This window comes from Caballeronia sp. LZ029, assembly GCF_031451275.1.
GTDB classification, from domain to species: Bacteria; Pseudomonadota; Gammaproteobacteria; order Burkholderiales; family Burkholderiaceae; genus Caballeronia; species Caballeronia jiangsuensis.
The window spans coordinates 2,199,801-2,257,053 of record NZ_JARUXO010000001.1 but is presented as its reverse complement, the minus strand read 5'-3'; the positions used below and the strand labels follow the sequence as shown (position 1 = coordinate 2,257,053).

Annotated in this window: 52 protein-coding genes and 3 pseudogenes (2 of these 55 only partly in view); 28 read left to right on the top strand and 27 right to left on the bottom strand. The window is 57.8% G+C overall.

Translation table 11 applies throughout. From position 1 onward, the window contains the following. Positions 1-594, top strand: the 3' portion of a protein-coding gene (gene orn, locus QCE73_RS10705; protein WP_187605833.1) for an oligoribonuclease. Its footprint begins 15 nt before the window's first position; only the last 594 of its 609 coding nucleotides appear in the window; its start codon lies beyond the left edge, outside the window; the stop codon is at positions 592-594. On the opposite strand, the gene mog is transcribed toward orn, so the two are convergent. Further along, positions 591-1,226 (bottom strand): molybdopterin adenylyltransferase, encoded by a 636-nt coding sequence (gene mog, locus QCE73_RS10700; RefSeq protein ID WP_309881136.1) that lies wholly within the window; start codon positions 1,224-1,226, stop codon positions 591-593. The genes orn and mog overlap by 4 nt on opposite strands. Continuing rightward, a complete protein-coding gene (yjgA, locus tag QCE73_RS10695) occupies positions 1,195-1,806 on the bottom strand; it encodes a ribosome biogenesis factor YjgA (RefSeq protein ID WP_309881134.1) in 612 nt (203 codons plus the stop codon). Before yjgA ends, mog begins: the two co-directional genes overlap by 32 nt. Before the next feature lie 214 nt (positions 1,807-2,020). On the opposite strand from yjgA, the gene pmbA reads away from it, so the two are divergent. Next, a complete protein-coding gene (gene pmbA, locus QCE73_RS10690) occupies positions 2,021-3,391 on the top strand; it encodes a metalloprotease PmbA (protein WP_035503247.1) in 1,371 nt (456 codons plus the stop codon). Positions 3,392-3,441: 50 nt separating this feature from the next. Here pmbA and QCE73_RS10685 read toward each other — a convergent pair whose 3' ends face one another. After that, complete coding sequence (locus QCE73_RS10685) at positions 3,442-3,939, bottom strand: dihydrofolate reductase (RefSeq protein ID WP_309881132.1); 498 nt, start codon at positions 3,937-3,939, stop codon at positions 3,442-3,444. 101 nt (positions 3,940-4,040) lie between these two features. After that, positions 4,041-4,238, bottom strand: coding sequence for a hypothetical protein (locus tag QCE73_RS10680; RefSeq protein ID WP_309881130.1), 198 nt, complete (start codon positions 4,236-4,238; stop codon positions 4,041-4,043). A 658-nt stretch (positions 4,239-4,896) separates the two neighbouring features. Between QCE73_RS10680 and QCE73_RS10675 the strand changes: the two genes are divergently transcribed. Both QCE73_RS10675 and QCE73_RS10670 read left to right on the top strand, forming a co-directional pair. Continuing rightward, the gene (locus QCE73_RS10675; RefSeq protein ID WP_035503252.1) at positions 4,897-6,276 is read left to right on the top strand and encodes a sigma-54 dependent transcriptional regulator; all 1,380 of its coding nucleotides are present in this window, start codon (positions 4,897-4,899) and stop codon (positions 6,274-6,276) included. Between the two features lie 152 nt (positions 6,277-6,428). Then, a pseudogene (locus QCE73_RS10670) lies at positions 6,429-7,199 on the top strand (thymidylate synthase); the annotation flags it as partial. A 751-nt stretch (positions 7,200-7,950) separates the two neighbouring features. Here the strand turns inward: QCE73_RS10670 and QCE73_RS39400 are convergent. Next, positions 7,951-8,184 (bottom strand): helix-turn-helix domain-containing protein, encoded by a 234-nt coding sequence (locus QCE73_RS39400; protein WP_035503253.1) that lies wholly within the window; start codon positions 8,182-8,184, stop codon positions 7,951-7,953. 734 nt (positions 8,185-8,918) lie between these two features. On the opposite strand from QCE73_RS39400, the gene QCE73_RS10665 reads away from it, so the two are divergent. The 9 genes from QCE73_RS10665 to QCE73_RS10625 all read left to right on the top strand — a co-directional run bounded on the left by QCE73_RS10665 (position 8,919) and on the right by QCE73_RS10625 (position 15,384). Further along, positions 8,919-9,716, top strand: coding sequence for a metallophosphoesterase (locus QCE73_RS10665; protein WP_309881128.1), 798 nt, complete (start codon positions 8,919-8,921; stop codon positions 9,714-9,716). A 285-nt stretch (positions 9,717-10,001) separates the two neighbouring features. Then, positions 10,002-10,877, top strand: coding sequence for a hypothetical protein (locus QCE73_RS10660; protein ID WP_309881127.1), 876 nt, complete (start codon positions 10,002-10,004; stop codon positions 10,875-10,877). A gap of 65 nt (positions 10,878-10,942) precedes the next feature. After that, positions 10,943-11,245, top strand: coding sequence for a hypothetical protein (locus QCE73_RS10655; protein WP_075583871.1), 303 nt, complete (start codon positions 10,943-10,945; stop codon positions 11,243-11,245). Between the two features lie 69 nt (positions 11,246-11,314). Further along, a complete protein-coding gene (locus QCE73_RS10650; protein WP_309881125.1) occupies positions 11,315-11,740 on the top strand; it encodes a hypothetical protein in 426 nt (141 codons plus the stop codon). Between the two features lie 51 nt (positions 11,741-11,791). After that, entirely contained in the window at positions 11,792-11,947 is a 156-nt protein-coding gene (locus tag QCE73_RS10645; RefSeq protein ID WP_309881124.1) for a hypothetical protein, read from the top strand. After that, complete coding sequence (locus QCE73_RS10640) at positions 11,941-12,498, top strand: HAD domain-containing protein (RefSeq protein WP_309881123.1); 558 nt, start codon at positions 11,941-11,943, stop codon at positions 12,496-12,498. Before QCE73_RS10645 ends, QCE73_RS10640 begins: the two co-directional genes overlap by 7 nt. Next, on the top strand, positions 12,495-13,844 hold the full coding sequence (locus QCE73_RS10635) for a HipA domain-containing protein (RefSeq protein WP_309881121.1): 1,350 nt from the start codon (positions 12,495-12,497) through the stop codon (positions 13,842-13,844). The genes QCE73_RS10640 and QCE73_RS10635 overlap by 4 nt, the downstream gene beginning before the upstream one ends. Before the next feature lie 403 nt (positions 13,845-14,247). Then, the gene (locus QCE73_RS10630) at positions 14,248-14,715 is read left to right on the top strand and encodes a DUF6088 family protein (RefSeq protein ID WP_309881120.1); all 468 of its coding nucleotides are present in this window, start codon (positions 14,248-14,250) and stop codon (positions 14,713-14,715) included. Between the two features lie 24 nt (positions 14,716-14,739). Further along, complete coding sequence (locus tag QCE73_RS10625; RefSeq protein WP_309881118.1) at positions 14,740-15,384, top strand: hypothetical protein; 645 nt, start codon at positions 14,740-14,742, stop codon at positions 15,382-15,384. 104 nt (positions 15,385-15,488) lie between these two features. Here the strand turns inward: QCE73_RS10625 and QCE73_RS10620 are convergent, their stop codons facing one another. Next, positions 15,489-18,686, bottom strand: coding sequence for a metallophosphoesterase (locus QCE73_RS10620; protein ID WP_309881116.1), 3,198 nt, complete (start codon positions 18,684-18,686; stop codon positions 15,489-15,491). Between the two features lie 410 nt (positions 18,687-19,096). On the opposite strand from QCE73_RS10620, the gene QCE73_RS39395 reads away from it, so the two are divergent. Further along, positions 19,097-19,252 (top strand): fumarylacetoacetate hydrolase family protein, encoded by a 156-nt coding sequence (locus QCE73_RS39395; protein ID WP_404989768.1) that lies wholly within the window; start codon positions 19,097-19,099, stop codon positions 19,250-19,252. Between the two features lie 854 nt (positions 19,253-20,106). On the opposite strand, the gene QCE73_RS10615 is transcribed toward QCE73_RS39395, so the two are convergent. From QCE73_RS10615 to QCE73_RS10595, 5 genes are all read right to left on the bottom strand, one after another. Beyond that, positions 20,107-21,963, bottom strand: a complete 1,857-nt coding sequence (locus QCE73_RS10615) for a hypothetical protein (RefSeq protein ID WP_309881114.1) — start codon at positions 21,961-21,963, stop codon at positions 20,107-20,109. Between the two features lie 2 nt (positions 21,964-21,965). Then, positions 21,966-22,430: an ABC-three component system middle component 2 gene (locus QCE73_RS10610; RefSeq protein ID WP_309881113.1), complete on the bottom strand. Its 465-nt coding sequence runs from the start codon at positions 22,428-22,430 to the stop codon at positions 21,966-21,968. Beyond that, a complete protein-coding gene (locus QCE73_RS10605) occupies positions 22,420-23,463 on the bottom strand; it encodes an ABC-three component system protein (RefSeq protein WP_309881112.1) in 1,044 nt (347 codons plus the stop codon). The genes QCE73_RS10610 and QCE73_RS10605 overlap by 11 nt, the downstream gene beginning before the upstream one ends. A 163-nt stretch (positions 23,464-23,626) precedes the next feature. Further along, complete coding sequence (locus QCE73_RS10600; protein WP_309881109.1) at positions 23,627-25,075, bottom strand: hypothetical protein; 1,449 nt, start codon at positions 25,073-25,075, stop codon at positions 23,627-23,629. A gap of 167 nt (positions 25,076-25,242) precedes the next feature. Then, positions 25,243-25,839, bottom strand: a complete 597-nt coding sequence (locus QCE73_RS10595; protein WP_309881108.1) for a hypothetical protein — start codon at positions 25,837-25,839, stop codon at positions 25,243-25,245. A 517-nt stretch (positions 25,840-26,356) separates the two neighbouring features. Between QCE73_RS10595 and QCE73_RS10590 the strand changes: the two genes are divergently transcribed. Further along, positions 26,357-28,042 carry a DUF4041 domain-containing protein gene (locus tag QCE73_RS10590; RefSeq protein WP_309881106.1) on the top strand — a complete coding sequence of 562 codons (1,686 nt, stop codon included), beginning with the start codon at positions 26,357-26,359 and terminating at the stop codon, positions 28,040-28,042. A gap of 153 nt (positions 28,043-28,195) precedes the next feature. Here QCE73_RS10590 and QCE73_RS10585 read toward each other — a convergent pair whose 3' ends face one another. From QCE73_RS10585 to QCE73_RS10575, 3 genes are all read right to left on the bottom strand, one after another. Then, the gene (locus tag QCE73_RS10585) at positions 28,196-29,641 is read right to left on the bottom strand and encodes a UvrD-helicase domain-containing protein (RefSeq protein ID WP_309881104.1); all 1,446 of its coding nucleotides are present in this window, start codon (positions 29,639-29,641) and stop codon (positions 28,196-28,198) included. After that, positions 29,610-31,337, bottom strand: a complete 1,728-nt coding sequence (locus tag QCE73_RS10580; RefSeq protein WP_309881103.1) for an AAA family ATPase — start codon at positions 31,335-31,337, stop codon at positions 29,610-29,612. The genes QCE73_RS10585 and QCE73_RS10580 overlap by 32 nt, the downstream gene beginning before the upstream one ends. Before the next feature lie 288 nt (positions 31,338-31,625). Beyond that, positions 31,626-32,066: a hypothetical protein gene (locus QCE73_RS10575; protein WP_309881102.1), complete on the bottom strand. Its 441-nt coding sequence runs from the start codon at positions 32,064-32,066 to the stop codon at positions 31,626-31,628. Positions 32,067-32,589: 523 nt separating this feature from the next. Here QCE73_RS10575 and QCE73_RS10570 point away from each other — a divergent pair. Continuing rightward, positions 32,590-32,946 (top strand): hypothetical protein, encoded by a 357-nt coding sequence (locus QCE73_RS10570; protein WP_309881100.1) that lies wholly within the window; start codon positions 32,590-32,592, stop codon positions 32,944-32,946. A 389-nt stretch (positions 32,947-33,335) separates the two neighbouring features. After that, positions 33,336-33,602 carry a DUF4148 domain-containing protein gene (locus QCE73_RS10565; RefSeq protein ID WP_238212490.1) on the top strand — a complete coding sequence of 89 codons (267 nt, stop codon included), beginning with the start codon at positions 33,336-33,338 and terminating at the stop codon, positions 33,600-33,602. A 529-nt stretch (positions 33,603-34,131) separates the two neighbouring features. Here QCE73_RS10565 and QCE73_RS10560 read toward each other — a convergent pair. Further along, positions 34,132-34,635: a hypothetical protein gene (locus QCE73_RS10560; RefSeq protein ID WP_238212489.1), complete on the bottom strand. Its 504-nt coding sequence runs from the start codon at positions 34,633-34,635 to the stop codon at positions 34,132-34,134. A 406-nt stretch (positions 34,636-35,041) separates the two neighbouring features. On the opposite strand from QCE73_RS10560, the gene QCE73_RS10555 reads away from it, so the two are divergent. Together QCE73_RS10555 and QCE73_RS10550 are read left to right on the top strand one after the other, a co-directional pair. After that, positions 35,042-35,233 carry a hypothetical protein gene (locus QCE73_RS10555; RefSeq protein ID WP_087124741.1) on the top strand — a complete coding sequence of 64 codons (192 nt, stop codon included), beginning with the start codon at positions 35,042-35,044 and terminating at the stop codon, positions 35,231-35,233. A 453-nt stretch (positions 35,234-35,686) separates the two neighbouring features. Then, positions 35,687-36,001 carry a hypothetical protein gene (locus QCE73_RS10550; RefSeq protein WP_087124742.1) on the top strand — a complete coding sequence of 105 codons (315 nt, stop codon included), beginning with the start codon at positions 35,687-35,689 and terminating at the stop codon, positions 35,999-36,001. A gap of 360 nt (positions 36,002-36,361) precedes the next feature. On the opposite strand, the gene xylB is transcribed toward QCE73_RS10550, so the two are convergent. From xylB to QCE73_RS10515, 7 genes and pseudogenes are all read right to left on the bottom strand, one after another. Beyond that, positions 36,362-37,825 (bottom strand): xylulokinase, encoded by a 1,464-nt coding sequence (xylB, locus tag QCE73_RS10545; protein WP_309881098.1) that lies wholly within the window; start codon positions 37,823-37,825, stop codon positions 36,362-36,364. Positions 37,826-37,859: 34 nt separating this feature from the next. Then, on the bottom strand, positions 37,860-38,588 hold the full coding sequence (locus QCE73_RS10540) for an SDR family oxidoreductase (RefSeq protein ID WP_087126620.1): 729 nt from the start codon (positions 38,586-38,588) through the stop codon (positions 37,860-37,862). A gap of 635 nt (positions 38,589-39,223) precedes the next feature. Then, on the bottom strand, positions 39,224-39,658 hold the full coding sequence (gene arsN2, locus QCE73_RS10535) for an arsenic resistance N-acetyltransferase ArsN2 (RefSeq protein ID WP_087126621.1): 435 nt from the start codon (positions 39,656-39,658) through the stop codon (positions 39,224-39,226). A 34-nt stretch (positions 39,659-39,692) separates the two neighbouring features. Then, positions 39,693-40,952 carry an MFS transporter gene (locus tag QCE73_RS10530; protein ID WP_087126622.1) on the bottom strand — a complete coding sequence of 420 codons (1,260 nt, stop codon included), beginning with the start codon at positions 40,950-40,952 and terminating at the stop codon, positions 39,693-39,695. A gap of 5 nt (positions 40,953-40,957) precedes the next feature. After that, a complete protein-coding gene (locus QCE73_RS10525) occupies positions 40,958-41,521 on the bottom strand; it encodes a hypothetical protein (RefSeq protein ID WP_087126623.1) in 564 nt (187 codons plus the stop codon). 394 nt (positions 41,522-41,915) lie between these two features. Next, positions 41,916-42,152, bottom strand: a pseudogene (locus tag QCE73_RS10520) (zinc ribbon domain-containing protein); the annotation flags it as partial. Positions 42,153-42,167: 15 nt separating this feature from the next. Beyond that, on the bottom strand, positions 42,168-43,031 hold the full coding sequence (locus tag QCE73_RS10515; protein WP_309881095.1) for an RNA-guided endonuclease TnpB family protein: 864 nt from the start codon (positions 43,029-43,031) through the stop codon (positions 42,168-42,170). 79 nt (positions 43,032-43,110) lie between these two features. On the opposite strand from QCE73_RS10515, the gene arsH reads away from it, so the two are divergent. From arsH to QCE73_RS10500, 3 genes are read left to right on the top strand one after another with little or no spacing between them, the layout of a single operon-like run. Then, positions 43,111-43,887, top strand: a complete 777-nt coding sequence (gene arsH / locus QCE73_RS10510) for an arsenical resistance protein ArsH (protein WP_087126625.1) — start codon at positions 43,111-43,113, stop codon at positions 43,885-43,887. Between the two features lie 9 nt (positions 43,888-43,896). After that, a complete protein-coding gene (locus QCE73_RS10505) occupies positions 43,897-44,235 on the top strand; it encodes a helix-turn-helix transcriptional regulator (RefSeq protein WP_087126626.1) in 339 nt (112 codons plus the stop codon). Then, positions 44,236-44,709, top strand: a complete 474-nt coding sequence (locus QCE73_RS10500; protein WP_087126627.1) for an ArsI/CadI family heavy metal resistance metalloenzyme — start codon at positions 44,236-44,238, stop codon at positions 44,707-44,709. Positions 44,710-44,803: 94 nt separating this feature from the next. On the opposite strand, the gene QCE73_RS10495 is transcribed toward QCE73_RS10500, so the two are convergent. Beyond that, positions 44,804-45,145: a helix-turn-helix transcriptional regulator gene (locus tag QCE73_RS10495; RefSeq protein ID WP_087126628.1), complete on the bottom strand. Its 342-nt coding sequence runs from the start codon at positions 45,143-45,145 to the stop codon at positions 44,804-44,806. A 196-nt stretch (positions 45,146-45,341) separates the two neighbouring features. Between QCE73_RS10495 and QCE73_RS10490 the strand changes: the two genes are divergently transcribed. Beyond that, positions 45,342-45,857, top strand: a complete 516-nt coding sequence (locus tag QCE73_RS10490; protein WP_087126629.1) for an arsenate reductase ArsC — start codon at positions 45,342-45,344, stop codon at positions 45,855-45,857. Positions 45,858-45,859: 2 nt separating this feature from the next. Then, on the top strand, positions 45,860-46,933 hold the full coding sequence (gene arsB / locus QCE73_RS10485) for an ACR3 family arsenite efflux transporter (protein WP_087126678.1): 1,074 nt from the start codon (positions 45,860-45,862) through the stop codon (positions 46,931-46,933). Between the two features lie 63 nt (positions 46,934-46,996). Here the strand turns inward: arsB and QCE73_RS10480 are convergent, their stop codons facing one another. The 3 genes from QCE73_RS10480 to QCE73_RS10470 are packed head-to-tail and all read right to left on the bottom strand — an operon-like array spanning position 46,997 to position 50,643. Next, on the bottom strand, positions 46,997-48,346 hold the full coding sequence (locus QCE73_RS10480) for a sigma-54 dependent transcriptional regulator (RefSeq protein WP_087126630.1): 1,350 nt from the start codon (positions 48,344-48,346) through the stop codon (positions 46,997-46,999). Beyond that, the gene (locus QCE73_RS10475; RefSeq protein ID WP_238212482.1) at positions 48,339-49,808 is read right to left on the bottom strand and encodes a HAMP domain-containing sensor histidine kinase; all 1,470 of its coding nucleotides are present in this window, start codon (positions 49,806-49,808) and stop codon (positions 48,339-48,341) included. Before QCE73_RS10475 ends, QCE73_RS10480 begins: the two co-directional genes overlap by 8 nt. A gap of 7 nt (positions 49,809-49,815) precedes the next feature. Beyond that, on the bottom strand, positions 49,816-50,643 hold the full coding sequence (locus QCE73_RS10470) for a PhnD/SsuA/transferrin family substrate-binding protein (protein ID WP_309881092.1): 828 nt from the start codon (positions 50,641-50,643) through the stop codon (positions 49,816-49,818). Between the two features lie 225 nt (positions 50,644-50,868). On the opposite strand from QCE73_RS10470, the gene QCE73_RS10465 reads away from it, so the two are divergent. Together QCE73_RS10465 and QCE73_RS10460 are read left to right on the top strand one after the other, a co-directional pair. Then, a complete protein-coding gene (locus tag QCE73_RS10465; RefSeq protein WP_087126633.1) occupies positions 50,869-51,402 on the top strand; it encodes an arsenate reductase (azurin) small subunit in 534 nt (177 codons plus the stop codon). Positions 51,403-51,415: 13 nt separating this feature from the next. Next, positions 51,416-53,893 (top strand): arsenate reductase (azurin) large subunit, encoded by a 2,478-nt coding sequence (locus QCE73_RS10460; protein WP_087126634.1) that lies wholly within the window; start codon positions 51,416-51,418, stop codon positions 53,891-53,893. Between the two features lie 55 nt (positions 53,894-53,948). Here QCE73_RS10460 and QCE73_RS10455 read toward each other — a convergent pair whose 3' ends face one another. Beyond that, positions 53,949-55,043 carry an ArsO family NAD(P)H-dependent flavin-containing monooxygenase gene (locus tag QCE73_RS10455; protein ID WP_087126635.1) on the bottom strand — a complete coding sequence of 365 codons (1,095 nt, stop codon included), beginning with the start codon at positions 55,041-55,043 and terminating at the stop codon, positions 53,949-53,951. A 123-nt stretch (positions 55,044-55,166) separates the two neighbouring features. Between QCE73_RS10455 and QCE73_RS10450 the strand changes: the two are divergent. Both QCE73_RS10450 and QCE73_RS10440 read left to right on the top strand, forming a co-directional pair. After that, a pseudogene (locus QCE73_RS10450) lies at positions 55,167-55,332 on the top strand (IS5/IS1182 family transposase); the annotation flags it as partial. 838 nt (positions 55,333-56,170) lie between these two features. Next, positions 56,171-57,253, top strand: the 5' portion of a protein-coding gene (locus tag QCE73_RS10440; protein WP_087126637.1) for a TolC family protein. It continues 240 nt past the right edge of the window; 1,083 of the gene's 1,323 nt are visible here — the first part of the coding sequence; its start codon is at positions 56,171-56,173; the stop codon falls past the right edge of the window.

The window sequence follows — 57,253 nt, the reverse complement described above, 5'->3', positions numbered from 1 at the left end:
GCCGCCCCCGAATCAGACGAAAACGCGCTCGTGCGCAGCGACATGAACCTCGTGTGGCTCGACATGGAGATGACCGGTCTCGATCCGGACAACGATCGCATCATCGAGATCGCGGTGGTCGTGACGAATTCGACGCTCGACAGGATGGTGGAAGGGCCAGTACTCGCGATTCATCAGACGGACGAGGCGCTCGGCCGCATGGACGAGTGGAATCGCAACACGCACGGACGCTCGGGGCTGACAGAACGCGTGAAGGTGTCGACGGTCGATGAAGCCGAAGCCACGCGCCAGATCCGCGAGTTTCTCGGCCAGTACGTGCCGCCCGGCAAGTCGCCGATGTGCGGCAACTCGATTTGCCAGGATCGCCGTTTCATGGCGCGCTGGATGCCCGAGCTGGAGACGTTTTTCCACTACCGCAATCTCGATGTCAGCACCCTGAAGGAACTGTGCCGCCGCTGGCAGCCGGCGATCTACAAGGGCTTCCAGAAGCGCGCGATGCATACCGCGCTCGCCGACATTCACGAGTCCATCGACGAACTCAAGTATTACCGCGAGCACTTCCTGATTCCGTCGGCGCCGGCTGCCGCGTCTTAACTTTTCGGCGGACGGATCGCGCTTTTCGGGCGGAACGCCGTGACCACGTCGGGCCGCGTTTCGATATACGGTCCGCCGATCAGATCGATGCAGTACGGCACGGCCGCGAAAATGCCCGGCACTTTCTGCTTGCCGTCGGCGTCTTTCAATCCTTCGAGCGTTTCGCGGATCGACTTCGGCTGTCCCGGCAGGTTGATGATCAGCGCGGCGTGATCTTCGGTTTCGCGGATCACCGCGACTTGCCGCGAAAGAATCGCGGTCGGCACGAAATTCAGGCTGATCTGGCGCATCTGCTCGCCGAAGCCGGGCATCGGCTTCGTGGCGACGGCGAGCGTCGCCTCGGGCGTCACGTCGCGGCGCGAGGGGCCGGTGCCGCCCGTCGTAAGCACGAGATCGCAGCCGAGCGTATCGACGAGTTCCACGAGCGTCGCGGAAATGGTCGCGGCATCGTCCTGGATGAGGCGCGTCTCCGCGCGAAAGGGCGTGCTCAGCGCCTCGCCGAGCCACGTTTGCAGCGACGGCAAGCCCTTGTCCTCGTAGACGCCTTGCGACGCGCGATCGCTGATCGACACGAGCCCGACGATCAGCTCGTCCGGGTGATTACGCTTCGGTTTCGTCACGATCGTCCTCATCGCCTTCGACGTCTTCGTCGTCTTCCGCGCCCGCCGCGTTCTTGATCCACTGGAACAGTTCGCGGTAGTAGCGCGGCGGCTTTTGCTGCTCACGCTCTTTGCGCGCGTTGCGGATCAGCGTGCGGCCTTCCTGCGGATCGACGTCCGGATGATTGCGGATGAATTCGGTGAGCGCGGCGTCGTCGGCGAGAAGCTTTTCGCGGGTGCGCTCGATCCAGTGCAGCCGCGCGGTTTCGGACTTGTTCACGCCACGGTAGGTATCGAGCGCCGTGCGCAGCGCCGCGACCTCGTCCTCGATCAGCGAGCGCATGACCTTGCCGACGTACTGCACCTGGCGGCGCTTGCCTTCGTGATCGGTGATGCGGCGCGCCTCGCGCACGGCGTCGCCGAGATTCTCGGGCATCGGCATGCGCTTGAGCGCATCTTTGGGCAGCGCGATCAGCGCTTCGCCCAGCTCCTGCAGCGCGTGCATGTCGCGCTTGAGCTGGGATTTGCTCGGACGGTCGTAACCGTTTTCGTCGGTCTCGCGCTCGTCGTCGCGGCCGGAATCGATCGGTTGAATGCGGGTTTTACGGTTCATCCCGACATTGTAGCTTGCGTGCGCACCGTGCCTGAAGCGCGCGTCCGCGTCTGCGACAAAGCTTGGCGGGTGAATGCACGCCGTCCTTGCTATGATCGCGTGATAGGCCAGTTCCGTCGCTCGACGCCCGATTGCGTGCGCGTCGAGCCGGACATTCCGAAGCAACCACGACATGCGCGGGCGCGCGCCGCCCGACTTCCAAAGGCAACCAAAAATGGCAGCAGACATGGACGTCAAGCAACGCTACTTCCCGCATACGCAGGACGAACTCAAGGAGATCGCCTCCGATATCCTGCGTTACGCGAAGGAACTCGGCGCGAGCGATGCCGCCACCGAGATCTCCGAAGGCGACGGCCTGTCAGTGAGCGTGCGGCGCGGCGAAGTCGAGACGATCGAGCACAACCGCGACAAGATGGTCGGGGTGACCGTCTTCATCGGCAAGAAGCGCGGCAATGCGAGCACCGCCGACTTCACGCGCGACGCACTGCGCGACACGGTCGCCGCCGCGTACAACATCGCGCGCTTCACGGCCGAGGACAGCGCGGCGGGCCTCGCCGAAGCGGAACTGCTCGAAAAGGCGCCGCAGGACCTCGATCTTTATCACCCGTGGGACATCGATGCGGAGGAAGCCGCCGAGATCGCGCGCCGCGCGGAAGCCGCCGCGTTCGCCGTCGACAAGCGCGTGACCAACTCGGAAGGCGCGAGCGTCTCGGCGCAGCATTCGCAATTCGTGCTCGCGACCTCGCGCGGCTTCATGGCGGGCTATCCGTATTCGCGGCATTACATCGCGTGCGCGCCGATCGCGGCAGCGGGCCGCGACATGCAGCGCGACGACTGGTACACGTCCAAGCGCGATGCGTCCGGCCTCGCCGCGCCCGAAGCGGTCGGACGTTACGCCGCCGAGCGCGCGCTCGCACGCTTGGGCGCCAGGAGTCTCGACACGCGCAAGTGCCGCGTGCTCTTCGAGGCGCCGCTCGCGGCGGGCATTCTCGGCGCGTTCGTGCAGGCGGTGAGCGGCGGCGCGCTGTATCGCAAGACCACGTTCCTCGTCGATACCCTCGGCAAGCCGGTGTTCGCGCCGCATATCCAGATCGTCGAAGATCCGCACGTGAAGGGCGGCATGGGCAGCGCGCCGTTCGACGAGGAAGGCGTGCGCACGCAGCGTCGCAGCGTGGTCGAGGATGGCGTCGTGCAGGGCTATTTCCTGTCGACGTATTCGGCGCGCAAGCTCGGCATGAAGACCACCGGCAACGCGGGCGGCTCGCACAATCTGACGATGAAGAGCACGCACACGAAACCCGAAGACGATTTCGAAGCGATGTTGAAAAAGCTCGGCACCGGCCTCTTGCTGACCGAACTGATGGGGCAGGGCGTGAACTACGTGACGGGCGATTACTCGCGCGGCGCGTCGGGCTTCTGGGTCGAGAACGGCAAGATCGTGCATGCGGTCGAGGAAATCACCGTGGCGAGCACGTTGCAGGAGATGTTCCGACACATCGAGGCGATCGGCGCGGATACCGTCGTGCGCGGCACGAAGGAAATCGGCTCGGTGCTGATCGAACGGATGACGATCGCGGGACAGTGATCCGCATCCGCTGAAAGACGAAGGCTCCGGAACGCATCCGGAGCCTTTTTTCATTCCGAGGCCGCGATGCGCTCGTAGGTCACGAACGCGAACGCGAAATCGTTCGGCGCCGCCGCGCGATGCGGCTCGCGGGACACTTCGCGCCACAATTCCGGATCGGGCGCGGGAAAGCGCGTGTCGCCGTCGAAATCGGCGTCTATCTCGGTGACGATCATCTTGTCGGCGCGCGCGATGGCATCGCGATACAACTGCGCCCCGCCGATCAAAAACGCTTCCTTGGCCGGTTCGAGCGCGAGCGCCGCTTCGAGGCTCGTCACGACGTCACAGCCTTCGTAGCGCCGCGTGCCATCGCGCGATATGACGATGTTGCGCCGTCCCGGCAGCGGCCGGCCGATCGATTCGTGCGTCTTGCGGCCCATGATGATGGGCGCGCCCATCGTCGTGCGCTTGAAGAATGCGAGGTCTTCCGGCAGGCGCCAGGGCAGTTGGTTATCGCGTCCGATCACGCCATTGCGCGCGCGGGCGACGATCAGGGTCAGCGTCGTCATGTGAGAAAGGTCGAGGCAAACAGGCGCGCGGGCCGCGCCGACAGGGCCTCGATTCTAACCGACACTTCGGACCGAAACTGCCGCCGCAGCGGCGCGCGGACTCACGCCTCGGGCGAATCGTCGGCGAGCGGCGGCGCGTAGGCCGGGGCGGGCGCGACCTCGTCCCATAGCATCACGCTGACGCCTGAGCCCGTCGGACGGATGGCGGGCTGTTTCGCATCGTCCGGTTCGTCCGCTTCCTCGCGGTCTTGCTGCGCGCCGCCTGATTCCTCGCGCCGGTATGAACTATCGAGTGCCATCGTAACGACATAACCCAAGGTAATTATTCCCGGCGCGGAAAGATCCGGAAATAAAGTAATCGTCTCGCCGGTATGAACGATTAAGCTGAAGATGAATGCGGGACAGAATATGAACGCACGTTCTATAGACAGTATTTCTTACCATCCGACGCGCTTCTAGTCGAGCGAATTATGTGCCATGCGTCGGAAAGCATTGCCACGCAATGAATGGCGGAAGTCGGTGGAAGGCGCGTTGCGGAAACTTGGCCGAAAACGTTTCACAGCTGAAACATAGGGGCAGAAAAACATGAAGTTCTCGTGAAATCGGTATAAGATTTTGTCTTATTAAATTGTGCGTAAAGTTTTTAATAATCGTGTGAGAAATTCTTGCGAGGCCCGTCCTATCAGGGTTTTGTGGCTAAACCGGCGGCTCTCGCGATATTTGTTTTCGGGGTTTCTGGGTTATAGTAGTCTCTCAAAAACGGCACAGAATCAGACATAAAGGGTTTCGTGGAAGAGCGCGTGGTGTGTCGCGCTATGTCCCGGGGGCGTCGTATCGAATGGGCAAGTCCCTCTCCATACGTTTGAGAGAAACGTGCGAGGGCAACGAAGTCTGCGATGTAGTGCGAGCCTGAACTACGTGACCTTTTCAACGAATGTTGAACAAAGGATCTGAATAATGGACGTCGCTCGGCGGCAACTCATCTATGTGACTCGCGATCCAAGCGAGACGCTGTGCGCGCGATTCGAGGAGCGCGGCTGGCATATCGAAATCGTCGCGAGCGCGCGCGACACGCGCAAGGCACTGCGTAGCGATCTGGCGACCGGCGGGTTACTGGATCTGTCGAGTCATTTCGAATCTCATGAACTGGCGGCGTTCGAATCGTCGCTGACGATGACCAACGTGGGCTGGGTCGCGGCCACCGTTGCCGGACAACTGGAAGACGCTGCCGTGCGGCGTCTGATTCGCGACTACTGCTTCGATTACGTGACGCTGCCGACGTCGAACGACCGCATCGTCGATTCCGTCGGTCATGCGTATGGCATGGTTTCGCTGCACGACGCCGCATCGCACGATGCGCGCAGCGAAGGCCGCGCCGAGGGCGAGATGGTCGGTTCGTGCGACGCGATGCTCGCGCTCTTCCGTTCGATCCGCAAGGTCGCGATGACCGACGCACCCGTGTTCATCTCGGGCGAATCCGGCACCGGCAAGGAACTGACGGCCGTCGCCATTCACGAGCGCTCCGCGCGTCGCGATCAACCGTTCGTGGCGATCAACTGCGGCGCGATTCCCGCGCATCTGCTGCAATCGGAGCTTTTCGGCTACGAGCGCGGCGCGTTCACGGGCGCGAATCAGCGTAAGATCGGCCGCGTCGAAGCGGCCAACGGCGGCACGCTGTTCCTCGATGAAATCGGCGATCTGCCGCTCGAAAGCCAGGCGAGCCTGTTGCGCTTCCTGCAGGAACGCAAGGTGGAGCGTCTGGGCGGTCACGGTTCGACGCCGGTGGATGTGCGCATCATCTCGGCGACGCACGTCGACATGCAGACCGCGATGATCGAAGGGCGGTTCCGCGCGGACTTGTATCACCGGCTGTGCGTGCTGCAGATCGACGAGCCGCCGCTGCGCGCGCGCGGCAAGGACATCGAACTGCTCGCGAAGCATATGCTCGACCGCTTCAAGAAGGATGCGAGCCGGCGGCTGCGCGGATTTTCCCCCGATGCGATCGCCGCGATCCACAACTACGGCTGGCCGGGCAACGTCCGCGAGCTCATCAACCGCGTGCGGCGCGCGATCGTGATGTCGGAGGGGCGGCAGATCACCGCTCGCGATCTCGAACTCGGCGAGTACGTCGAAGTGGCGCCGGTTTCGCTCGCGCAGGCGCGCGAGGCGGCCGAACGGCAGGCCATCGAGCTTGCGCTCCTGCGCCATCGCGGACGTCTCGGCGATGCGGCGCACGAGCTGGGCATCTCGCGCGTGACACTGTATCGGCTATTGAGCGCGCACGGGATGCGCCACATCGAGGTCGATGCGCCGTCGGAGCACGCCACGCGCGGCTGAGCGCACATCACCGAGATCCACCACCGGACGGGCGCTTTCAGGCGCCCGTTTTTTCGTGCCGCTGAAATAAGCGCCGGTCCTCGTCGCTTGGTAAAATCTCGTGTTTACGCCCTCCGTTCGCGAGGGCATGCGGCACACCCAGGGAACATCGAATGAAACAGTATCTCGAGCTCGTCCAGACGATTCTCGATACCGGCACTTGGCAGGAAAACCGCACGGGCATCCGCACGATCAGCATTCCCGGCGCGATGCTGCGTTTCGACTTGCAGCAAGGCTTTCCGGCCGTGACGACGAAGAAGCTCGCGTTCAAATCCGCGATCGGCGAGCTGGTGGGCTTTCTGCGGGCATCGAAGAGCGCGGCGGATTTCCGCGCGCTCGGCTGCAAGGTCTGGGACGCGAACGCGAACGAAAATCCGCAATGGCTCGAGAATCCGTACCGCCAGGGCCCGGACGATCTCGGCGACGTGTACGGCGTGCAGTGGCGCAAATGGCCCGCGTACAAGCTCGTCGATGCCGGCGCGAACGATCAGATCGCCGATGCGACCAATCGCGGCTTCCAGGTCGTGACGAGCTTCGTCGAGAACGGGCGCGAACAGGTGCTGCTGTACAAGGCGATCGATCAGTTGCGTCAGTGTCTCGACACGATCATCGAGCGCCCGACCGACCGGCGCATTCTGTTTCATGCGTGGAATCCGGCGAAACTCGACGAGATCGCGCTGCCCGCGTGCCATCTGCTGTATCAGTTCATCCCGAATGCGGTGACGCGCGAAATTTCGCTGTGTCTGTACATTCGCAGCAATGACGTCGGGCTCGGCACGCCGTTCAATCTGGCCGAAGGCGCGGCGCTGCTGCATCTCGTCGGCCGGCTGACCGGGTTCAAGCCGCGCTGGTTCACGTATTTCATCGGCGATGCGCACTGCTTTCTGGAACCTAAAAAAGTGCCAACCTACCATTGATTATGGTCTGTAGCCGAATTTTTGCCGGCCATTTATTAAAAGTACCAGAAAGTTTCGTCAGTTCAGTTGCGGTGCTGAAGCGCACCGTCCAAAAACTAAAGTTAGCCCTTGAAAGACATGCGGCCCGTGCCGATGACGGTTCGACGAGAATCACGTGTATCGGTAGAAGCGTCCACACCTCCGGTCGTTCCCGTCTTCTCATCCGAACGATAGAGTGGTGAGTCGGACCTGCTCTGCAAGAGCGCGTTCAGGCTGATGTTTGATGGGAAAGTGACGTCCGGAACATCTCTGCGACGTGTGCCCACGTTTGCTCGAAATCGCCCACTTCCCGACTTGATGACGTCATCAACATGCTTGGGATGACGACCAACCGAAATTCGACGGATGCTATACGTCGGATGGAACAGCTAAACACATCCGATACGCATCGTTATCTCGATGCCGCCGACCTTGCGGCCATTCTCGCCCTATCCATTCGCACGACAACGCTGCGAGCAAAACATCGTCCTTGGCTCCTTCCTCCGCGAGCAGAACTTTACGAACGGGACCTGCTGCGTTGGAGGGAGGACGTCGTGCAAAACTGGTTAGCGAACAGTGCGAGCGATGAGGCGTCCCGCGCGGAGTCAACCGTTTAGACCGAGACGAGCGCGACATATGCTGGCCGCAATCTGAATGTTTTGTAGGCGCGGCAAGTCCAGACGTGCGACCAAACCTAGTCTTATGGGTTGGTCTGTTGAAGGTCCTCAGCCCGTCGAAAGAGAGTAGACAACGGAACCCCTAGCGCCACGGAAACCACCTCTATGGTTTCAAGCGTCGCCGGCCTCAGGCCGCGTTCAAGGGCGCTGAGCGCAGACAGGTGAATGTTGGCAAGCTCAGCGAGTTCCGCCTGCGTCAGATTCCTGGCCTTACGTTCCGTGCTCACTGAGAGCCCGAAGGCCTTCCTTAGCAGCATGCAAATTTCTGAAAACTTTAGACCCGACAGTTTTCCTGCTGTACGGGCTTGCGTACAGAGCGTAAAAGATTAAAATACGTCGTATAAGACGTTTTTTGCGGGCTGTGCGGCTGTGAACTTTGCCGACTTTTGCAGGCAACCAGGTCCGCTGTTGCGAGACAAATCGGCCGGCAAACGCCGCAGATAAATCGTCGAAATTTTGTAAGCAACCGACCGAACATTTTGGGAACAGCAGTACCCGGTACGTTTCGTAGGTTGCAAGCACCGACGTCGCTGGCGACGCCGGGATGCTTCGGCATCGGCGAACGCGAGTCGCGCGCAAACGGTTTTAATTGGTTGCAGTGTTCGTCGTCGCGCTGTCCGTTGAGGAGATGAAGTTCAGAAGTGCCCGCAGCATCACCGCGCCTGTTGCGAGCAAATGAACTTCTACTGACTGCGTCGCGCGAGGTATCTCGCCGTCGACGCTGGTCGTCGCAGCGTTCGATGCCATCTATCTGTGTTGTATTGAGTCGACTTCCGAATGTTTGGGGCGTGAGGAGGATGTGCGGCATCCCGACCCTGAAGTCCTTTTGTCAGCCAAGGAAAGACTCGGCACGTCGTCAAAAGAGGTGACGTTGGCTCTGCAGTTACCTAAGAGATGTCGCGATAAGCATTCTGACGGCCTATCGCGGCAAGACAGCCTTCGCTATTTGTACATTGCTAAGACGGTGTTGATGTGAACACGGTGTTGACGAATGCGTGTCCAACTTGCTTCAGACTTGCATCTTGAATTGCTCGCAAGAAACTTCCCCGGCGAGACTGTTATCAGACCGGCGCACGGCGCGGACCTGCTCGTACTTGCTGGCGACATCGCGAGCGGAAGCAAAGCCATTGAGCTTTTCGGGACTTGGCCCGTGCCCGTGATTTATGTCGCCGGCAATCACGAGTTCTATAACTATTGTCGCGAAGACCTCGTCGATGAACTGCGCGAGAAATCCGTCGGAACGTCAGTTCACTTTCTCGAGCGCGACGTCGCGGATTTTGGGGGTGCCCGCTTCGTTGGATGCACCCTATGGACGGACTATCGGCTCGGAGACACGCAGTTGGAAGCAATGAAGAGCGGCCGCCGTTGCTTGAATGACCATCGTGCGATTTCGACGCGCAGTGGGACGGAGTTCTCACCGCGCGACGCGTTGAACGACCACCATGGCTCGCGCACTTGGCTTTCGGGGGAGCTTTCGCGCCCGTACGACGGAGTGACGGTGGTAGTGACACACCACGGACCGCATCCCTTCTCAGTACATCCGCGATACGCCGGGGATGTATTGAATGGCGCCTTCGTAAGCGACTTGACGCCGCTGTTGGCGAAAGCGGATATGTGGTTCCATGGCCATGTGCATGACGCGTTTGACTATGCAGTTCAGGGATGCCGCGTTGTTTGCAATCCGCTCGGCTACCCGCGAAACCGCTTTGAAGCGGCTCACCTACGTCAACTTCGGTTTGAAAATGAAGGGTTCAACTTTGCACATGTCATCGACTTATCGTCCGAGTAAAAGAAGTTGGCTTACCGCTTGCATGAAAGTTAAATCGTGAGGGTTCGCGAGCTGATAGCGCGACTTCGTGGAGCACCTTTAGATGCCAACGTGGTCTTTGTCCTACCGAGCCAATTGCTCGAAAGAGCCTCTGAGATTTCCGTCAGTGTCGCCCCGCAGCAGCCTTGGATATGCGAGTTGTTCCGAGCTGACGATGGCTCGGCATCGCACATTTACTACCCTTCGATGCGAGCGGCGCGACGGGGATTCTCGGACTGGACTGAGAACTGGTGGCACGAGAACGTAATGCTCCTGTGCTCAACCCCGCTTGACGAAGAGGTGTTCGATTTGGTTTCAAACGATAGGCAGTCGAAGAGGGATTCAGGGTACGGCACAATCAACCACGAGGACGTGCTTGCGATGCGAGAACGAGTCACGAGGGCGCGGCGTCAGCAGCTCGCGACCGGTGATTTGCTGACGCGGGAGCAACTCCGAGTGCGACTCCAAGTGACGAACAAAGGTCTCTCAACGCTCATCTCAGCCGAAAGCATTTTTGCGTTCGACCTCGACGGCGAAGATGTCTTTCCGAGTCTATTTTCCGACAAGCGACTCAACCTTCAGCGTCTATATCGAATCGCAAAAATAATTGCGTCGGCGCCGCCCGAATCTCGGCTCGACTTTCTGACGGCAAGGAGTGGCGCGCTTGGAGGGCGGGCTCCGCTTGAACTTCTAGCGGATGACGTCGACTACAAAGAACTCCGGAGATTTGCGAGTGGATGGGCAAGTGAGTACTCGCGCACCAGTGTGTCCTTCTTTGCTGGTGAGCAAGTCTCAGTTCCGCTTGATGCCGCGCCGATTTACATTACCGTCGTGGAAGTAGACCCGAGGGCGTCAATCTGGAAGCGTGCGTTGAATGCACTTACTTCGCCCGGTCACCGGAAGCCTCACGAGGCTCCGATTGCACCGAGTGCCTTCGTTGCGGTCATTGAGCGCGTGACGTTGGGCCACAGCGGCAAAGAACTTGAGGCAGTCGCCCGTTGCCGGCTCGACGAAGGGCGCATACACGTATCTATCGAGCGAAGAGTGCAAAAGGACGTCGAGACAATGACCCTTGTGGTGCCGCTCGAAGGAACGACTGTTTCAGATGCTGCGGAGCAAGTGTTTCGCGCGCTTTCGAAGTAACAAGGCCAAGTCCTTGAGGCCAGTCCGTAGAACAAAGCGGATTAAAAAACGCTGGAGAGAGTCCTGTGAAAGTTGCTGAACTGCTTGTTCATCTTAAAAGCGCACCACCAGACGCGGTCGTTCTAGCCATCAGCGTCGCGCAAAACCTCTCATACCCGATTGAAATCGGGCAGGTGCACAAACCGCGCGAACCTTGGATTCGAGAGTATCTTCTCCAATATGGCGGTGAAGTTGCAAGTTACCTACGGCCTGCGAATCGAAGCAGGATTGAGCTTCCATTCAACCCCGCGCGGGACGAAGCTTATGAGGAAGAGGTCGTCATCATCTCGTCAGAATCCATGCGGTTTAACGAGGGGCTCAGTCTCTGATTCACAAGCATCAGAGGCGCTTGAAGACACCGAGCTGATTCGTAGAATGACCAGGGCACAAAAATCACCGTGGTTAAAGACAAATCGGATGTACATGAGGAAGCCGGTGGGTCGTTCCTTATCATTGAAGTATATGACGGGGAGCATCTCACGCCGGGTAGGGAGAATTCAAAACTCTGCAGACTGGAGGGGAACGTTCTACGGGAGGATGGGCCGCCCTTCACGCTGCGCGAACAGTTGGAGCAACTGCTCGAGATTGGCGGGAAGTACTACGGCGTTCCGAATTCGGCCGAGGGATGCTTCACCGCGTTTGTGACACAAGGGCACACAGCGAAGGTCGCGATGCGCATTGCCGTGATAACACGACGTGACGCATTGAGCGCCCGGCTATTCATCTCAGAGGGCGAGGAACGTGCACTTGAAGTTGCATCCGTGTTCCCCGAAGACGACGTTTTTGAGATGTTGCGCAAGGCGCTGCGTGCTCAAAAGGGCTAACTGCCATCAACGTATTCCGAGCAGCCGTTACTGCTTTTTGAGAACCAAACTATGCCAACAAATGAAGAGACGTGGGCGCTCCTGAAGATTCTCGAGATGGGTGGAAGGGAGATTGCCACCGGAAAGTATCAAGACGCCTTCGATTTCCTTGAGCAACTTGAGCAGGAAGGCGTGGACGAGGCAGGCGACTCAGGAACGAAATGCTGACAGGACTTCCCGACCCGAGCTACACCGTCCCGCCGCCAAGGATTCGAGGCGGCGACGTTTTGTACGTCGATTTTGATGGATGTCTTCACCCTGGCGAGGTCTACACAAAGCACGGCGTCGGGCCCTTCTTACTGAACTGCCCGGGCCATGAGCTCTTCGAGCAAGCGCCGTTGCTCGACCAGTTGTTAGCGCCTTATCCAAAAATAAAAATCGTTCTCAGCACGACCTGGGTCAGCAGGTACCGAGGACGAATTTCTCGCCTGTCATCGAATCTGCCGACCGGTCTTTGTGACCGTGTGATTGGCGCGACCTACCATAGCGAAATGGACCGCGACGCTTTCCTGACTTCGTCCCGAGGTATGCAAATCTGGTCGGACGTGCTGCGCCGGCGGCCAGCACGATGGCTTGCAATCGACGACGACGCGGAGGGGTGGCCTGAGTGGTGCCGTGACCATCTTGTGAAGACAGACGAGACGTTCGGCATCGGTGAGCCAGCCGTACGCGTTGTGCTCGAATCTAAGCTCAAAGCTACGTTTGGGACGACGGCATGACTGGCGCAGAGCATCTTCTCGTGTTCGCTCATCTCGATGGCAAGTGGACCCAGTGCGGTCGGCTTGCCATCAGCGAGAAGGCCGACGGCCAGGTGTCGTCGACGTTCGAGTACGACGAGGGATATCTCGCGCTCGAGAGTCGAGTCGAGTTGGACCCTGTGAGCCTTTCGCTCAGAGCCGAGCACCGCGTGCGCAGCGGCTTGCGACTGCCGAAGAACGCTTTGCCGCTCTTTGGGGCCTTTCGCGACGCGAGCCCCGATGCTTTTGGTCGTCGCGTCATTGAGAGCAGGCTCTGCGCCCAATTGAATGGCCTCCCTGAGGTGCAGTACCTGCTGAACGCAGGACCGCATCGCGTCGGAGCTCTTGACTTTCGGCTGGAGTCGTCTACGAAACTTTCGCCGCAAATCGATGAATCGTTCGACCTAGAAGAACTTGGCGAAGCGGCGGCCTGCATTGACGACAACCTTGCGGTGCCACACGCGCTGCAAGCAATTTTCACTCAGGGAGCAGGCCTCGGCGGAGCCAGGCCAAAAGCCTCAGTGCGCGACGAGCAGGGTCTGATGTGGGTGGCGAAGTTTCCCACGAAAAACGACTCGTTCGACGTTGCGAGTGTCGAATGCGCAACTCTGAAGTTGGCGTCAAAGACCGGCGTACATGTGCCTGCGGTCAAAACGGTCGCTGTTCGTGACCGCAACGTCTTCCTCTCGCAGAGATTCGACCGCTTTTGGGCGCCTCCGGGCAGCTCGAAATCGCATGGGTCGGTCCAAGAGCGATACTTAGCTGGGCCGGGACATAGAACAGTCGAGCATCGTGCGTTCTACGTAAGCGCTCTTTCGATGACGGGGTGCAATGAGTTTGACTCGCGTCACGCTTCATACGCTGACGTCGCGGCTGCTGGGCTCAACCGTAGTCGCACAGTTATCGGCGCAGATGATGCCGCGCAGATTTACAAGCGCATGTTGATTGACATCTTTGTCAGCAACGACGACGGACATTTGCGAAACACCGGCTACATCTACAACGACGCGTTCCAAACTTGGCAACTGAGCCCATGCTTTGACGTAGTTCCGCGGCCGAGCTTTGCGTTTGAGCGGTTCTTGCATCTTCAAGTCGGAGAACATGGGAGAGCGGCAACGCTCGACAATGCTTTTTCGTGGCATCAAAAGTTTTGGCTTTCGGAAGAACTCGCGTGCCGATACATCTCGGAAGCGTGGCACGTTGTCCAACATTGGCGACAGCACTTCGAGGACTCTGGCGTGCACGCAAGTGACATCGAGAAAGTAGCGCCTGCATTCCGCAGCATTGATGACATAGCAAGCCCCGAGCTCCGCCGAAGGCTCCCATGAGCGTCATATGGCTCTTCGAAGCTTGACGGGAGCGACGAAGACGATAGTCGTAGCAATCGTGCGGCAAGACTGCCGAATGTTTGTCGGTCGTGGCCGCATGAGCTCGAGTACTCGTGCCCCGACTCGGAACCCTATTTACGGAAGCCCTGCTCGAAATGGACAAAATGTGCAGTGCGGACGGCTCCTACCGGGTCAGTCACAAATCGAGAGGTGTTTGTCCGCAATCCGAAATTAGGGTTCCAACGACCTTCGAGATTCCGGACGTTGAGCACGAGACGCACGTGGCGTGCAATGCGCTTGTGTCGGCTTGTGACGTCCGCGGTCAAATAGTCGCTATTCCCGGCGGGACGAGCGTGCTGCCAAAAGGAACCCGCGACGCAACTCGAAGCGGACTCCGAATTCCATGAACGGGAAGCCCGTGCGAAAGCTGAGCGTTGAACAACGGATACTGCGCTCCATCCGGCAGCGTCACGGCGTCGTGATTCTCCGGTCCGACTTCTCAAGGTTCGGAACTACGTCGCAGGTTAGCCGTGCACTGGCGAAACTTGTCTCCGCGAGCGTGCTTGTCCGCGTCGGGCACGGCCTCTACGCTAAGACTCGCGTGAATCGGTTCACCGGCCGTTTGGCGCCCGCCGCTCCGTTTGAGTCGATTGCAGCGGAAGCCTTCAGGCGGCTTGGGATTGTCGTCGGTCCCGGGAAGCTCGCTCGGGAATACAACACTGGACAGTCAACGCAAATTCCAATGCAGCCAATCGTCAGCACTGGAAAGCGCCGCATAAGCCGGCGCATCGAAGTTGGAAGCAAGCGGGTGATATACGAGCGCGCGTCTAACCGGGCCGCCAAAAGACGCCTGTGTCCAGAACTGGAGTGACAAATGCCACGAGCTGCGAGAAACGTGAACGATGCCGCGCTGGAATGCGCCAGAGTGCACCATGCCCTTCGCTCGGCAGTCGTTGCGGCCTTCGTGGTGGACCCAGAGGGCGTTAGCCAGCTGCTCGAGCTCACGGACGAAGAGGTCGGACGCCGCCTCAAAGAGCGTCTATGGGAGATTGCCGCCGTTGTGACGGTGTTCGGCATAGACCTTCCCGCGATGCGTGCGGAGGAAGAGAAGTTACGCAAGCGGGTCAAGAGTAGCTCGGGGCATCGACCGATGGGGCTAAAGGGGGCGACCAAAGGCGCAGCCGCAAGGTCTAAGCGATATCAGCTTCTCTCGGAAGGTGCGATTTTGCGGGAAGACGATTTCATCCGAGCGTCACGCATCACCAAAAAGGCACTGGACAAAGACGTCGCCTCTGGTCGAGTCTTCCAAGTCAAGCTGAGGTCAAAGCCGTATTATCCCGCCTTTTTCCTTTCGAACATGGTCGACCGTAAAACGCTTGCGAGCGTCGTGCGTCGCTTGAGGGACACTGATGGGTGGAGCAAGTGGGACTTTTTCACGACCCCGAGTGAGTCGCTCGGGGGGTCTACGCCACTGAGACTTCTCAGGGTGAACGAGGTGAAGAGCGTGCTGAAGGCCGCCGAACTCTTTGCTAAGAATTGAGCGCCGCTGTGTCAATGCGCGCAAGCATTCCAATGACTCGTCGGTCGATGCCTGACGAGCACCAGCGACATCGACACGACGTTTTTGAACCAAGTTTCCGCTGTTCAAGCAGTTCCAGCCGCGGAGTCCTGCTTTCCGTCGCCGAGCTTGTCGAGGACGCCTTCGATAGTCTGCTCGTTTCTCAGTAGGAAAGACTTATGCAGTCGTCCCAGAAGGTTGCGAGCATTTGAAGGTTGCCGCCCCTGAGCGGGAAGCTTTTTAACATCAGTTCTGACCTCATTCGCAAGTTGGGTTCGGAGGTCGACCCCGACAGCTTGTGCAAGTCGTTGGCGCTCATCGATTGGCAGCGCGAACATGTACATGTGGCGAGCCACGATTCCCTGTAACAGTTTGTGCCCGAACACGTTCGTTTTGACGGACTTCGCAAGTTGTTCGATTGCTGCCATGGGCACATGCCCTGGATAGCTGAGTTGGGCCGCAACGCTCACGAGATTGAAGGTTTCTTCCCCGGCTTCCCGCGCGACCTGTTCGATAGTTTCTTTCAACTTCGGTGACCCTACGACTTCGCCTTGGCGAGCAAGTAGGCCTTCAGCAAACAGTCCCAGCGAGTAGAAAATCAGGCGCTGCGCGTGCTTGTCTGCATCTTCCTTAGTGAGTTTTGGCAATCGGTCGCGAAGCTTCGCACTCACGTCCTCCATCAAAGCCTCCGGAGCCTGGTTCACAAGGCTGAGGAATTTGTTGATGCCTCTAAGCGGACCGGCGAAAAGTTCCCGCACTAGGTCGCGCTTGAAAGACTTATCAAGCGAACCATATCGATTCTTGAGAATCTGCCCCAGGATTTCGCTGGTCTTGAACAGGAGGTTCAACTGCGCGACCTGGTCGAGTTCCTCAATGGAGTCGACTTCCTCCTCGGGCTCCTGTTCCGGCAACCGAGATGCCTCATCTTCCCGCTCACGCTGCGCCGTACGATTGGCTTCAACGTTAGATGCATCCACAATCACCTTGGCTCGCTGCGTGACCCATTTGTTCAGTACAAGGGTGTCGCGTTGGAGGTCAAATGGAGTCACGTCCGCGACTAACTTGGCAAGAACGCCCGCAACTTCCCGAATAATCCATTTGCTCGCGCTGTGATGGGTTAGGAATAGAACGATGTTTGCGTTGTCCCGCAAATAGAGGTGCTTGCATGCATTCAAAACCATCTCGCGGAGAGCTGGTGTTTCCTCGATATTGTCGGCAATAAACTTTGCCGCGAAAAAGTAGCGAATGTACTCGTATCGGAAAGAGTAGCTGCTTCCGACCCTGGCGAGGACGCGGCAACGTGTCAGAAGCTCAAGGCGTGCTGCAAGGTCGGTACGATGAATTCTGTCCGAGAAGTCCGTATTGAACTTTTCGAGGTCTATCTCGTCGAGATTCTTTACCCCTTTCGAGTGGAACAACCACGCGAGGTTTGCGAGATAGCTGAAAACCTCGTCCAACTCTTCGCCACGAAGCTTCGCTTCGAGCAAGCTTCGACGTATCAAAAACTCATAGTACTCGGCCATGCCTGAATTCGCGAGTGAGCCTTTCGCACTTACTTCAAGCGACTGCAGCAAGACGAGCACATTAAATGCGGTAGTCGGAACGAGCCCCTTGCCGATAACGGCGTCAATAATCGACTCTGCATCGTGTACGCGAGCCTGCAGGTCTGCCGGGGAGTACATATCACCCAGCGCAAGCCATCTTCGGATGAGTGCCGACCGAAGTTTATAGCCGAAGCCTAGGAGCCGATACTGAGAGAATCGAGAGCCTACCTCCGCGGCACGTGCGGAGGAAATCTCCGCGATGTCGAATCGCTCGCTGACCGAGACCACGGCGTGTTGAAAATGACGGTCGACATAGTCAAGAGCTTTCGCCAGTGCTTCTGGCTTATGGCTGGTACGGTCCAGGTCGTCAACTAGCAGCACCTTCGAGGTCCGCTCGAGTTGAGCATAGCGTATCGCTGTACCGGCTCCATACTGTGCCTCAATCGCGCCGTGTAACATGCGCTCAAGCCTTTCGGCGGTCTCACTCAGCAAATCTCGGCCAGTGACCAACAACGGCACGTAACCAGCATTGAAGTAAGCGTTATATAGGCTATGCAGCAGCGCGGTCTTTCCAAACTGGTCACCTCCACGAACGAGAGCCTTTTCAATCTTGTTGATTTGCTTCGCAAGAATTTCGGCACTTACCGTCTTGGGAACATCAAGCTCGACAGCGGAGAGTTCATGTAGGTCGGGATAGACGAATATGTCTGAGAGCGCGATGCGCTCCTTACTCGGGTGGGTAAAGGTTGCACCGACGTCCTCTAGTTTTGCTTTCGTCTCATCAGAAAGCGCGAACCCGTCATTTCGCTTTGGCGGCAACGGCACGAACGAGTCCCAGATGCCGTCGCCGTCCGTAGGCATGTACCTCTGACCGTCCCAAGCAAAGTCAACTTTAGCAAATAGTTGCTTCTCCAGGTCGAGTTTCACAACCGAGAAGGAACTGACGCCGTCTGCTTCATGCGGGTCCAATGCAGCTGCTTCGAGATTCAAGCTTTCCCCGAACTGCATGTCGCTGACGGTCGACGCACTAGCGGCGTGTTCGTGGCCCGACATGACAACCTGATATTGACTTCGGCAAAGCTCGCGCAGTGGATGGTAGGTGTTCTGAGCGTACCAATTCAAAGGATGATGCATCAGCGCAATTCGCACTGACGCATGGCCTTTGGCTTGTCCGAAATAGCGTTTGACCGGGAATTCAAGCTTCCCGGGAGTTTCCGGGACTTGCGACAGCCAACTGGCATTGATGGCACTGAACGAGATGATGTACTCGTCAATTTCTACTTCGTGCTGGGTCCACAGGCTGTCGTGGTAGGTCACATATTCAGAAGAGAAACGCTCGCAGAACTCAAAATAGTGCTTCTGCGGTTCCACGCACGCTTCGATAACCGACTCGTCGATATCGCCACCCGCTATGACGCTTTCGATAATGGCCTTTCTAGCAGCGCTTTTCTGCTTGAACAAGCCATCGTGATTTCCTGGAACCGTAACCATGTACACGATGGTCCCGCTTGCGACCCGGTTTCTGATGCAGTCTAGGAGACTATTGAAAAATCCTTCGGCGAGTCTGTATTCAGCTTCTGAACCGCCATATGCGATGTCACCGGTTACGACCACAAACACGGCCCGAACGTCGGGCAATAAGTTGTTCGCCGTTGAACAGATTTTCTCCCATCTGTCAAGAATCTGGGATTTTCCAACTTGAATGTGGATATCACTGAGATGCAGAACGGCGATTTTCACGTTATTTTTTGACCGAGCTTGTGGTCGCAGGAGTGTACTGCAAAGCGTGCCAGCTTTGAATATGGCCGAAACGTGTTGTGTCGGCCGGTGAGGATTTGGGCGGAAGCTGGGTTCTCAAGTTGTGCCCTACCAATGCCGCACCTCGCAGGGCGGGGGTTATCGGGCAAGACACAGCGGGCGGTGGGCATCAACTCGGTAATGCAACAGTCTTGTCGCGACCTTCAAGACACGACAAAGCAGATGAGCAGGCCTTGGCATCGGGCGAAAGGCTTCGATTCGTCGGCCCCTTGCAGTCCACTCATGCATGTCAGCGCTACCGGCCATGTTGAAAAGGGCTCCGCTGGCTCAACTTTAAAGGCGCTGAGGAGCTACGACGCGACTTAGCGGAGATGATGTGACCAGTTTCTGACATCATCGCGTTCGCGTCTCAAGGTGTCGAGCTTTCGCTTGGGGACCTCATCTTCAGTGGCATTCCAGCCGGTGTCGGAGCGCTTCAATCGGGGGACGTGGTCCAAGCCGGCGTAGGAGGTGTCGCGAGAATCGAGTTCGAGATTGGCAATCTGTGATAGCAACACGTCCAGCGGGCAGCTACGGAGATGCTTCGAACGGGTGCGTGGACGATAGTTGTTGTCTAACTTTCGCGCCCAGCGAAGGCAGTTCAATATGCTTCGCTCGGAATGTCAAACTCGGTAAGCCTCGTGGCACCCACGCCGTGGCTGCATGGGCGGCGGGTGCCGCATGGTATTACGGTGTCGCGCCCTCGTGGTTATTCATTAAATTGAATGCCTGCTCTTCGTGCCTCGAAAAGATGAGCGGGTCCGTCGCCAGCCTTAGTCAGCTTGGGAAAAATGCAGGCCCCGAAAACCGCGCAACCCGGTCCCGCCTTGACGTGCGCGCGCGAAACCTAGACGGCTTAGCAAGTGCACCATGGACTTAATCGTGGACGGCTCGGCTGTATGCGCGGAATGCACCCGTGTCCATTGCTCGAAAAGAACCGCGCTCGATACGAAGGGTGCGCCGGGGCGCGAAAGCGACCGCGCCCAGTTGGCAAACTCGTCGTCAGAGTCCTATTCGAGGAGAGCGAAATTTCTGGCGGCCTCGTTGTCCATGGATTTGGGCGCTGTTCGCTCGAAGCTCAGGCTGCTGTAGATTGCGGGCCGCTTGCTGGACTGCATGGATTGCAAGCTGTACGTCGCAACGGAAAAACTCCTTCGCTTCGTGATACATCGCAAGCAGCAGATGCGTTCTTCTTTCCACCTCGTAATGGTCGTCCACGAGCGCGCAATACGATACGTAGACCCAGCGTGGAAAAATCCTACGAAGGCCGCTATTGCGACGCATCGACCAAGTTCAGTCCGTGCGCAACGCGCTCCTTGCACGAAAGTCTGTTCACTAAGACCACGCGTCGGTGCCAGTAGCATCACGGGAAGAGTCCACGGCGTCCAACGCCTTCAATCTTGGTAAATTGAATCGGGCGCATAGCATCGGCCGCCGGCGCCGGCGGCCGTTCATTCTCCAAGACGATAAGCTGGCCAGGGCCGGTCCACGAGGACAACCATTCATAAAAGCGCGCTCTCACGGTGGAAAGTGGGACGTTCGAATCAAGAGGTTCCTTGTCGGCGTAATTCTTAAGCGGAGAATCGATGACAACAAACCCCGGATGCGGTCTGTGCAAAGTCTCTGCGTGCTCAAGCAAGGCGACGTAGAATGCGGTCAGAAGCAACGCCCGCACGCCGTGTCCAAACGACGTACGCTTACGACCATCAACTCTGATGTCGAATGCCGACGCGTCGAAGGTTACGCTCGCAACCTCAAGTCCCCACGTTTTGAGCAAATCTAGTACGCGCTTGGATATCTGGTTGCCATCTTGCGTCAGGTGCCGCTCGATGCGAGCATTCTTTCCGGTGCTGATTGAGTCGAGTCGTGCTGTTTCCGCTGTGAGTCGGGCGATTTCCTTGAATGCTCGCAGCTGAGTAAATAGGAGCGTCTTGTGCTCAGCAAGGTCGGTCGCTGAATGCCCAAACTCGCCCACTCCGGCATCAATCAACTGGCGTTCCTGACGAGAAAGCTCTTCGAGACGAGTGGATAGTGACTTTTGCTTGCGCGCGAGTTCGGCGCGTCGAGACTCCTCGAATTCGAGCGAATCCGCCAGACCGACCTGCTGACGGTATATCTTGTCAGCCTCGGCTGAAATGGCGCGGCGCTGAAGCGAGAGATTGTCCGTGGAGTTCAGTGCAATTTTCGCATCCGACGGTAAGGTCGTGCCGCAGAGCGGACATGGTACGTCTTCAAGAAGCGTATAGACTGCGTTGCTTTCGTCCAGCGCAACGAGCCTGTCCAGGTCACTCTGATATTTGCTACCGAGAAGTTTGAACCGGCTAACAAGTCCCGCGCTCTGCGCAAGTTCCGTCTCGCATGCTCTAAGTTTCTTCGCTGAGTGTGCCAATTCCAGACGGACATGTTCAACTGCTTGCGACCGCGATTTCTGTTGTTTGCTGAGCGCCTCGAGCGTTGCGTCCACTCTTGCCAGTGCCTCTTCAATCTCCTGCTGAGGAACGCCGTCCGGAAAATCCGCCTGCAAGTTCTTAATCATTTGACGGGTCGCCTCGGCACCCCCGCCAGCGGCTTTGCGTTGGTCGGTACTCAGGCCTGCCTGAATCGCGGTGTCGTCCACACCCGTCATGATTAGGGCCAACACTGCGCTGCGCTCGGTTCGTGAATTCGAGTCGCCGAGGATATTGTCTTTGGCTCCGATTGCTGTCTGAGCTAGAAGCGACCAATGCCGGAGTGGGCTGGAGGTGATGTTCGCCTTGACTCCTGCCTTCCGGAACACTTGGCTTCCGCTGACTCCGACTAAGCGCTTGATGAGCTCATTGCAGTCGAACTTGAGCTTTGGCATGGCGGCCGCGCGTTCAATCGGACCGCGGTAAATTGCCTCGGCCCCGCCCGCCAATGCGCGCACTATTGTGAACACGCTTGGGTCGACCGCAGAATCGACTTCATCCAGGTCGAGCGTCGCTTGCCGCTCCGACTCGTCAATGATGGCTTCCGCATTTCTTCCCCCCCGGACCTCAAGGTAGACCGAGTCGTATCCTTTGGATTCAGGAATCTCGTCAGGAGGTGTGTCGCCCCCGAGGCAGTACGCGATGCAATGGTAGATATACGATTTCCCCGTCTCACTCGGTCCGAACACGAGCGCAGTGGCACCAGGGAAATCGACGACAGCAGTCGTTTTACCAGGACCAGTGATATGGAGTCGATTGATTCTGAATGTCATAGTCAGAAGTTCATGTCGGAGAATTCAGCGCCCCAACGGTCACCTTCGCGTTCGAATATCTCGGTGAGCTCTTCCGAGGAAACGTCGCCAAACTTGTTCGCGACCCATGCTGAGCGTGTTTCGAGTTGTCGCGCGTATGAAGAGGTGAGTGCAAACACCAATTGCCTACAATGTTCACCCGCACAGTACACGATGCCCTCGTCCGTGAAACTCGCAGCGACGACATCTTTGCGGCTCATCAGATAAAGACCTTCTTCGATTCGGTCGCGCCTCGTGTATACCTCGCTGTTTCTTTGCGGAATGGGCGTGTGCAAACTGCCGGGGCCGCCCAAGTCGCCAGAGTAGATGAGCGCGTAGTCGAGAAGTATCAGCTTCTGCAGGTCCGCCACGCGGGGCCTTAGCGCGTGCAGAATGAAGGCCATTCGAACCCCGAGTTCGAACGCACTATTGAATGGTTCACTCTTCACGTTTTTTGACCCATTTGAGCTTTCCGACGTTGGCGAGATGGTGACAGGCTCCTGGATAGTCGGGCGAGTTCAGGCTTCCATTAAGCGGGCTGTCGCCAAGCACGAGTTTGTGCGCTTGCGTCGTGGTTGCTCTGAGACGTTGAAATCCGTTCTCATGTGTAGGTAAGCTGTATTCGCTTCGTACCGTGGTATGCATGATGTCGAGGAAGCGGTCGAATTCTTCCGCAAAGATATCTCGACTGAACCGCTTCAACCCTTCCACACTGAAGAATTCCGACCTTGCTGCGGCGAAGTGCTCCTCATACGGACCTCCGACAAGTTCGTCGCGAGGGACCGCGCGGTTGGCATGCTCGCTGTACACCGAAAGGAGCGCGTGTACGTACCGTTCCTCTTTCTTCAGCGGTTGTTTAGGGACTTTCGGGTCAGCAGGTCGCTTCGGCTTTATCCCGAAACGCTTGTAGTGTGCCTTCTCGTTGGCCGAGTGCATTTCGACCAATTCTCGACACGTTTTTTCCTCGAAGCGCGCAAAATCGAATGCCTCAATCGCCGCCAGTACCTCAGGCTTGAGCGTTCCCTTGAGCCCCTGCTTGTTCGCACGCCAGGCGTCTATAAAGGCAGCCTTGAAGTCTTCGGGCTCGGACACGAGGTAGTCGTGCAGACGAATCCCGCAGTCTTGAGGGCCGCAGAGAAAGTATGTCCGGGGCTGCGGGTATGATTTCGCCGCAATATGCTCGAAGAACTTCGCCATCTCGGGGAAGAAGTTCGACGGCGCAAGCGGGTCCTTGAAGAACTTGCATTGAAAAAGGTCCCAGCCATCGGTTCGACGTGGGAGGGAGACAATAGCCTCGACATCACGTCCCTTGTCACCCGGCATTCCGAGTCGCTTGACTTTCTGGTACTGCTTCCCTTTTCCCTCAAGGGTTCGGCAGCACTCTTCAACGAATTGCTCCCAGCCTCCGGAGTCAAGTAGCCGAAGCTGCGCAACGGGCGCGTGAGCACCCGCTTCTATCACGTAGACCGAGTTCTTCTTCATTGTTACTCGTGCCTCTCTCGAGTTTTGAGAGCCTCTCGCAAGTTGACGGCTATCTGCAGATACACGATGGACTCGCAATATCGTATTCTCGTCGGCATCGCCTGGCCAATAAGCGAAGCAGGATTTGCTCTATGACATCATAGAACGCTCGAAACCTGACACGTCAACTGGGACTGTCCCAATGGTTTCCTCGCCTCGCGGTCAATCCAAATCCTGCAGGTAGAACCACCATGATAGGGATATAGGCGCGAAGCTCTGGCAACCGCCAAAACTCAGCGGAGGTCTCATCAATCACCATCAGTTGCCCCGTGCTGTCGACCGGTTGCAGTGAATGAAGAATGATGCCTGCCACCATTTTCATCGACCTCATGCCTTCAATCGACGCGACGACTTTCTCGAGGCGACGCGATTCAACCCCAGGGCCTTCCAGCGTTTCGAACGCGATGTGAAGCACGGACAACCCGTCATCGGGTACTTGCGCCACTGCTCGACCCACATGTGTCTTCACATCACGGGCCTTCCGTTCAATTGAAGCGTCAGCATCGCAGCTGAAAGTCGCGCCACTTGCCCACTCGACTGAGCTAAAGAAAGTGGAAAAGTATCCCGGAGGCGCCCCGGCCGACACCGTGGTTCCTCGCACCGAAAGCGAAGTCATTGCATTTTCCGGCACCCAGTCACCGCCGAGAAGATGGCGCAACTTCGACCCGGCCTGCTTGAGGGAGCTCGATGCCAAGTCCGCATTCAACGCTGTTCGGTCAATGATACGGGCGCGTATTGTAGCGTCGGTATCAACTGATTCAGCATAGCGGTCACCCAGCGGAAGGATAGCCGCTAGCCGTCGCGCCAACCAGTCTTGCGGCAGCGTCGAGAGCTCGACGTGAATCTGGGTGTCAATCCACACCCATTCCCGATTCTGTCGAACGACTTCTTCGGCCTGAGCCCATTGTTGCCGCCACAGTGCCTCCTCCGCAATTGCATATTGAGAGCGCGACGACATCCGTTTGCACTCAACGAAGAACGACTCGCCGTGCATTTCGACTTCCATGTCGGGTGTCGGGTCAGAGCTTTCTGGGATGAAAGTCACTGCGAACCCTTGTTCCGCATAGGACAGCGCGACAAGGATTTCGAAGATGAACCCATCGGGCTCGCGTCGACGCTTAGTGATGGTCTCGAGAATCTTCTCTTTAAGGTTCGCGACGCGGTCCCGGAACCGCAGCTTGCTTCCGATAGCGCCTAGAACAGGCAGTGCTCGCGAAGAGTAGTAGGTTGGCAGCTCATAGGGGCGCGCGATGGCCAACTCGCACAGATACAGATACCACGCAATCGTGTCATCAAACTGGATAAGCGGCGGCTCGACCATGCCGGCGAACGACGCGGAGAGTCTTTGAAACTCCGCTTCGACCGCGTCGCGTCTTGCGAGCCAGTCGTTGATATCAATCAGCGAGACGAAGGCATCGAACGCGCGTCGAAGCACGACTGGGTCGGCCTCGGAGACCTGTACGTCGGAATCGTGATTGGTGAGCGACGAAACACGCTGCCAAAGGTGATGCGGTCGCATCAACGCTTCAAGGCGTTGCGAAGGGTCTTGCTCGCGGCGAGGGGGCGTTCCCATAAATTTGCAAACCAAGTTCGGTTCAGTGAGGACTGGCAATGCTATCTGAAAGCGCCTCGAGGGTGATGCACTTCTTGCTGGCGGCGCAATACCTGCCGCTGGCGTCAGTACGATTTTTCCAGGGCGGGTGGCCGAGGCTAACCCTATGGCTCAACCATCACGAGCTCTCAACTTCCCAGAATGCCATGCTTCGCCATCCACCCGCGATGCTTGTTGGTGACGCCGACGAACATCAGCGGGTGTGATTTGTACAACGTCTTGAAGCCCGAGAGGCAGCGCTCTGGCGGCGTTTTTCCGTCGAGCGCTTTAATGGACGCGTCGACGAGGGACGTTTCCGGGCCGAGATGAATGGCACCATTTGCCTCCACCGCGCTCTGCAATAAGTCCGCACTTCCTTGAGTCGCACATTCGAGCATCGTAGCCACTACAAGCTTCCTATCGTCTTGCGACAGTTCCCAAGCGTTGCCGTCCATCACCGCCGGGGTGACTAGCGCCGCGTACACGTCGAGCTGGAACTGCTGTCGTTCAGCATCGAAGCCGGGCGTCTCAAAAAGAACATGTGTTAGTGCAAGCGCGCCGCAAGCTGCCGCACCGAGTTCCCAGAATAGTTCTTTTCGAACGCCAAAGCCGAACGTCAATGTCGCAGCTGCGAGCAATCCACACAGCAGGAACGCTGCGGCGCCGAACGGTGCTCCGCCGACGATATCGCGAATCGCAAAGCCAAGACCGACCAACAGCGCGGCAGTTGCCGAGAAGAATCTCATTCAATAATCCACCGCAATAAGAAACGAAAGCTTATAAACGGCAGAAAACGGAGTGACTTTAGCTGCTGCGGACTCGAAACCATTCTGACACAGGCGATGTGCGCATTGCTCGAAGGTTTCTTAAAATTTTCGTCGACGCGGTGACGGTTGGACATGCAGCCATTCCCATGACTGCCCTCGACACCCTCATGAGGCTCAGGACTGATGTTCCGGCCATAACGTTGACGAGGCACACCGGTAGCACGACGGCACGCGAACACTCGACTTCGACCTCAAATGGGCCGACCAGCGAAGTCCTATATGGAAGCGTTGTCGGCCCGCAGACGCCACGGGCGCTGAATCGAAGTTCGCACCTAAAGTCGAAGACCCTATCAGCCGTTATTCAGCGTGAGATGAGCCAATCGCAGAGCCTTTTCAGGACAGAAAGGGGCACGCGCCAGCTTGTCGAACGCTACGCTCCGTCTCAGTTCGGCGTCGGGCGTCGTCAATTACCTTCTAAGTCGAAAAAAGAATCGGCATGGCACTCACACTTGTAGTTCTCTTCCTCTTGGTCGCGCTGCTGTTGTGGCGCTTCGTCGTGAGCCGGAAAGCGGCGTCCGCCCTCCGGACGGAACGAGACGACCTGACGTCACGTCTGGATAATCTTCGGGCCGCCAAGGACGAAAACGACGTCCTGAACGCGCAGCAGATTGCATCTTTGCACGACCGGTTAGCCGCAGCAGAGAAGGATAGAAACTCTCTGGCACGATTTGCTCACATTCGTGACACTGCTGCGGAGGCCGACCGCATCGCATCGGAAGCGACGGTCACGCTCGCGGCCGCTGAGACCAAAGCTGCAGAGTCACTGGCTTCTGCTCAACAAGAGGCCTCAAGAGTGACCGCGGAAGCAACCGCCGAAGCCAAACAGAAGCGTACAGAGGCGGAGCAGACCGTCGCACGTGCAAGCGCCCAGGCCGCGAGGGTCATTGATGATGCACGCAAGCGCGCAGAAGAGATTGCCGGGGATGCGCTTCGGGCCGTGGAGGACGCCGACCGTTTGACCGCGACCGCTGCGGCCATGAAGAACGTCATTGACGGCTACGGCGACGCATACATGATTCCGGCTCACAGCCTATTGGATGAACTTGCTGACAGCTATTCACATACGGAGGCTGGCAAACAACTGAAGGTCGCTCGCGACTATTCCAAGCTGATGGCAACGCAGAACCGGGCGGCGGATTGCGACTATGTGGAGAAGCATCGCAGCGAGACAGCAATCCGGTTTGTAGTCGACGCATTCAACGGGAAGACCGACTCTATCCTGTCGAGGGCGAAGGTCGGCAATTTCGGCACGCTTCAGCAGGAAGTCAAAGACGCGGCCGCTATCGTGAATCACAACGGTGCTGCGTTCAAGAACGCACGCATTCTGAAAGAATACGTCGATGCGCGTATCGATGAACTCGTTTGGGCTGTCCGGACGAACGAGTTGCGCGAGCGGGAGAAGGAAGAGCAGCGAGCAATTCGCGAAAAGATTCGTGAGGAAGAAAAGGCTCGTCGCGAGTATGAACGCGCGATGCGCGACGCCGCGAAGGAAGAAGAGCTCATCCGGCGTGCAATGGAGAAAGCTCAGAGCCAGATTGCACGCGCGAGCGACGAGCAAAAGGCACAGTACGAGGCTCAACTCGCTGAACTCGCTGAAAAGCTTCAGCAAGCAGAAGACAAGAATCAGCGTGCTCTTTCCATGGCTCAGCAGACGAAGGCTGGACACGTATACATCATATCTAACGTTGGTTCCTTCGGCGACCACGTCTATAAAGTCGGCCTTACCCGACGCCTTGAGCCAATGGACCGTGTCCGCGAGTTGGGCGACGCGAGCGTTCCGTTCTCATTCGATGTGCACGCGATGATTTGGTCTGACAACGCTCCCGAACTTGAACACACACTGCACCAGAAGTTCGTGGAAGCGCAGGTCAATAAAGTAAATCCGCGGAAGGAGTTCTTCCGCGTCGGTCTAGCCGACCTGCGAGCAACGGTTGAGGAAATGGGTCTCAACGTTTCGTGGACGATGACGGCGGAAGCGGCTGAATATCGAGAGAGCCTCGTTATTGCTCGCCAAATTGAAGCCGACCCAGCCCAACGCGACAAGTGGTTCAGACAGCAGATTGCGCTGGATGCAGCTATGGCGGACGAAGAAGGCACGCTGGCCGAAGTTCAGGCAGCGTGAGGATAACGCTGCGCCTCGACGACGGCGAGCGTCGGTTGGGAAAATGCGGCGCGTCGCACTTTCAAGTGAGCAAGAGTACGGTCGAGGACAAAGGATTCAACTAATGGTGTCTGCCAATTGCGCGCACCAATGAAGGTTGACATTGGGGTCAACTCACGCACACGGCGTCAGAATAGGCGCCTTGGAGCAAATCACTAATTGCCGCGCGCCACGGGTCAAGGCGACATACAGGTGGCGTGCATCCATTTCCTCTGGGTTGAGAACAACGGCTGTATCAGCCTCGAGGCCCTTCAGCAGCAAAGTGCTGCCAACCGCTCTCCGAGTGGTCGGGCGGCCCGAGTGTCGGTTCCGCTCGCGCGCATCGACGACCGCTTGGGCGAAGGTACGATGACCCTGAGCCGCAACTTCAAGCGCTGATTGCACGACGCGTAAGGCCTCCGGTCGAAAGACTCTCACGTTCGGTGCTTCTTCAAGGACTCCTAAGACCGCTTGCGCAGACGTGAAGGAGGGAGCCCGCCGAAAATGTAATGCCGCTGCTTCCCGAGGAGAAGCCTCGTTTCGGGCCGCTCCTCGCTCAAGGATGTCCAGCCGGCGCAAGAGTTCTGCGGGCCCAACGCCAGTCATTAGCTCGCCGGCAAAATCGAGCAGTTGCGACAGAGCTCTAGCGTCAGTAGGTTTAAACAGTTGCCCGAACCTCGTAATGTCACGCAGGTCGACTGCTTCCACCGTTGCTGCCCCGGGCGTCTGCGAAGCAATCTGCCGTTGCCCTTGGGGGTTAGTGCTGTCGCCAATGACCAAGACAGAGCCTCCCGCTTCGGCGGATTTCGTCCGGGCAGCTTCAAGTCGAACCTGATGTGCTACGTTTGAATCGTTTGGCAACTGCTTCCAAACTACTTCGGTTGGCGCAACTCGTAAGTCGACGGGCTGCCCTGCGAGCAGCAGGCGACGCGCGCTGAGAAGCCATTCGCCGAAATGTTCGGTTCCTGCATTCCTCCACCTCCAGGGGGTCGAGAGCTCTCCAGCGGGCGGAAACAGCTTATGCACGTCGCCGGTCCAATCAACTGTCCTTTCCCTGAACCCAAAGATTGCTTGCAAGGGGTCGCCCAAGACGCACGTGGGCAAGACGTGCGCCATCCAGCCGATGATTTCGTGTTGAGGAATTGTGCAATCCTGGTATTCGTCAACGAGCAGGTTGCTGTATGTGGCTTGCAGGGTGTCGCTTACGTCGCCGCTGGCCATTAGATTTCGAGCGGCTTGCCGAATGGCTGTGTAGTCGGAGGCGGGATTGTTCAGCGTTTCGATTGCACGGTCGTGTCCGCTGCGCACAGGGAAGTTGGAAATGAGTCTTATGGACCAGCTATCGATGGTTGAGACGCGATACGCTGACTTCCGAACCTTCGCCTTCGCGAGACGGGATTCTAGTGCGCTCCTTCCTGCATTAGTATGAGTCAGAATCAAAACGGGCTTCGCATCCTCGCGACTGGCCATGCAGTCGGCGATAAGTTGCGTCTTGCCGCATCCTGCAGGCGCAGTGACAGTTCCGCGCTTGAGGGAAAGCAGGTCGACGTCATGCATAACATGCCCACTTAAAGAGGTCATCCAATTGCTTGGTGAAACCTGCGTCTGCGCGCGTGTAATAGGGGCCCACGATGTCGCGAGCTACGCCTTCCATCTTGGAAATCGATTTGAACCATCCAGCCTTTCGGATGCGCGACGCTTCTCCCAAAATCTTGCGAGCCTCGGACATGTAGCCCAGCAAGTCCCCTTCGAGCTTAACTGTTTCGAGGTCCAACTCTCCGTTCGACCTCGTCTTGATGTGCTGGTCGACCTTGCCGTCCTCGGTAAGCTCAAGCGCTCGTTCGATGAGAGCGTCAATCGCATCATCCGGCAGACACGTGAAAAGCTCGTCTTCGAGGGCTTTGCCGTCTCGCCACGCGACGTGAAAACCCCCGGACGCTTTGAATTCCTCGACCACGGCGGCCGTGGGAGTCTTGTCGTTGTCCTGCACCGCGGCGACTCGGTATCCAAGCTTGAGAAACGCCTTGGCTTTTTGGAAGCAACGGTCAGCATCACCTCCGCCCGCGTCGACGTAAGAGACGCCGAACGATTGGAGCGACGGACTGGCATTTTGAACCCAGAAATCATCCAACCCACGAATTAGGCCTATCTCGCTCGCCCCTTCGCACACGATGACCGTTCGAGCAAGGAAGGCTTCGGGATAAAGGCGAATTGCTCCCTGAACGTCGTCGTCAGTGCCGACTAGCCGAGCCTGATGCGCGCCACCCTCGCTGCGAAGCACGAAGAGTTGTGACCCTGCCAGTTCCCTCAAAGTGACTGGCGAATGTGTCGTGATGAACGCCTGCAGCGGGGGCGGCGCCTCTTTCGAGCCAAGCGAATTGAGCAGGCGCGTGAGTCGGTGCGGTTCCAGCCCGTATTCAATCTCGTCCACCAGAATGACAGTGGCGAGCGCAGCGGCCGCACGATGTAGACCTGCAATCAGGAGTCGGCTTGAGCCAGTGCCGAGATTGCGCAACGGAATGCCCGTTTCATCGTGAAGCGAGATGGCTCCTTCGCCGAAAGACACGGCATGCGCATCGAGAAGTGCCGTGGCGGCCGTGCCAACTGGCACCCCGAGACTTCTGGCGATGTCGGTTACCGTCTTCAGCGTGTTCGCGAGTTGCGGCGCGGCTCGGGCACCAAAGCCAGTGCGCGCATCCCTCGCGGCTTGCACAAGTTCCAACCCCACGTCTGCGCGCTCATCGGAGAGTCTGTTCAGCACGGAGCCTTTGGTCCAAGACAGGTTGGCATTCGAATGTTGACCAAGCCTTGCCGGCGCAAGCGCTACACGGTCGGTCCATCGCAGCGCACGCGCCGGGTCTTCGCCGGTCGTCCGGTCGGAGTAGAGCGACCACACCGGCTCAAGGTCCGATTTCACCGCAAGCTGCACCGTGAGCGCGGTTTCCAACGTGCGCCGGGGCTCGTCCTCAACCTTTCCCGTGCTGAGGTCGAAACCGCGCAGATACGGCCCGTAGTATTCGAGATTCTTCAGGGAGTCGGGTAACGAGCCTAGCGTTAGCCTGATGACAATATCTTGCGTGACATCGAGATTGAAAAAGTCTGTGTCGGAAATATTGAGATTTCGGCGAGCGCCAAGACAATAGTCGATGGCATCCAGAATCGTGGATTTGCCGCTGTCGCCGGGACCGATGAGGCAATTGATACCCGCCGACGGCGCCCAGGAAAGGGAGCGAATAGAACGAAAATTGTGGATTTCGACTTTGCGAATACGGACCACTGCGTCTCCTACAGATATGCGAACCGCAATATCATGCGCAACTGCGGGCACGTCTTACGAACGTCGCCAACAGTCGAACGGCCGCACCGAGGCGCTGCATGATTGATGGCGTGCCGCTACGAACGTCGCTTGAGGACATGGTGCTCACAGGCCAAGCGTGGAAGGTTTGCTTTGACTCTCGTCGGGAGAGGGTTCGGCACCACCGACATACGAGGCGCGAGGCGCTTACTGTATCTTAGGTATGCAACAAGCACCAAGGCGCTCCCGATTCCTGCTGGCCGCGCTGGGTCAGTCGTAATACTTCACAAGTTGAATAAAGCCGCTTTCCAGGCGTCGAACGCCGAAGTCATGGCCGAGCGCTTGGCTAACCGCGAAGCCGCCAAACTGTACACCGCCGCCGAACGTGACGCCCGGCGTCATTTGTACGCCGTTGATGTCGACAGGGATTTTCGGCGTCAGGTTGCCGTTCGAGTCAATGGCAAAAATCTGGTCGAAATGAACACGCGTGAGACCGTCTGTGTCCGAAGCGGGCGGCTGTTGGGCGGCGCTTTGCTGCGAGGCACGTGCGTCTTCACCTGTCGCCTGCGACGGCGATGCATTCAAACTTTCCGACGCGGCCCCGGACGAAACAGCGCTTGTTCCTTTTTCCACTTCCTGCTTGTCGCCACATGCCGCCAAGACTGCGAGCGTGAGACACGTAGTGACGAGCGTTATTCTCTTGAAAATCATTTGCCTATGTCCTTGAAATCGACCTATCCGACCTAACGTGATATCGGCAGTCTTCGCCACTTCTTAACCTTGAGCATGTCGGTTACAACAGCCTGCGTAGAGTTCGTTTAGACGGTGACCGACCATCCGAACGGCCTTTGTGGAAATCCGATGCTGTCATCAACCAGGAAAGAAAAAGGCTTTTGAAAGCCGCAGGCAACAATAAATGCGCGCTGAAAACCGTTGTGTGGGTCGAGCGGATTAACGAAAGCGGCCAAGCGCAATGCGTAGGGTGCGCAGCATTCGTTTCAAAGCAACGCCGGTACCGAGCAATGACATTCGAAGCCCTCATTGATGTGCTGAAGAACGCGGATGCGGTCGTCGCGTGGCGCGCGACACGAACGAGCCGCGGTCACACGGCAAATCTCGAAGGCGGAGAGCCCAGATTTCAGTTCCGAGGTTTTCGCCCCGGTGGTGGGCGACTTGAACTCAGGTTGTCGCGTCCTACAATCAAGACATCGTACTCGCGCCGGGCAATCTTGAAATGGTACCTTCCGTTCCCTTCGATTTACGGGTGCAGGCCGAAATGCTGACCTTCCTCGTCATCTCCCATCTCGCGACGAAGTTCGCAACCGGGCGGTGGATGTCCATCGAGAGCACGGTCGAGTCTTCGGCTTACTGGTCGAAGTCAATGCAGCGCGAAGGAGATGTTGTGAGCAGAATCATGTTGGCGAGTCGTGCACTTTCGATTGCGGAGGCTATTGAAGTCGAGACAGGCCTTACGCTCAACGGCAGTGCTCTGGCTTCCATCTTTGACAGCAATCTGCGGCTGGACTTCTCCTCTGTCGTGACTCGCGACATTTACGACCGGTGTCACGCTTATCTTCTCGCGGTCAAGTAGGTTCGAGACGAGACTCAAAACTGCGCCAGGCCCCTTAGGCGAAGCAATGACGACAACGGCCGCGCCGTGAATGCCGGCTGAGCCGTTGCATAGCTCAACATTGTTCAGGCCCAGGGTTGCGGATAACACCCGCTGTACGTCGACGGTCGTGATGGCTTCTGTAGCGCAGCGCAGGAAGCGTCGGGGCGTTGTGTTACTGGGAGCGATGTAGAAGCGACCAGTTGTTGGAGTTGGCAGCGCTGCTAAATTCAAGCGTAGCGCGAGGTGCAAAGCACGCCGGCGATGACGCAGAGATGACGGAAATATCATCTACGCGTCACCGGACCGCACGGAATATCAGCCAAACTTAAGGCGTATGGGAAGTGAAACGTCTAAGAGAGAGGAACGGTATGAGGCGCTTGACAGTCATCTGCCTTAGTCTGGTCATCGTTTGTGCCGGCGGTGCCTTCACGCTGCCACTAGGCCTAGCTCAAGCAAAGACCAGAGAACAAGCGAGAACCGAGCTCGAACAAGCTTGGCGGGACGGTTGGCTGCCTTACAGGCGCTCTGAGTATCCGCCATCTCCAGCGACGTTAGACAGAAACAAAAAGCGATACTTGACTCAACATCCCGAAGGTGTCGGGTCAGGAGCTAACGCCAAAAAACGGACAGACTGACCTAAACACTCCGCGAAACATAGAACTTTTGAGGTTTTTGATGGTTTGGTCATGATTCGGCTAACCGAAGAACCGCCAACTAACAATGTCAATTACCGGCATTTCGGGTCATGGCCGATTGGACTGAGGTCAGAATGAATAGCGATGTAGTCATTGTTTAGAAAGCGCGGTCTCGCGTCCGCCGGAATCGCGGGCTTGGTGCCAAATCTCAACTGCCTCCTTCGCCACGTAAATGCTGATGGCAATCAGGTCGGCACACCGCCATCCGGACGCTAGGACCACCAAGCCTGATGCAAGAACACCGAAATTCGCCACCACGTCAGCGCGCGTACAAATCCAGCTGCCTCGCAGCACACGCTCGTTACGGGCTAAGTTCGGGCGGAGCAGGCGCCACACCTGCGGCTGTTGCAAATCAGACCGCGGCAATGCTCGGAATGCGGCATCTATTCTGACGGACCTATCGGGTACCTCGCGAACTCTATTTGACTACCCAGCGCCTATTCGAACTGTCAGCACGCGTTTGCGCGTTTCAACGTGACGAATGCACAAAAGGGTTGATTGGCTGCACCTTCTTGCGGTCCTTCACTCTCTCGAGCATCTGCACCTTGTCCCAGTCGGCCGACAACGCGTCAAGCGACCGCACGACATTTGATTCCAACGGTTGCAGCCCAGCGTCTCCGCTGAAATTTGATTTGAACGCGGTGTGGAAGCTGTATTGAAGGAGACCGGAGACGTCGCGAATGCGTTCCGGTGTGTCGGAGTCTGTGAACATCACCGATTCGAGCGAGAACGGGTCGTAGAAAACGAGGTTCGCGAAGCCGCTGTTGACCGCAACTTTCGGCTCTTCGCTGACGAGGAGTGAACCGACCAACTGAATAGTGCCTTTCATGCCCCTCGGCGTTTTGAAAACCCAGAGGCGCTTCGGCAACCGCTCCTTGAGTTCAACAATCTTTGCGGTGTTGGAACCAAAGTAGCCGACGTGACCGTTCTTCAAGTCTTGCTCGAGTTTCTGCCAGTAGTAAAAGATATCCATTGCCCATCCATCCTCGCCGGTTGTAGTCATATGCGACGACGTAATGGTACCAACAGCGTACTGCGAACCTGGGAGGCAATTACAGAGACGTGGCGTGTACCGCTATTTTAATTGGAGACCGTGTCCGGTGATTCAGAGGCCCCCTCCACTCTCAACGCTCTCGACGGACTGTTCTCAAGTTACCAACAAAAGCTTTGTCATGTGTTGGAATCAATCATACATGCGGCTGTCGTGACTCAACGGCATAGAGAGAGGGTGTTGAGGATTATTCTTTGTAAACAGTAAGTTAAATCTGCTTGGCGTGCTGAAGTCGAGCTTGGCACAGAACGTGAATAATGCTTATCGAGCGGAAGCCGCTCACAGTCCCGGCCCTTGCTGCCACACTACTTTTTATGGGTGAATCAAAATGAGCACGCTGACTATTGTTGACTTGCACCGTGAGGAAGAACTTTCTCGTACCGAGATGGCCCATGTCGTTGGAGGGCGTGATGTGGACAAGGAAAAAGCACTTGTCGAAGCCTACCGTGTTATCAACTCGATAAACACCTTGGAGAATACGCCCGACCCGGCTCCCGCCCACGTCGGAATGAGGCTGTAGTCCTGAACCGCTGACGAAGGGTATGGGTCTGCTCCTTCGAGCAAATGCGTTGGCGTGGCGTAGCATCTGCGGGGATACGTCACTCGGCGCTTGCACGCGAAAATACAAACAGAACGTGAAACCAGTTGAAAGAATGATGAAGAGGCTGCTGCGGTCGCGCGTGTGGCGGTGGCCGCTCGGGCAGTTTAGGTTGCCTCCGCCGTCCTTGGGAAGCACTTCTGCGACACGACCTCCGGATGGGACGATAGAAGTCTGCAGGATAATATCGGGCATCAACTTGACGGATAAGAGAGGGGAAAGATATGGCCGTCCAACGCCCTGCTGAAATCGCGAAGCAATACGCAGAACTCGATTACTTGGACGCACTATTTGCGTTTGGGCTGCGATTGTGCCCGAGGATTGAAACTCTGCTGCGCTGCCTAGGTCCGAGGGGTAGTTACTTCTGGAGGCCATATGCTCGAACTCTCCGGCGACGCCGTGCTTATAGTGGTCGAGGTCGACACTCAAGAAGAGGAGCGCATCGTTTTGACGGCAAAAGACTTCCACACCGAGAAGCGGTCGATGCTCGACGATGACGTCATGCGGGACGACGAAGACGGTGAATACGTCGCCGACGTGAGTGCCCTCGGGTACGACTTCAGGATTGTCGCGACGCCACCGAACAACCTTGAAATCGAGGATGACCCAGAAGAAATTCGCGTTGAGATTGCTGAGAATCACATAGAGTTTTTCGAACCCACCGATGGTGATGACGAAATCGAAGACTGAGTTCTAGCTCCCTGTGAAGGCTCGTCGTGTGTATCGTGGCATTTCCGGAAGGCAGCACATTCCTTCCGATGGACGAGTGCTGTCCGGGTCCTTCTTCGACCAGTCTCATGTCAGCGGGGCTGCGCGCCTCAGAACCAACTCGAAGGCGGCAAACGACGACGATGAAGCACCTATGGCCGCCCGGCGGTCAGCCACTATTGAAAGCGTCAAATCGCTTGAGCCGGCGCTAGAATATAAAGTCGACTCCCTATTTTTTCTAAAAAGAGCTTACCCTGCAAGTAAAAAGTCATTTTCTGAAAACCAAAGAGAAAAGAGCCTCTTACTGAACACGGAGCACGCACGAGCGCCGGAAAGCAAAGGTCATCTCGGGAAAATCGCTTGCATCTGTCGGTAGAGCAATCTATACGAACTCAAGCGTTCCAAGAGAATGGGACGCTGTTCGTCGCCGGGAAAGAACTCCTGCGATAGCAACTTCGCACGGGCGACAGTCGCGAAGTCACCGCTAGCTGCAAGCCAGCCTAGACGAGCGGCGCCGAGCGCAGCGATGTAATTTGTGTCAAACGGACGACGTAACACTATCCCGAGTGCGTCGACCAGTAACTGGGCCCAGAACGTGCTGCGCGCGCCGCCGCCTATTAGATTCAGTATCGTTTCCTGGGTACCGTCTGCACGCAAGGCGTCGAGGCCATCCGACAGCGCAAACGTGACGCCTTCGAGAGCCGAATAAGCGAGTGACGCACGGTCCGTCGAATGATTCAAGCCGCAAAACACGCCTTGGGCGTATGGGTCATTGTGAGGCGTCCGTTCACCGGAAAGGTACGGTAGAAACAATGGTGCTTTTGCCCGAGCGTTCGCGCTGAGAGTCTCGACCTCAGCTAGCAAACAGTTTTCGTCAACCGAAGTCAGCTTGCAAAGCCAACGAATGCAGCTAGCCGCGGATAGCACGACGCTGGTTCGGTGCCATCTGTCTGGAATTGCGTGGCAGAGTGCGTGAAGTCCTAATTCCGGGCTTGGCCGGAAGCTCTCGGTGACGACAGAAAGGACACCCGACGTACCGAGCGACAAGAAACCCTCTCCCGGTTCCGTCGCGCCGACGCCGAGGGCGCTTGTCGCGGTGTCGCCTCCGCCCGCTGCAACCACCACGTCTGGCGACAAGCCAAGTTCGCTAGCCACACTTGCAAGCACAACGCCGGTTGCTTGGCATCCTTCCACCATCGGAGGAACCTGCATCTGCGTCATGTCACAAGCATGTAGAAGTTCGTCAGACCACTGCCTGCGTCCGACGTCCAGCCAAAGCGTACCCGATGCATCAGACGCGTCCGTATGCTTGATGCCAGTCAAGCGCAGACGAATGTAATCCTTCGGTAGCAACACGCATGACATCTGTCGAAAGCACTCCGGCTCGTGACGCGCCAGCCAAAGCAACTTCGGTGCAGTGAGCCCCGGCATCGCGCAATTGCCTGCTATCTCATGCAGTCGCGGTGCGCGTGCTTCGAGTTCGGCGCATTCGCTGGCGCTGCGCATGTCATTCCAAAGAATTGCTGGGCGCAACGGTTGGTCATCCGCGCCGAGCACAACAGCTCCGTGCATCTGACCTGACAGGCCAATGGCCTGTACGCGAGCGAACGCATTGGGATGGTTATTGCGTAGAGTGGAAAGCGCGATTTGCGTAGCTCGCCACCAATCACTTGGGTCTTGCTCCGACCATCGGTGCTTCGGCCGTGAGATTCCCAATGGGTGATGAGCGGTCCCGACGACACTCCCGTCGCTTGACAGCAAGAGAACCTTCAATTCGGTCGTGCCGAGGTCAATGCCGAGAAACATCGCTGATACCTTGATTGAGGACTGCCTGAGTCACCTATAGGTCGAAATTGGTAGGCATCAGGACCACGTCTCGAATCGTCAGCCCGCGCTGTCGTGTCAGCATGAACATGATTGCATCCGCCACCTCGCTAGCCTCAATCAGGCTTCCGGATTCTTTGGCCTCTTTTAGTTTTTCTTCTGGCCAGTCGGCAAGTAGTGCGCTGATGACTGGGCCGGGTGACACAGAACCGACGCGGATTCCGTGTTTGAAAACCTGGCGCCGCACGGTCTGGACGAAGCAGTTAATCGCCCACTTGGACGATGCATAGACCGGCTCCCAAGGCGTCGGGAAGTGAGCGGCAAGGGAACTGGTCACCACAATATCGCCGGTCCCACGAGTAATCATGTGGGGCAGCACGTCGTGAACATTCTTCATCACGACATTGACGTTAAGATTCAGCATCCGGTCAATCTCTGCAGTGTCTGATTCGACCAACTCGCCACCCACATAGGTACCAGCGTTCGCGTGCAGGATGTCAATTTGCCCAGCGATGTCCAGCACACGGGGTATGAGAGCCGAACATGCTGCCGGGTCGAGCAAATCCACGACTAATGGAATGGCTGCGTCGCCGTGCTCCCGGCAGACTGACGCCAGTGCCGCCTCATCGCGGTCGACCAGCACGACCCGAGCACCGGCAGTCAACATCGCCTGCGTACTCGCCAAACCTATCCCTGAAGCGGCGCCAGTTACCACAGCGACCTTGCCCTGTAATTCTCCGGCCATGAGAATGCCCTCCTGGTTTGCTCACCTGCGAATTTGCCAAGGATGGAAATCTTCCAATCACTTTGCCCATCACGGCGGCACGTGCAACGCCGCCGTCGATTTCCGGCTAGGAGCGAGCCACGCGCTTGGGGCCCAACCAGCCGGCTATCGTACAAAAACAGTTGTGACGAACAAATGCTCTTTCAAAGAGCAAATAATCCAGTTCGGAGTTGTCGTTGTCAAGACGATTTGAAGAGGGAAAACCCGGGTCTTTGTTAGACCGCGGCCAATGATGACTCGCCCGCGACGAATACGGTAGGCAGCCCACCGCTTTGGCGAGTTCGCATGGCTGGTCGGACATCAACGACGGCGGCTGTGGGACAACCGATACCGTGGGATAGTCTTGAGACACTGGACAGGGTGGCGAAGTTAGCGCCCTGAGACGAACGGCTGACGGGCGACGCTGGCTCCGAGGGGCATCTCATGATGCTTTGGAACGTGTCTGAAGGCCTGGCTTAGCTGGGCTCTACTTCACCAGGGGGCATTCACAAAAACAGACGGTGCGCAGCAGAGAGAATGCACAACTAAAAGAAGAATGCGGTTTGGGTTGCTGCACGCCGATACTAGGCAGCCAATGCCAATGGGGGTTGCTCGAACTATAAAACCTTTTTCATGCAGATGGCGCTTGCCGGGCACAACTCCGCAAACTGCGCACTTGCCTGCACTTCTCCAGGCGCTGTGCCGCGGTCGGCATCCGCATATCCGTAGCGCTGGAATAGCCCAGCTGCTGTCGTCGTAAGTAGCCACACTTCGCGAACGCCCAACATTTGCGCTGTTAATTCAACCCGAGCTAAAAGGGTCGAACTAAGCCGCTGGTTGCGAGTTGACCGCGCGACAACTAGCGACCGTAGCAGCGCAAAGCGACCCAACCGCTCGAGGCCAACGCACCCAACAAGCTTTCCGCCTTCGTCTTCCGCGACCATGAAGTCGTCAAGCAGCGTCGCGACCACATCCGAGGCAGGCAGCCCACTCTCTGTGAGCAATATCTTGATTGCACTTAGGTCATTTCTGCGCGCAGCTCGAACTTTCATGATTGATTGGCGTCTTGAGGGTCACCAAATTCGATTAGGTTGAGCTCACGGCTGCGTGGCGACTCGCCCGAACGGCGACGAAGAATGCTATGGCCGACAATATCGAGACCAGAAACACCGTCCACTCGACGGCTACATAGCCGTGAGTCAAATTCCAGATACCTGCCGCGGCAATCGGCGCTATCCCCTTGGCGATATTTGACGGGAACGAGAGCATCCCGCTGACTGCTCCGTAGCCCTCGGTCCACATCAGGTCTTGGACAATGGTGCCGCGTAGAATCGTCATCATTCCGTTTGCGGCGCCATAGCACAGCGCGAACAACCAGAGGAGTGTGGCCGAGTGGCCTGCCGATATCAGAATAACCGTCGATAACGGGAAAAGCGTAACGACGACGGTACCGACAGTGCTCACGTGCACCGTCCGGCCGAACGTGAACCACACCGCTCTCGCGGCGACCTGCGCTGGGCCGATGAGCGCCATGCTTGTGACCAATACGGCGTTTGACACTCCGCGCTCGACCATGAGCGGGACCAGATGAAATGTGAGCGCCGCGAACGTCGCGTAGTAAGCCGTGAAACAGACGGCGAGCGCCCAGAAGGTGGGTGTTCTCAGCGCACGGCGTGTTGCCGCATCGTTAGCCAGCTTCACGTCTCGACTTTCTGGTCGTGAACCCGCGTCGGTGCGCGACCGCGACGAGCGGATGGCCATGACATGGATGGGCAGGCACACGACGAGGTTCAGCGCCGCGAGCACGACAATCGACGTGCGCCATCCGACTGAGCCAACGAGAAGCTGCGTCAGCGGAATGAAGACTGTGCTGGCGAACCCCGCGACAAGCGTAATCAAGGTGATTTTGGTCCGGAAGCTTCGCGGATACCGGTGTGTGACGACGGCGAACACAGGGTCGTAGAACGTGGCAGCCATCGAAATCCCGAGGCCTATCCACGCGACGAAGAGCAATGTCAGCGACTGGGCGCCGGCCCAAAGCAGAAGCATCGCCGCTGCGATGACGGAGCCGACCGCCATTACCCGCCGTCCAAGTCCGTGGTCAATCCAACGGCCAATGGGATAGGCTGCAAAGCCTGAAACAAGCAATCCCACGGACAACGCGGCATTCGTCGACGTCCTGCTCCAGCCCATGCCCTGTTCCATGGGCACCACGAGCAGTGAAAACGAGTAGTACACGGAGCCCCACGAAACCAACTGCGCCAGAGCCAGCGCCCACGTTATTAACTTGTCTTCGCTGTCAGCAGGCGCAGGGTTCCCGCTCGCGCTCTCACTTCGGTTCGACATCGTGCTCAACTTACTGTCCCCTGATATTCGCTCGAACTATGAGGACCGTCGCCTCCAATCCGAAATGCGTCGCAGCAAAAGAATGTTGCTGAAGCCAGCCGGTGAGCAATGACGGCCGCGACTCGCTCGGGGAACAGGCTCGTGCGAGGCGCGATGACCTGGTGCGGCAGAACGTTGACTGTACCGAGAAACCCGATTCCGTCACGATTGCAGAATCGCTCAACTCGTCGTGTGACGAAGCGTGCGCGCAGTCGTCGTAGTGCCGCGAGAATCCCTTTTTCGTTCGGCGGCGTAGTCAGCGCGACGAAGAATTTCGAACCCTCGTCAGCGAGATGGTTGCGGACTCGCAGGAGCGGAGTCATCCAGTCGCACGGAGGATACCTGCGCGCTAACACTTCCTCGTCCATCACAAGGACCGCTGCGGAGGAACCGCCCTGTGCGAGCAAACGCGCGAGCGCGAGTTTGTCGTCAGTTGCTGTCGTCAGGGCGACCGCTGAACTCGCATATCCGGTCTCGAGCTGAAACTGGCGTGCAATGTCGGCCGCCAGCGCTGGAGAGCCAATTTTCATAGCCGTACGCTCCTCAGTAGGCGTTGCGCGTGAACCGTCAACCGGCGAACGTGTCATCAAGACAAGGAGCGCGTGCGCCGCGCGGCAACGCCACCCTCCCCATACCGGGAGCGGCTCTCCATCCAAAGCTAGGTCATTCGAGCTCATGGCAATCCCCAAAGATTTCACATTTCCAGAATACCGGAAATATAGTAGAATGCAAACACTGATGCAGCCAGGTTAGCGGAGGGAGGCGGACTGAACTGCGGCGAATATCTCTATAGGATTGGAAATTTGACGTCGTTCCCCGCCCTAGTGAGAGGGGAATTCCTGACCTTTGCAAATCAGGTTCCTGCTTCGCTGCAGACCGCCTACCGGAGGTGCCTCCGTAAGGTCTTCCGTCCGCTCCACAGGCTTAAGGTTCCGCGCGTCCCGCGGTACGTGTAGCGAGAAGGCCTGCGGCGAGGATGTTTCTCGCGGCGTTTCGGTCTCGGTCGTGTATCTCGCCGCAATCCGGGCAGGTCCACTGCCGAATGTTCAACGGCAGCGACCTGTGCCGGAATCCGCAGGCGTGACAGGTTTTGCTCGACGCGAAGAACCGGTCCGCCTGCCAGTAGGTCCGGCCGTACCACGCCGCCTTGTACGCGAGTTGTCTAAGTAGCTCGCCCTAGGCTGCGTCGCCGATGTTTCGCGCGAGGTGGCTGCGCATCATTCCCTTGATGCACAGGTCCTCCATGAACACCGCCTGGTTTTCGCGGATGAGCTGGGTAGACAGTTTGTGCAGGAAATTTTTGCGCGAGTCGGCGATGCGAGCATGAAGCCGCGCGAGACGTTGGCGCGCCTTGTCGCGGTTTTTTGAACCGTTATGTTTTCGCGAGAGCGCACGGCTCATGTGCCGCACGCGATTCAGTAACGCTGCGAGGAACTTCGGTGGAGATAGCGGAGGCCGGTCGTCGGCAAAGGTCAGAAAGTGCGTCAGGCCCAGGTCGGCGGCAATCACCTTATCTGTCGGCGGTAACGGTGCCACCCCGTCGTCGCACAGCAGGCTGACGAAGTAGCGACCGGCAGCGTCACGCGACACGGTCAGACTCGACGGCGTAGAGGGCAACTGCCGGCTCCAGCGCACATCGAGCGGCGCTGCCATCTTCGCAAGCGTCAGGTCGCCGCCGCGCAAAGTAAATCCGTTGCGCATCAAGGAATAGGTCTGCGCGGCTCGTTTGCGTTTGAAGCGCGGAAAGCCTGCCCGCCTGGCAAAGAAATTCTTGTATGCCGTGTCAAGGTGACGAAGGGAAGCTTGTAGCGCCACGATGGAGACGTCACGTAGCCAGATACAGCCGGGCGTCCGCTTTAGTGCGGTCAGCGCGGCGGCGTCTTCAACGTAGTTCGACTTCAGGCCATCTTTGTGTCGCTGCTGCCGACGCGCGAGCATATGGTTATAGACGAACCGCACGCAGCCAAAGTGCTGCGCCAACTGCTGCTCCTGAACAGCGGTTGGATAGAAGCGGAAACGGAAGGCGCGTTTGACGGACATGAACCGTCTAGCGCGATACTTTATATGCTAGAAGCTCTCTGGCGAGAGCCGAACTTGAATGAAATCGCTGGAACACACGATGACAGTGCACGCAATCAACGACGACGACAGCTTCCCGGCGGCGAGGCGGGAATTTCTCGACACAGACATCGCTGCTCGGTTGGGGATGGAAGGTCAACCACCGGCGAGGATTCTCTTGCTCTATGGCTCTCTTCGCGACCGGTCGTATTCGCGCCTGCTTGTCGAGGAAGCCGCGCGCCTGCTGGAGCAGTTTGGAGCAGAGCCTCGAATCTTCGACCCCCGAGGTCTTCCGCACGCCGACGACGTTGACTCGAAGAACCACCCGAAAGTGAAGGAGTTGCTGGAACTGTCCATGTGGTCGGAAGGACACGTATGGTGCAGCCCGGAACGCCACGGCACGATTACCGGCCTGATAAAAACCCAGATTGACCATCTGCCGCTCGTCAGCGGTGGTATCCGGCCGACGCAGGGACGAACCCTTGCGGTGATGCAGGTGAGCGGTGGTTCGCAGTCGTTCAACTCTGTCAATCAGCTGCGCCAATTGGGGCGGTGGATGCGCATGTTCACCATCCCGAATCAGAGCTCGGTCGCGAAGGCCTTCGAGGAGTTTGATGAAGCTGGTCGGATGAAGCCGTCCCCATACTACGACCGAGTCGTCGACGTGATGGAAGAATTGGTCAAGTTCACCCTGCTGCTTCGTGGCCGCGCCGATTATCTCGTCGACAGGTACAGCGAGCGCGTCGAGGACGGTCGTCCGCTTGACCCCGCAACCGACCTTGCTTCCCGAGCAATCGCCGAACACCCTGCCGAGAAAGCGAAGGCGAGTAACCAGTAAAGGACTGTGATGGCAACCTTGGACTCAAAGCTAGCAGTTAAGGCACTGGCAGCCTTGGCACATGAAACACGGCTCGCGGTTTTTCGACTGCTGGTAACCGCGGGTCCATCGGGGATGAGTCCAGGGGCTATCGCCGAAAAGCTGTCATTGCCCGCGCCAACGCTGTCCTTTCACCTCAAAGAGCTTGCGAATGCCGGACTCATTGAAGGCAAGAACCAGGGTCGGTTTATCTTCTATTGCGCGAACTATGACCACATGCAGACGCTTATGGATTTCCTCATGGAGAACTGCTGCGCGGCGGAGCAAGCAGAGCAATGCGGCTGCGCGACCAACGAGACGGAGGCTTAAATGAAGCGATTTCATGTGCACGTTATTGTCCCGAAGCTTGACGAAAGCGTGCGCTTCTACAGCAGCATGTTCGGCGCGGAACCGTCAGTCCTCAAGAACGATTACGCGAAGTGGATGCTCGAGGACCCACGAGTGAACTTCGCCATCTCGGCGCGTGGTGGTGAAATTGGCGTCAATCACCTCGGTTTTCAGGTCGACAATGACGAAGAGCTGGCTGCTCTTCGCGAACAGGTCGTTGCTGGTAGCGTCGCGATACAGGACCAACCTGGCGCCCAGTGCTGCTACGCCAGCTCGAACAAGTATTGGACGCAAGACCCGGCTGGCGTCCCGTGGGAGACGTATCACACCCTCGGCGGCATCCCGGTTTTCGGAGCGGACAGCCGGGCACCGGCCGCTCCCGAGGCGGGCGGAGCCTGCTGTGCCCCGGCCACCTCGATTCCAGCTGTGATTGAGAAAAAGGTCGGCTGCTGCTAATTCGCGGCGACAAAAACAATCGGCCGCCAAAAGGTTCGAGGCGGCCGTTACGATGCAAGTGGTCCTAGGCGACCTTACCGCACGAAGCGCCCGCTCACGCGGTCACAGGCTTGCACTTGACTTTCCTGGCCGGCTTGCATGCGGCCGAGTCCACGCCCTGGCAGCAGTTCTCAGTCAGAAAGCCAACCAGGTCATTCATATGTTCGATTTCGGGCCCATAGTACACAAACCGTCCTTCCTGGCGGGACGTCACCAAGCCAGCGTGCGTCAGCTCCTTGAGATGGAAGGAGAGTGTCGCGCTAGCTAGGTTCAGGTGTTCTTGGATGACACCGACGTTCAGACCCTCAGGTCCGGCCGTGACGAGCAGACGAAAAATAGCCAGGCGCGTCGGCTGTGCGAGCGCGGCCAAAGCTTTGATGGCGTCTTTTTCCTTCATAAGGCTCTGTCTTCCAGGTTATGTACCGATTCTAACGCGACGCCGCGGACGCCGGGCGGAACTGCAGCCCACGGGCGTCAAGGCTGCTTGTCCCGAACGCAGGTCGTGCCCGAGCTTGCTGCGTCACGTCATTTCCATTATATTGGAGATATAGATTTAATTGCGAGCTGCGACCAATCGTCGTTAGGAGAAGTCTGTGACAGACCAACGGAAGTACAACGTCTTATTCCTCTGCACCCACAACTCGGCGCGTTCCATCCTTGCGGAGGCGGCGCTGAACCAACTCGCCGGTGACCGCTTCGTCGGCTACAGTGCAGGAAGCCATCCGGGAACGACGCCGAACCCTCACGCAATCGCTTTGCTTCGCTCGCAGGGTATTGAGACGGAAGGGCTGCGAAGCAAAAGCTGGGACGAATTCGCAGTGGACGGCGCGCCACAGATGGACTTCATCTTCACTGTCTGCGACGACGCAGCAGGCGAGGTTTGCCCCATTTGGCCGGGTCACCCTGCGAAGGCGCACTGGGGCGTCGCTGACCCATCGAAGGTTGAAGGTTCCGACGAGGAGAAGCGCCGAGCGTTTCTTCAAGCTTTCGTGCAGATGAAGAAGCGTATCGAACTGTTTACGAACCTTCCGTTGCAAAAGCTCGACCGCATGGCCGTCCAGCAAGAAATGCAAACTATCGGGACATCGTTGCGCGAGAAAGGAGAGTAATGATGGCTGGCAGTCAGACAGTCGCCAAAGCTGCTCGGCGCGCGCCCAGCGGTATCGGCTTCTTCGAGCGGTATCTCTCTGTATGGGTCGCGTTGTGCATCGTGGTCGGGATTGTGCTGGGTAAGCTGCTGCCCGGCGCGGTACACACGGTGTCTACGCTGGAAGTGGCTCACGTCAACATCCCGGTCGGAGTTCTGATTTGGGTCATGATTATCCCGATGCTGTTGCGCATCGATTTCGCATCGCTCGGAAAGGTCCGCTCTCAGCTGAAAGGCATTGGCGTGACGCTGGTCATCAATTGGGCCGTGAAGCCGTTCACCATGGCCTTCCTGGCATGGGTGTTTGTGCGTCACGCGTTCGCTTCTCTGCTGCCGGCCGACCAACTAGACAGCTATGTTGCAGGGCTGATTCTCCTGGCGGCGGCGCCATGCACAGCGATGGTGTTTGTGTGGAGTCAGCTGACCAAAGGTGACCCGTATTTCACGCTGTCTCAAGTCGCGTTGAACGACCTGATTATGGTGTTCGCATTTGCTCCGGTTGTTGGACTGCTGCTTGGCATCTCGAACATCGCGGTACCGTGGGATACGCTGCTGACGTCGGTGGTGCTCTACATCGTCATTCCGGTCATCATCGCCCAAATTATCCGCAAAGCGCTTCTACGCCGTGGGGAACAGGCGTTCCAGCGCGCACTGTCGACGATTGGACCGTTTTCCATCGCTGCCCTGTTGCTCACGCTTGTGCTGCTGTTCGCATTTCAGGGCGAGCAAATCATCGCGCAGCCGGTCGTCATCGTGCTTCTCGCTGTGCCTATCCTGATTCAAGTGGTCGTCAACTCGACACTTGCTTATTTGGCGAACCGGAAATTGGGCGTCTCCCATGACGTTGCTGCTCCGTCATGTCTGATTGGCGCGTCGAATTTCTTCGAGCTGGCAGTCGCGACCGCGATAAGCTTGTTTGGCCTGAAGTCTGGGGCGGCGTTGGCGACGGTGGTCGGCGTGCTCATCGAAGTGCCGGTGATGCTAGCTGTGGTCAAGGTGGTCAACTCGTCTCGGCGCTGGTACCAACGAGAGACGTAAACGTTCCTCGGATGGTCCGCTTCAGAACGGCCGGCTTTCTTCGGAAGGTCGGCCGTTTCTTCTTCAATCGTTCCCGGTGTTGTTCCCGCTCACGATGTGATGCCGGCGCATCCGCTCCCATAGACTCTTGCGTGATATGCCGAGCGCAGACGCCGTCTCGGTAATGCGGCCATGGTGCTGAACAAGGGCATTGTTGATATACAGAGTCTCGCACCGGTCGAGATACGTGGCTAACGTGGGTGCGCTCATTGGCTCTTCGTCGGGGGAGGTCTCATGGTCGCCGAATATGTCCGCCGGCATGAGCACCCGACTGCTGGACATCAGACAGGCGCGCTCGAGACGATTGCGCAACTCACGAACATTGCCCGGCCAGTCAAATGCGACGAGTGCTGCCTCCGAAGCAGGATGTAGCTCCTTGACTGGCTCACGGTTCGCGTCGGCATGGGTGGTCAGGAAGTGCCGTGCTATCCAAAGCACGTCGTCTATTCGGTCACGGAGTGGCGGCACTCTAAGAGTCACAACGTTGAGGCGATAGAACAGGTCCTCGCGGAATCGTCCGCTTGCCGTCAGTTGCTGCAAGTCTCTGTGGGTAGCACATACAAGCCTGAAGTTGCATGCTACGTCTTTCTCGGCACCCACCCTGCGAACTCGCTTCTCCTGAAGTACGCGTAGCAGCTTCACCTGCATGGACAGAGGCAAGTCCCCAATCTCGTCGAGAAACAGCGTCCCACCATTGGCCAGCTCGAAGAACCCTTTTTTCTGGCGGTCCGCACCGGTGAACGCGCCGCGTTCATGACCAAAGAATTCCGCCTCCATCAGAGTTTCTGGGACCGCGCCGCAGTTTACAGCGATGAACGGTTCGCTCGATTGACCAGCGGCGACGTCATGAATGTGCTTCGCAAGTACCTCCTTACCTGACCCCGACTCGCCGTTGATAAGAATTGATGACGCTCGCTTGGCAACCCTGGGCACGACTTCAGCAAGTTTACGCATTGATGCAGAAACGCCCAGAGGTCCGTGCGCGGGCATGGCCTCTTCCGGGATGTTGAGCGACGAGAGCGTCCGAATCTTCTGCACCAGTTGAGCGATGTCGAAAGGCTTCGTCACATAGTCGGCCACTCCCGCCTTGAGCATGGATACGGCCTTATCAATTGACGCGTATGCCGTCACTAGCACAAAAGGTGGCATCCTCGTCATTGTCGAGCTCAGCTGGGTGTACAGTTCATCGCCAGGAAAGTCCGGCAGGCGCACGTCACTCACGACCACTGCGTAGCTCTTGCGTGGAATCGCCTCGAGCGCAGCTGCTGCTCCGGTGTGCCAGTCGACTCCGAACCCTTCGAGTCTAAAACGCTCGACCATCGATTCGCCCATGATTGGGTCGTCCTCTACCAGACATATCAACGAGTCACTCATGGCAGGTCTCCATACTTCGAATTGGCAGCGCGACTTCGAAGGTCGTCTCGCCGGGCACGCTGTTGACAGAGATGGTTCCGCCAAGCTGCGTCGCAATCTGATAGCTGACCCACAGCCCAAGTCCGTAACTGCGAGGCCCGTGGGTTTTCTGGCTAGGCCAGTAGGGCTCAAACAACTGGCCTACGACGTCAGCCGGTATGTGCTCTCCTGAGTTCTGTACTGTTATCCGCAGCTCAGTTGAGTCCATCATCGCGTTGCACTTCACGACGCCTCCCGATTCGGCAGCCTTAATGGCGTTGAGCAGGAGGTTCAAAACGAGTTGGCGAACCAGGTGCGACGGAATCGGAACCTCGTCTGTTGGCATCACCCATTCAAGCTTGACCTGCTTGGCCGCCAATTGCGGCTGAATCAGGATGTTCAGGTCGTCCCAGTCAGCCTCCCGCATTGCCGGCGAATCCAGTCGTGCCTCAAAGAGTAGTGCGGCGACCGTGGCCCGAATCTGAGCCAAACCTCGTCGGAGCAGCGCGAGCGTGCGACCAGTCAGTCCATCGGGGTTGCCATGCATGGCGAGCGTGTCGACTGCGTTCATCATGCCGCCGAGCGGGTTATTGATTTCATGCGCGATACCCGCCGCAACACGCCCGACCGCGGCCAGCCGTTCGGATACCACCATGTCTCGCTCAAGTTGTTGTTTCTCTGCGAGGTCGTCCATCATTTCGCGGAAACTTCGGGATAGACGTCCGATTTCATCTTGCCCGCTCGCGGTCACTTCCTGCTTGAGTATCTCTGGGTCTTCTTTGTGTACGCGAGTCATCGCCTTGCTAAGCGTGTGCAATGGTTTGGCCATTCGCTTTCCCCACCACCATCCTATGGGCACTAAGACCAGCAGACTTGCGATGTTGACCAGGACCATCCGCTGCACGAGCGTGTTGACGCTGTCACGCAGTTTCTGTGGGTCGTACGTGATGGTCACGTAGCCCAGTGGACTACCGTCTTCGGCCCTCACTGCCTTCGCTGCAATGATGTCGTCAGCTCCGAGCAAGCTCGGAAAGCTGAAGTAGAAGGTTTGCGGCCGCGCCTTGACAGAGCCAACGGCATGACTGATGGCGTTGCCGAGACTGGTTGCCTCCGTCAACGTTGCGTAGTACCGCGGGTCGGTCGCTGCATAAACCCGTCCACTCGCGTCGAACACGATAAGCGCTTTCAATGGATTCGCCGGCTCTTTGGCCGCGACAGGCGCACGGAGAAGCTCAAATACATGAAACAGGTCGTCGCGGACGATGGAATCGCGGACCGAAAGTGCCGTGACATTGGCGAGGTTATAGGCGCCACTCTCAACATTGCGACGGGCGTCCGAAAGCATGAACGCGATTAGCACGGCTGTGACTGCGACCTCGGTCAACACGATAGCCAGCGTCAATGCGACTGGTATCTTGTAACGGTAGCTGACGTTTTCCAGCATGGCTGTCTCACACCGGCATCGTGTCCGAAAGTTTGACTAGGTTACGGATGTCGTCGAAAAGCGCGTCGGGCGCAATCACAAACCGGTCCAGATTCAGACGATTGAGCAGGTCGCGTCCCACGGGGTCCTCGGCCATGCCGAGCAGCGCCACTTGTAGCGGCGCGAACGTTTCCATACTTAGACTCCGTCGCGCGACGATGGGCGGAAACCCGTACAGCGGTGACTTCCACGCCACTCGTATGCCAGTCACAGCCTCAGGCGCCTGTTTGGCGAGTGTGTCAAAGATGTACCCATCGATTTCGCCAGCGGCGGCCAGACCGGATGCGACCGCATCAACGACTTTGCGGTGAGCGTAGGTGAAGAACGTTTTGCTGAAAAAGCGTCGCGGGTCGATACCGTCTCTGATGAGTTCGGTTCGGGGAATCAGACAGCCCGAATTCGATTGTGGGTCGCTGTAAGCAAAAACCCGATTTCGAAGGTTGACGATGCTTGTCGTCGACGCGTCTGAAGCCGGCACCACGAGGTACGAACGATATAGTGGCTTTCCCTGATACTGAGGCACGACCAGCAGCTTCATTCGGTCGGCATGCGTGACATACGGATAGCCGCACACCCATGCGACGTCCAGTTGGTCCGCCAGAAGCATCTCGGTGATTTCGCCATAGCTGCCACGCTGGACGAAATGAACCTCCATCCCCAGCTGTTCCTCGAGGCGAGTTCGCCATTTGGCTAGCAGCCGCATCTGGTTATCGAGGAACACAGCGGTGGTGCCAAAAAGTATCTTTCGTGGCGACGCGCCATCCGCTGCATACGCTGGCGCCCAGGTTGCGAGCACACCTGCGCCGACGGCTCGTAGTAGCCTCCGCCTCCCGTTACTGAACGGTAACCCGGACATATCCCCGTCACCTCCTGCCGTTACCGGTCCGAAACTCGTTCCCATTTCTCTAGGGACATGGAATCGTTGAGCGGGCCGCCAGACGGCGTTCTGGTCATTTTGGCATAGAGCTTGCCCTTGTCATCAAATAGTAACGGTTGGCCTCACCGCTATCAAGGAGCAGGTATGTCCAAAGAAACACTGAGTCGCCGCACCTTCTTGAAAGTGAGCGGAACAAGCGTCGCGGCGACTGCGGCCGCGATTGCGAAGCCAGCGTGTGCTGCAACGGCCGTTGCGCCGACGGCGCCGCCGACCAGCCATACCCTGCTGCCGTACGTGCCGAAGTCCATCGCAAGCGCCAGCCAATTGACTCCAGGAACTCCGCTGGTTTTCAGTTATCCGGACGCGGCCTCGCCGTGTGTTGCGGTGAAACTCGGTGTGCCAGCCCAGGGTGGCGTGGGCCCGAACCGCGACATCGTCGCGTTCAGCATGATGTGCACGCACATGGGATGCCCGGTTGCGTTCGATTCTGGGACCAATACGTTTAAGTGCGGCTGCCACTACAGCATGTTCGACGCGGAAAAATCTGGCCAGATGATTGCCGGACAGGCCACTGAGAATCTGCCGCGGATTCGGTTGAGCTACGACGAGAAGAGCGGACGCATATCGGCAACAGGCATTGACGGCATGCTCTACGGCCGCCAGGCCAACATACTCTAATCAGGGGAACGCCATGGACAACCAGAGCGACCGCATCACGCTACCTCCGGTCAATGCACAGCGCACCAACATGACGTGCCATTTCTGCATCGTCGGCTGTGGATACAACGTGTTCAAGTGGCCGGAAAACGTGGAAGGCGGACGTGCGCCGTCACAGAACGCGCTGGGGCTGGACTATAACAAGCAGCTTCCGCCGATGGCAGTGACGCTGACGCCTGCGATGACCAATGTCGTCACCGACCGTGATGGGAGCCGCCATCGCATCATGATTGTTCCCGACCGCCAGTGTGTGGTGAACAGCGGCTTGAGTTCGACTCGCGGCGGAAAGATGGCGAGCTACATGTACAACGCTGACGGCATGACACGCGACCGGCTCAAGAACCCACGCCTCTATGTTGCCGACCAGTGGATTGACACTGACTGGGACCATGCGATGGCTATCTACGCCGGCCTGCTCAAACGCACGTTGGACAAGGACGGCCCGAACGGCATCGTCTTTTCGGCATTCGACCACGGTGGTGCCGGTGGTGGTTTCGAGAACACGTGGGCCACCGGTAAGCTGATGTTCACGGCATTGAAAACGCCGATGGTCCGCATCCACAATCGTCCTGCATACAACTCGGAGTGTCACGCGACACGGGAGATGGGAGTCGGCGAACTGAACAACTCATATGAGGACGCCGAGCTCGCCGACGTCATTGTGGCAATCGGAAACAACGCGTATGAAACGCAGACCAACTACTTCCTGAACCACTGGGTGCCCAACCTTCAGGGCGGCACAGCGGATAAAAAGAAGCAGCGCTTCCCAGGCGAGGCGACACCTGCGACCCGCATAATTTTCGTGGACCCGCGGCGTACGCCGACGATAGCCATCGCGGAACACGTTGCTGGTGCTGCCAACGTGTTGCATCTCGATATTCAGCCCGGCACCGACGTTGCGCTGTTCGACGGACTTTTCACGTATGTGGTCGACCAGGGATGGATTGACCGTGACTTCATCAGCCAACATACAAACGGGTTCGAAGAGGCGGTCAAAACCAATCGCATGTCGCTCGAAGATACAAGCAAGGCGACGGGCGTTCCCGTTGAAAAGTTGCAGACCGCCGCCGAGTGGGCATACAAGCCGAAAGGCTCGGGCCAGCCGACCAGAACGATGCATGCTTACGAGAAAGGCATCATCTGGGGTAACGACAATTACCTTATTCAGTCGTCTCTGGTCGACCTAGTCCTGGCGACCCACAACGTCGGACGTCGGGGTACTGGCGTGGTGCGTATGGGTGGCCACCAGGAAGGCTACACCCGGCCTCCGTATCCAGGCGACTCAAAAATCTACATTGACCAGCAACTCATCCAGGGCAAGGGCAGGATGATGACTTGGTGGGGCTGCAACAACTTCCAGACCAGCAACAACGCCGAGGCACTTCGCGAAACCGTGCTGCGGCGGTCGCAAATCGTAAAGGAGGCGATGCAGAAGGCGAAAGGCGCCACCGATGCTCAGTTGGTCGATGTGATTTTCGATGCTACGAGCAAAGGGGGTTTGTTCGTCACATCTATCAACCTTTACCCGACGAAGCTCGCCGAGGCGGCGCATCTCATGCTACCTGCGGCGCATCCGGGCGAAGCTAACTTCACGTCGATGAACGGCGAGCGCCGGATGAGGCTTTCCCAGAAGTTTATGGACCCGCCGGGGAGCGCCATGCCCGACTCGCTCATCGCTGCGCATGTCGCAAACACTCTCAAGGCGATGTATCAGGCCGACGGTAACACCGCAATGGCCGCTCGCTTCGACGGCTTCGACTGGAAGTCAGAGGAAGATGCGTTCAACGATGGCTTCCGACAGGTCGGCCAGCCCGGCGTTGCCAAGATTGACAGTCAGGGTGGCTCGACTGGCAATCTCGTGACATACGAACGACTTCGTGTAGCCGGGAACAATGGAGTTCAGTTGCCGGTGCAGTCTTACGCTGATGGCAAGCTAGTCGGCACAGAGATGCTGTACACAGACTCGAAGTTTGATACCCCCGACGGAAAGGCTCAGTTCAAACCCGCGCCGTGGAACGGTTTGCCGAAGACTGTTGCGCAACAAAAGGAGAAGTACCGCTTTTGGATTAACAACGGCCGGAACAATGAGGTTTGGCAAACGGCGTATCACGACCAGTACAACGAGTTTGTGCGTGCGCGTTATCCGATGGCATACATCGAGGTAAATCCGGAGGATGCAAAGGAATTGAATCTTGCGGCGGGCGACATAGTAGAAGTCTTCAACGATTTTGGCTCGACCTATGCGATGGCCTACCCGACCAAGGAAATCAAACCAAACCAGACATTCATGATGTTTGGATACGTCAACGGAATCCAGGGGGATGTCACGACTGATTGGACCGACCGAAACATCGTTCCCTACTACAAGGGGACGTGGGCGAACTTGAGACGCGTTGGAACCATGGAGGACTACAAGAGGTCCGTCAGTTTCAAGAGTCGACGGTTTGCCTGATTGTCGCCGGGCCGCGAGCGGGACTTTCGCGGCCCTGAAGCCAACGCATCCTTGCTCACGGTGCCGAAGCTTCCGGACCTTTCAAGTATTGGCCAATCTGAGTAGCTGCCAGCCTCGCGGAGCGCATGACGCCGATGAGCGTGGCGGATGCGAAGCCACACCATTCACCATATCCGACCAGCCATAGTCTCGGTTCCCGAACTGAGCGTGCGTCTACGACGTCGACCCGACCGCTATCGTTGAGGACATGCAGTGGGCGCAGATGTTCAAGCGCTGGACGGAAGCCCGTACACCAGATGACCGCATCGACGTGCGTGTGGGAGCCATCGTTCCACGCGACGCCGTCTATTGTGAAATGGGAGAATGGACGCAATGAATGGAGGGCGCCTCTCGCGCGGGCCTCGCGTACCGGCGGCACCATCACGACATCTCCGAGGCCGCCTTGCGGCATTGGGTCTGGTCGGCCCTCGGAGCGAGCTTTCCATCGTTCTGTCGCACGCTCGAATAGAATACGTCCATCGACTTCGTCGGGGAGAAACGTCGGCTCTTCCAATGTGACCCACGTTACGCGGCAGACTTGGGAGAGCTCGGCGATTAACTGTGCACCGGAGTTTCCGCCGCCAACAACGAGCACGTCCTTGCCGCGGAAGGTGTCCGCTTTGCGATAGTGGCCTGAATGCAATTGCTCGCCTTCGAAGTTGCCCTGTCCAGGGTAATCCGGCATGTACGGATGACTCCAGGTACCAGTCGCGCTTACGACCGTTTTCGCCAGCCATTCCCCTTTGTCGGTCGACACAAGCAGCCCGTCGGTGTGACGCGAGACGGATGTGACTTCGGCCGGGCGATGAACCGGGATTTCATATCTCTTTTCATATTCGGTGAGGTACCTGATGACGTCGTCTCGCGACGGGTATTGCTCTGAGGTTGCCGGCATCAACCAGCCCGGCAATGAACTCCATTGCGCCGGGGAAAAGAGGTGCAGCGAGTCCCAGGCATGCTGCCAGGCCCCACCTGAGGCAGGCTGATTGTCAAGTACGAGATAGTCGATACCGGCCCGGCGTAGGAAATAAGCAACGGCCAAGGCTGACTGACCGCCTCCGATGATGGCGACATCGATTTGGTTGCTAGCCGCAACGTTGCTATCAAACATAATAGTCCCGCCGGGATGCCATCTCGATAATACCGGACATGTCGTCGAAGCGACGGACGCTTATTCTCCATTGCTCGAGAAGGTCGCGCGCGACGATACGAAAAAAACGACGGCGGTCAACCTCACGGTATTAGACTGGGCAAAACACGCTGCGTCGTCGAGCGAACTATTCCGCGGCTTCACAACTTACGCCGGCTACGCATTCGCTTCCAACCCGCTCGCTTTCATCCACCAGGCATTTCTGAAAATCGCTTGCTGCATCATATCCTGGCGACGGCTGCGACTATAGGAGGTGCGTCCTATGCTCCGAATTCGAAATCGTCGACGCCGACGAGGGCAAAGTGCTTGCTTGGTGTTCGCCGGAGCCAATGGTGGGCGAAGGACGATGATTTTTGCCAACGTGCACGCCCAGCGGCGTCTTTAGTGGGTCTTTCAAACACGCTTGCAATGACGCAAAAATGACAGAAATCTCATCTACGCGTCACCGAGACGCACCAAGTACCCGCCACACTTAACGCGTACTCGAAGTGAGACGCTTAAGTTAAGGAACGCTATGAGGCGCTTGGCAGTCATCTCCGCGGCTTTGGTCATCGTTTGTTCCGGCTGTTCGTCCACCCTGCCATCAGACGTAGCTCATGGAAAGACCAGTGAACAAGCGAGAACCGAGCTCGAACAGGCTTGGCGGGACGGTTGGCTGCCTTACAAGCGCTCTGAGTATCCGCCGTCTCCTGCGACGCTAGACAGAAACAAAAAACGGTACGCCACTCAACATCCCGCGGGTGTCGAAGCTGAAGCAAATGCCGTAAAGCCGCCAGAGTGACCCGGACACCTCCTGGAACGCCGAGTTTTTGCGCTGGTGATGACTTGGTCCCGATTCGGCCAACCGTTTGCGACCGAAAGAACCGAAAACCTTAAATGTCAATGACTCGTCTGACACGTTCTCCGCGCATGCCGGTCGGGTGCAGTCGGAGAGTCTTGCTGATGCCTCTCTGATTGGAGCGTTTCACGGTATCGAGCGACGGCGTGCCATCAAGAATGCGAATGATGACAAAAATCTCATCTCTCCGTCATCTTGACACGCCAGTCGAAACGTAGCATCCCCGCATCGTCTCTTCACTCCGTCCCTCATGCTCGCACGCTCACTTACTGCTCTCCTGTTGGTCTCGGCTGGGCCTGCACTCTACGCGCAAACGACTGTCGCGTCCGGCGAGACCATTGAGGACTTTCGGCTTTCTGCTCCGCCGCAGCAGACTATCGAGGCACATGCACTTTCCCTTGCTGACGTTCTCGGCTTGGCAGCAGAAGCCAACCCTATGCTTCGCGGAGCCCGCGCGGGCGTGAGCGCGTCTTCGGGCGCGTTCATGCAGGCTGGCGCACGTCCAAATCCGGAACTCTCCTTTCTCCAGGAGGGTTTTGGAGGCACAGAGCGGACAACGACTGCCGCGGTCAATCAGACCATCGAACTTGGGGGCAAGCGTAGTGCTCGACTCGACGTTGCTTCTTATGGGCGAGCAGTCGCTATGGCCACTCTCGATGGCAGCAACGCAACCCTTCGCGCACAGGTGATTGCTGCGTTCATCAGTCTACTCGCCGCTCAACGGCAACTCCAGGTCGCGGAAGAGTCCGCCGAAATCGCGACGCGCTCTACTGACCTTGCAGAAAAGAGAGCCAAGGCAGGCAAGGTCTCGCCCGTGGAGGCGACCAAAGCCAGAGTGGCAGCGAGCGGCGTGCAGATTGAAGTCGTCAATGCGCGAGCACGCGTGTCAACGGCCACAGAAAAGCTCGTCACGGTCACCGGGGCGCCGACCGTGCGCAATCAAGGTGTCGTCGGCGACATTGAAGGCATTCCAGAGATAGAGGCGCTTTCTGCACTCGCTCCTCGCCTCGACGATGCGCCACTCACACGGGCCGCGAGAGCGGAAGTGCTTCGGTCCAACGCCGCAATTTCCGTTGAGCGGGCCAAGCGCATCCCGGACATCACGGTAACCGCAGGGATGAAGCGAGTGGTCACCGGAGGCATTCGTGACAACCAAGCCGTTATCGGCGTCTCGATTCCGCTGCCGCTCTTCGACACGAACAAAGGTGCACTTCTTGAAGCTGCACACAAAGCCGAAAAAGCTGAGGCCGATTTCGATACCGAGAAGGCGAACCTGCGGCTCGAACTGACTCAAGCTTACGCAAACTACGAGAGCGCGAAGCAGGAGGCGTCC

Excerpts from the sequence above, each read along its gene's own strand:
- mog (WP_309881136.1), bottom strand. The coding sequence starts at position 1,226 with ATGAGGACGATCGTGACGAAACCGAAGCGTAATCACCCGGACGAGCTG.
- yjgA (WP_309881134.1), bottom strand. The coding sequence starts at position 1,806 with ATGAACCGTAAAACCCGCATTCAACCGATCGATTCCGGCCGCGACGAC.
- pmbA (WP_035503247.1), top strand. The coding sequence starts at position 2,021 with ATGGCAGCAGACATGGACGTCAAGCAACGCTACTTCCCGCATACGCAG.
- QCE73_RS10685 (WP_309881132.1), bottom strand. The coding sequence starts at position 3,939 with ATGACGACGCTGACCCTGATCGTCGCCCGCGCGCGCAATGGCGTGATC.
- QCE73_RS10680 (WP_309881130.1), bottom strand. The coding sequence starts at position 4,238 with ATGGCACTCGATAGTTCATACCGGCGCGAGGAATCAGGCGGCGCGCAG.
- QCE73_RS10675 (WP_035503252.1), top strand. The coding sequence starts at position 4,897 with ATGGACGTCGCTCGGCGGCAACTCATCTATGTGACTCGCGATCCAAGC.
- QCE73_RS39400 (WP_035503253.1), bottom strand. The coding sequence starts at position 8,184 with ATGCTGCTAAGGAAGGCCTTCGGGCTCTCAGTGAGCACGGAACGTAAG.
- QCE73_RS10665 (WP_309881128.1), top strand. The coding sequence starts at position 8,919 with ATGCGTGTCCAACTTGCTTCAGACTTGCATCTTGAATTGCTCGCAAGA.
- QCE73_RS10660 (WP_309881127.1), top strand. The coding sequence starts at position 10,002 with ATGCTCCTGTGCTCAACCCCGCTTGACGAAGAGGTGTTCGATTTGGTT.
- QCE73_RS10645 (WP_309881124.1), top strand. The coding sequence starts at position 11,792 with ATGCCAACAAATGAAGAGACGTGGGCGCTCCTGAAGATTCTCGAGATG.
- QCE73_RS10640 (WP_309881123.1), top strand. The coding sequence starts at position 11,941 with ATGCTGACAGGACTTCCCGACCCGAGCTACACCGTCCCGCCGCCAAGG.
- QCE73_RS10635 (WP_309881121.1), top strand. The coding sequence starts at position 12,495 with ATGACTGGCGCAGAGCATCTTCTCGTGTTCGCTCATCTCGATGGCAAG.
- QCE73_RS10630 (WP_309881120.1), top strand. The coding sequence starts at position 14,248 with ATGAACGGGAAGCCCGTGCGAAAGCTGAGCGTTGAACAACGGATACTG.
- QCE73_RS10615 (WP_309881114.1), bottom strand. The coding sequence starts at position 21,963 with ATGACATTCAGAATCAATCGACTCCATATCACTGGTCCTGGTAAAACG.
- QCE73_RS10605 (WP_309881112.1), bottom strand. The coding sequence starts at position 23,463 with ATGAAGAAGAACTCGGTCTACGTGATAGAAGCGGGTGCTCACGCGCCC.
- QCE73_RS10600 (WP_309881109.1), bottom strand. The coding sequence starts at position 25,075 with ATGGGAACGCCCCCTCGCCGCGAGCAAGACCCTTCGCAACGCCTTGAA.
- QCE73_RS10595 (WP_309881108.1), bottom strand. The coding sequence starts at position 25,839 with ATGAGATTCTTCTCGGCAACTGCCGCGCTGTTGGTCGGTCTTGGCTTT.
- QCE73_RS10590 (WP_309881106.1), top strand. The coding sequence starts at position 26,357 with ATGGCACTCACACTTGTAGTTCTCTTCCTCTTGGTCGCGCTGCTGTTG.
- QCE73_RS10585 (WP_309881104.1), bottom strand. The coding sequence starts at position 29,641 with ATGACCTCTTTAAGTGGGCATGTTATGCATGACGTCGACCTGCTTTCC.
- QCE73_RS10575 (WP_309881102.1), bottom strand. The coding sequence starts at position 32,066 with ATGATTTTCAAGAGAATAACGCTCGTCACTACGTGTCTCACGCTCGCA.
- QCE73_RS10570 (WP_309881100.1), top strand. The coding sequence starts at position 32,590 with ATGGTACCTTCCGTTCCCTTCGATTTACGGGTGCAGGCCGAAATGCTG.
- QCE73_RS10565 (WP_238212490.1), top strand. The coding sequence starts at position 33,336 with ATGAGGCGCTTGACAGTCATCTGCCTTAGTCTGGTCATCGTTTGTGCC.
- QCE73_RS10560 (WP_238212489.1), bottom strand. The coding sequence starts at position 34,635 with ATGGATATCTTTTACTACTGGCAGAAACTCGAGCAAGACTTGAAGAAC.
- QCE73_RS10555 (WP_087124741.1), top strand. The coding sequence starts at position 35,042 with ATGAGCACGCTGACTATTGTTGACTTGCACCGTGAGGAAGAACTTTCT.
- QCE73_RS10550 (WP_087124742.1), top strand. The coding sequence starts at position 35,687 with ATGCTCGAACTCTCCGGCGACGCCGTGCTTATAGTGGTCGAGGTCGAC.
- xylB (WP_309881098.1), bottom strand. The coding sequence starts at position 37,825 with ATGTTTCTCGGCATTGACCTCGGCACGACCGAATTGAAGGTTCTCTTG.
- QCE73_RS10540 (WP_087126620.1), bottom strand. The coding sequence starts at position 38,588 with ATGGCCGGAGAATTACAGGGCAAGGTCGCTGTGGTAACTGGCGCCGCT.
- arsN2 (WP_087126621.1), bottom strand. The coding sequence starts at position 39,658 with ATGAAAGTTCGAGCTGCGCGCAGAAATGACCTAAGTGCAATCAAGATA.
- QCE73_RS10530 (WP_087126622.1), bottom strand. The coding sequence starts at position 40,952 with ATGTCGAACCGAAGTGAGAGCGCGAGCGGGAACCCTGCGCCTGCTGAC.
- QCE73_RS10525 (WP_087126623.1), bottom strand. The coding sequence starts at position 41,521 with ATGAAAATTGGCTCTCCAGCGCTGGCGGCCGACATTGCACGCCAGTTT.
- QCE73_RS10515 (WP_309881095.1), bottom strand. The coding sequence starts at position 43,031 with ATGTCCGTCAAACGCGCCTTCCGTTTCCGCTTCTATCCAACCGCTGTT.
- arsH (WP_087126625.1), top strand. The coding sequence starts at position 43,111 with ATGACAGTGCACGCAATCAACGACGACGACAGCTTCCCGGCGGCGAGG.
- QCE73_RS10505 (WP_087126626.1), top strand. The coding sequence starts at position 43,897 with ATGGCAACCTTGGACTCAAAGCTAGCAGTTAAGGCACTGGCAGCCTTG.
- QCE73_RS10500 (WP_087126627.1), top strand. The coding sequence starts at position 44,236 with ATGAAGCGATTTCATGTGCACGTTATTGTCCCGAAGCTTGACGAAAGC.
- QCE73_RS10495 (WP_087126628.1), bottom strand. The coding sequence starts at position 45,145 with ATGAAGGAAAAAGACGCCATCAAAGCTTTGGCCGCGCTCGCACAGCCG.
- arsB (WP_087126678.1), top strand. The coding sequence starts at position 45,860 with ATGGCTGGCAGTCAGACAGTCGCCAAAGCTGCTCGGCGCGCGCCCAGC.
- QCE73_RS10480 (WP_087126630.1), bottom strand. The coding sequence starts at position 48,346 with ATGAGTGACTCGTTGATATGTCTGGTAGAGGACGACCCAATCATGGGC.
- QCE73_RS10475 (WP_238212482.1), bottom strand. The coding sequence starts at position 49,808 with ATGCTGGAAAACGTCAGCTACCGTTACAAGATACCAGTCGCATTGACG.
- QCE73_RS10465 (WP_087126633.1), top strand. The coding sequence starts at position 50,869 with ATGTCCAAAGAAACACTGAGTCGCCGCACCTTCTTGAAAGTGAGCGGA.
- QCE73_RS10460 (WP_087126634.1), top strand. The coding sequence starts at position 51,416 with ATGGACAACCAGAGCGACCGCATCACGCTACCTCCGGTCAATGCACAG.
- QCE73_RS10455 (WP_087126635.1), bottom strand. The coding sequence starts at position 55,043 with ATGTTTGATAGCAACGTTGCGGCTAGCAACCAAATCGATGTCGCCATC.